Source organism: Acuticoccus sp. I52.16.1 (assembly GCF_022865125.1).
Taxonomy (GTDB): Bacteria; Pseudomonadota; Alphaproteobacteria; order Rhizobiales; family Amorphaceae; genus Acuticoccus.
In genome coordinates this window covers 4,214,044-4,271,714 of sequence record NZ_CP094828.1, presented here as the reverse complement: position 1 = coordinate 4,271,714, position 57,671 = coordinate 4,214,044, and the positions used below count along the sequence as shown (strand labels likewise).

The 57,671-nt window shown below is 69.8% G+C and carries 49 protein-coding genes and 1 tRNA gene (1 of these 50 running past the window's edge); 17 read left to right on the top strand and 33 right to left on the bottom strand.

Annotated features, from left to right (window positions below; translation table 11 throughout):
• Positions 1–618, top strand: partial view of a signal recognition particle-docking protein FtsY gene (gene ftsY, locus MRB58_RS19300; RefSeq protein WP_244778716.1) — the 3' portion only. The gene continues 558 nt to the left of window position 1, outside the view; only the last 618 of its 1,176 coding nucleotides appear in the window; its start codon lies off the left edge, out of view; it ends in the stop codon at positions 616–618.
• Between the two features lie 125 nt (positions 619–743).
• A tRNA-Lys gene (locus MRB58_RS19295) sits at positions 744–819 on the top strand.
• A 299-nt stretch (positions 820–1,118) separates the two neighbouring features.
• On the opposite strand, the gene MRB58_RS19290 is transcribed toward MRB58_RS19295, so the two are convergent.
• Entirely contained in the window at positions 1,119–2,111 is a 993-nt protein-coding gene (locus tag MRB58_RS19290) for a hypothetical protein (protein ID WP_244778715.1), read from the bottom strand.
• 245 nt (positions 2,112–2,356) lie between these two features.
• Here MRB58_RS19290 and MRB58_RS19285 point away from each other — a divergent pair, with 245 nt between their 5' ends.
• Positions 2,357–2,647 carry a hypothetical protein gene (locus MRB58_RS19285; RefSeq protein ID WP_244778714.1) on the top strand — a complete coding sequence of 97 codons (291 nt, stop codon included), beginning with the start codon at positions 2,357–2,359 and terminating at the stop codon, positions 2,645–2,647.
• Positions 2,648–2,692: 45 nt separating this feature from the next.
• Here the strand turns inward: MRB58_RS19285 and MRB58_RS19280 are convergent, their stop codons facing one another.
• From MRB58_RS19280 to MRB58_RS19240, 9 genes are all read right to left on the bottom strand, one after another.
• Positions 2,693–3,361 (bottom strand): cyclase family protein, encoded by a 669-nt coding sequence (locus tag MRB58_RS19280; RefSeq protein ID WP_244778713.1) that lies wholly within the window; start codon positions 3,359–3,361, stop codon positions 2,693–2,695.
• Between the two features lie 6 nt (positions 3,362–3,367).
• Entirely contained in the window at positions 3,368–4,651 is a 1,284-nt protein-coding gene (locus MRB58_RS19275) for a TRAP transporter large permease (RefSeq protein ID WP_244778712.1), read from the bottom strand.
• A complete protein-coding gene (locus MRB58_RS19270) occupies positions 4,648–5,106 on the bottom strand; it encodes a TRAP transporter small permease (RefSeq protein WP_244778711.1) in 459 nt (152 codons plus the stop codon). The genes MRB58_RS19275 and MRB58_RS19270 overlap by 4 nt, the downstream gene beginning before the upstream one ends.
• Before the next feature lie 4 nt (positions 5,107–5,110).
• Positions 5,111–6,094: a TRAP transporter substrate-binding protein gene (locus MRB58_RS19265; RefSeq protein WP_244778710.1), complete on the bottom strand. Its 984-nt coding sequence runs from the start codon at positions 6,092–6,094 to the stop codon at positions 5,111–5,113.
• A gap of 188 nt (positions 6,095–6,282) precedes the next feature.
• Positions 6,283–7,044 (bottom strand): ABC transporter permease, encoded by a 762-nt coding sequence (locus MRB58_RS19260; protein WP_244778709.1) that lies wholly within the window; start codon positions 7,042–7,044, stop codon positions 6,283–6,285.
• Complete coding sequence (locus MRB58_RS19255; protein WP_244778708.1) at positions 7,041–7,895, bottom strand: ABC transporter ATP-binding protein; 855 nt, start codon at positions 7,893–7,895, stop codon at positions 7,041–7,043. The genes MRB58_RS19260 and MRB58_RS19255 overlap by 4 nt, the downstream gene beginning before the upstream one ends.
• Positions 7,896–7,926: 31 nt before the next feature.
• Positions 7,927–8,718 (bottom strand): SDR family NAD(P)-dependent oxidoreductase, encoded by a 792-nt coding sequence (locus tag MRB58_RS19250; RefSeq protein WP_244778707.1) that lies wholly within the window; start codon positions 8,716–8,718, stop codon positions 7,927–7,929.
• A gap of 3 nt (positions 8,719–8,721) precedes the next feature.
• Positions 8,722–9,768, bottom strand: coding sequence for an ABC transporter substrate-binding protein (locus tag MRB58_RS19245; RefSeq protein WP_244778706.1), 1,047 nt, complete (start codon positions 9,766–9,768; stop codon positions 8,722–8,724).
• Between the two features lie 15 nt (positions 9,769–9,783).
• Positions 9,784–10,569: a cysteine hydrolase family protein gene (locus MRB58_RS19240; RefSeq protein WP_244778705.1), complete on the bottom strand. Its 786-nt coding sequence runs from the start codon at positions 10,567–10,569 to the stop codon at positions 9,784–9,786.
• A gap of 75 nt (positions 10,570–10,644) precedes the next feature.
• Here MRB58_RS19240 and MRB58_RS19235 point away from each other — a divergent pair, with 75 nt between their 5' ends.
• Entirely contained in the window at positions 10,645–11,553 is a 909-nt protein-coding gene (locus tag MRB58_RS19235; protein ID WP_244778704.1) for a LysR family transcriptional regulator, read from the top strand.
• Positions 11,554–11,565: 12 nt separating this feature from the next.
• On the opposite strand, the gene MRB58_RS19230 is transcribed toward MRB58_RS19235, so the two are convergent.
• The 3 genes from MRB58_RS19230 to MRB58_RS19220 all read right to left on the bottom strand — a co-directional run bounded on the left by MRB58_RS19230 (position 11,566) and on the right by MRB58_RS19220 (position 15,650).
• The gene (locus tag MRB58_RS19230) at positions 11,566–12,381 is read right to left on the bottom strand and encodes an aspartate dehydrogenase (protein ID WP_256461685.1); all 816 of its coding nucleotides are present in this window, start codon (positions 12,379–12,381) and stop codon (positions 11,566–11,568) included.
• Between the two features lie 15 nt (positions 12,382–12,396).
• A complete protein-coding gene (typA, locus tag MRB58_RS19225) occupies positions 12,397–14,247 on the bottom strand; it encodes a translational GTPase TypA (RefSeq protein ID WP_244778703.1) in 1,851 nt (616 codons plus the stop codon).
• A 272-nt stretch (positions 14,248–14,519) separates the two neighbouring features.
• Complete coding sequence (locus MRB58_RS19220) at positions 14,520–15,650, bottom strand: carboxylesterase (RefSeq protein ID WP_244778702.1); 1,131 nt, start codon at positions 15,648–15,650, stop codon at positions 14,520–14,522.
• A gap of 206 nt (positions 15,651–15,856) precedes the next feature.
• Between MRB58_RS19220 and MRB58_RS19215 the strand changes: the two genes are divergently transcribed.
• From MRB58_RS19215 to MRB58_RS19190, 6 genes are all read left to right on the top strand, one after another.
• Positions 15,857–17,527, top strand: a complete 1,671-nt coding sequence (locus MRB58_RS19215; protein ID WP_244778701.1) for an alpha/beta-hydrolase family protein — start codon at positions 15,857–15,859, stop codon at positions 17,525–17,527.
• Entirely contained in the window at positions 17,520–18,464 is a 945-nt protein-coding gene (locus MRB58_RS19210) for a dienelactone hydrolase family protein (RefSeq protein WP_244778700.1), read from the top strand. The genes MRB58_RS19215 and MRB58_RS19210 overlap by 8 nt, the downstream gene beginning before the upstream one ends.
• 91 nt (positions 18,465–18,555) lie before the next feature.
• Complete coding sequence (locus tag MRB58_RS19205; protein WP_244778699.1) at positions 18,556–20,052, top strand: amidohydrolase family protein; 1,497 nt, start codon at positions 18,556–18,558, stop codon at positions 20,050–20,052.
• A 73-nt stretch (positions 20,053–20,125) separates the two neighbouring features.
• A complete protein-coding gene (locus MRB58_RS19200) occupies positions 20,126–21,562 on the top strand; it encodes a dihydroorotase family protein (protein WP_244778698.1) in 1,437 nt (478 codons plus the stop codon).
• Between the two features lie 90 nt (positions 21,563–21,652).
• Complete coding sequence (locus MRB58_RS19195; RefSeq protein ID WP_244778697.1) at positions 21,653–24,034, top strand: xanthine dehydrogenase family protein molybdopterin-binding subunit; 2,382 nt, start codon at positions 21,653–21,655, stop codon at positions 24,032–24,034.
• Positions 24,031–25,131 carry a ring-opening amidohydrolase gene (locus MRB58_RS19190; protein WP_244778696.1) on the top strand — a complete coding sequence of 367 codons (1,101 nt, stop codon included), beginning with the start codon at positions 24,031–24,033 and terminating at the stop codon, positions 25,129–25,131. The genes MRB58_RS19195 and MRB58_RS19190 overlap by 4 nt, the downstream gene beginning before the upstream one ends.
• A 48-nt stretch (positions 25,132–25,179) precedes the next feature.
• Here the strand turns inward: MRB58_RS19190 and MRB58_RS19185 are convergent, their stop codons facing one another.
• From MRB58_RS19185 to MRB58_RS19170, 4 genes are all read right to left on the bottom strand, one after another.
• Complete coding sequence (locus tag MRB58_RS19185; RefSeq protein WP_244778695.1) at positions 25,180–25,605, bottom strand: DUF4864 domain-containing protein; 426 nt, start codon at positions 25,603–25,605, stop codon at positions 25,180–25,182.
• Positions 25,606–25,703: 98 nt separating this feature from the next.
• Complete coding sequence (gene galU / locus MRB58_RS19180) at positions 25,704–26,570, bottom strand: UTP--glucose-1-phosphate uridylyltransferase GalU (RefSeq protein WP_244782049.1); 867 nt, start codon at positions 26,568–26,570, stop codon at positions 25,704–25,706.
• 55 nt (positions 26,571–26,625) lie between these two features.
• Positions 26,626–27,420, bottom strand: coding sequence for an ABC transporter permease (locus MRB58_RS19175; RefSeq protein ID WP_244778694.1), 795 nt, complete (start codon positions 27,418–27,420; stop codon positions 26,626–26,628).
• A gap of 20 nt (positions 27,421–27,440) precedes the next feature.
• Positions 27,441–29,243 (bottom strand): glycosyltransferase family 2 protein, encoded by a 1,803-nt coding sequence (locus tag MRB58_RS19170; RefSeq protein WP_244778693.1) that lies wholly within the window; start codon positions 29,241–29,243, stop codon positions 27,441–27,443.
• 546 nt (positions 29,244–29,789) lie between these two features.
• Between MRB58_RS19170 and MRB58_RS19165 the strand changes: the two genes are divergently transcribed.
• Positions 29,790–31,226 carry a glycosyltransferase family 1 protein gene (locus MRB58_RS19165; protein ID WP_244778692.1) on the top strand — a complete coding sequence of 479 codons (1,437 nt, stop codon included), beginning with the start codon at positions 29,790–29,792 and terminating at the stop codon, positions 31,224–31,226.
• A 117-nt stretch (positions 31,227–31,343) separates the two neighbouring features.
• Complete coding sequence (gene eno / locus MRB58_RS19160; RefSeq protein ID WP_244778691.1) at positions 31,344–32,624, top strand: phosphopyruvate hydratase; 1,281 nt, start codon at positions 31,344–31,346, stop codon at positions 32,622–32,624.
• Positions 32,625–32,989: 365 nt separating this feature from the next.
• Here eno and MRB58_RS19155 read toward each other — a convergent pair whose 3' ends face one another.
• The 5 genes from MRB58_RS19155 to coaD all read right to left on the bottom strand — a co-directional run bounded on the left by MRB58_RS19155 (position 32,990) and on the right by coaD (position 37,180).
• Positions 32,990–33,796: an SDR family NAD(P)-dependent oxidoreductase gene (locus MRB58_RS19155; protein WP_244778690.1), complete on the bottom strand. Its 807-nt coding sequence runs from the start codon at positions 33,794–33,796 to the stop codon at positions 32,990–32,992.
• A 38-nt stretch (positions 33,797–33,834) separates the two neighbouring features.
• Positions 33,835–35,001, bottom strand: coding sequence for a tRNA guanosine(34) transglycosylase Tgt (gene tgt, locus MRB58_RS19150; RefSeq protein WP_244778689.1), 1,167 nt, complete (start codon positions 34,999–35,001; stop codon positions 33,835–33,837).
• Entirely contained in the window at positions 34,998–36,050 is a 1,053-nt protein-coding gene (gene queA, locus MRB58_RS19145) for a tRNA preQ1(34) S-adenosylmethionine ribosyltransferase-isomerase QueA (RefSeq protein ID WP_244778688.1), read from the bottom strand. The genes tgt and queA overlap by 4 nt, the downstream gene beginning before the upstream one ends.
• A 4-nt stretch (positions 36,051–36,054) precedes the next feature.
• A complete protein-coding gene (locus MRB58_RS19140) occupies positions 36,055–36,594 on the bottom strand; it encodes a peptidylprolyl isomerase (protein WP_244778687.1) in 540 nt (179 codons plus the stop codon).
• 76 nt (positions 36,595–36,670) lie between these two features.
• Complete coding sequence (coaD, locus tag MRB58_RS19135; RefSeq protein WP_244778686.1) at positions 36,671–37,180, bottom strand: pantetheine-phosphate adenylyltransferase; 510 nt, start codon at positions 37,178–37,180, stop codon at positions 36,671–36,673.
• A gap of 338 nt (positions 37,181–37,518) precedes the next feature.
• Between coaD and MRB58_RS19130 the strand changes: the two genes are divergently transcribed.
• Both MRB58_RS19130 and MRB58_RS19125 read left to right on the top strand, forming a co-directional pair.
• Positions 37,519–37,830, top strand: a complete 312-nt coding sequence (locus MRB58_RS19130) for a hypothetical protein (protein WP_244778685.1) — start codon at positions 37,519–37,521, stop codon at positions 37,828–37,830.
• A gap of 112 nt (positions 37,831–37,942) precedes the next feature.
• Entirely contained in the window at positions 37,943–38,215 is a 273-nt protein-coding gene (locus MRB58_RS19125) for a hypothetical protein (RefSeq protein WP_244778684.1), read from the top strand.
• Between the two features lie 243 nt (positions 38,216–38,458).
• Here the strand turns inward: MRB58_RS19125 and gyrA are convergent, their stop codons facing one another.
• The 4 genes from gyrA to MRB58_RS19105 all read right to left on the bottom strand — a co-directional run bounded on the left by gyrA (position 38,459) and on the right by MRB58_RS19105 (position 44,080).
• Entirely contained in the window at positions 38,459–41,302 is a 2,844-nt protein-coding gene (gyrA, locus tag MRB58_RS19120) for a DNA gyrase subunit A (protein WP_371747203.1), read from the bottom strand.
• Positions 41,303–41,487: 185 nt separating this feature from the next.
• Positions 41,488–42,303 carry a hypothetical protein gene (locus tag MRB58_RS19115; protein WP_244778683.1) on the bottom strand — a complete coding sequence of 272 codons (816 nt, stop codon included), beginning with the start codon at positions 42,301–42,303 and terminating at the stop codon, positions 41,488–41,490.
• Positions 42,300–42,848: a single-stranded DNA-binding protein gene (locus tag MRB58_RS19110; RefSeq protein ID WP_244778682.1), complete on the bottom strand. Its 549-nt coding sequence runs from the start codon at positions 42,846–42,848 to the stop codon at positions 42,300–42,302. Before MRB58_RS19110 ends, MRB58_RS19115 begins: the two co-directional genes overlap by 4 nt.
• A gap of 158 nt (positions 42,849–43,006) precedes the next feature.
• Positions 43,007–44,080: a hypothetical protein gene (locus tag MRB58_RS19105; RefSeq protein ID WP_244778681.1), complete on the bottom strand. Its 1,074-nt coding sequence runs from the start codon at positions 44,078–44,080 to the stop codon at positions 43,007–43,009.
• Positions 44,081–44,272: 192 nt separating this feature from the next.
• Here MRB58_RS19105 and uvrA point away from each other — a divergent pair, with 192 nt between their 5' ends.
• Positions 44,273–47,173, top strand: coding sequence for an excinuclease ABC subunit UvrA (gene uvrA / locus MRB58_RS19100; RefSeq protein WP_244778680.1), 2,901 nt, complete (start codon positions 44,273–44,275; stop codon positions 47,171–47,173).
• A gap of 375 nt (positions 47,174–47,548) precedes the next feature.
• On the opposite strand, the gene MRB58_RS19095 is transcribed toward uvrA, so the two are convergent.
• Both MRB58_RS19095 and MRB58_RS19090 read right to left on the bottom strand, forming a co-directional pair.
• A complete protein-coding gene (locus tag MRB58_RS19095; protein ID WP_244778679.1) occupies positions 47,549–48,895 on the bottom strand; it encodes a cell wall metabolism sensor histidine kinase WalK in 1,347 nt (448 codons plus the stop codon).
• The gene (locus MRB58_RS19090) at positions 48,892–49,608 is read right to left on the bottom strand and encodes a response regulator (protein WP_244778678.1); all 717 of its coding nucleotides are present in this window, start codon (positions 49,606–49,608) and stop codon (positions 48,892–48,894) included. Before MRB58_RS19090 ends, MRB58_RS19095 begins: the two co-directional genes overlap by 4 nt.
• Positions 49,609–49,796: 188 nt before the next feature.
• Here MRB58_RS19090 and MRB58_RS19085 point away from each other — a divergent pair, with 188 nt between their 5' ends.
• Together MRB58_RS19085 and MRB58_RS19080 are read left to right on the top strand one after the other, a co-directional pair.
• The gene (locus MRB58_RS19085) at positions 49,797–50,102 is read left to right on the top strand and encodes a hypothetical protein (RefSeq protein WP_244778677.1); all 306 of its coding nucleotides are present in this window, start codon (positions 49,797–49,799) and stop codon (positions 50,100–50,102) included.
• A gap of 102 nt (positions 50,103–50,204) precedes the next feature.
• Positions 50,205–50,477 (top strand): cysteine rich repeat-containing protein, encoded by a 273-nt coding sequence (locus MRB58_RS19080; RefSeq protein ID WP_244778676.1) that lies wholly within the window; start codon positions 50,205–50,207, stop codon positions 50,475–50,477.
• Positions 50,478–50,643: 166 nt separating this feature from the next.
• Here the strand turns inward: MRB58_RS19080 and MRB58_RS19075 are convergent, their stop codons facing one another.
• The 5 genes from MRB58_RS19075 to MRB58_RS19055 all read right to left on the bottom strand — a co-directional run bounded on the left by MRB58_RS19075 (position 50,644) and on the right by MRB58_RS19055 (position 57,581).
• Positions 50,644–51,750, bottom strand: a complete 1,107-nt coding sequence (locus MRB58_RS19075) for a calcium-binding protein (protein WP_244778675.1) — start codon at positions 51,748–51,750, stop codon at positions 50,644–50,646.
• Complete coding sequence (locus MRB58_RS19070) at positions 51,747–53,861, bottom strand: TonB-dependent receptor domain-containing protein (protein WP_244778674.1); 2,115 nt, start codon at positions 53,859–53,861, stop codon at positions 51,747–51,749. The genes MRB58_RS19075 and MRB58_RS19070 overlap by 4 nt, the downstream gene beginning before the upstream one ends.
• A 15-nt stretch (positions 53,862–53,876) precedes the next feature.
• Positions 53,877–55,175, bottom strand: a complete 1,299-nt coding sequence (locus MRB58_RS19065; RefSeq protein WP_244778673.1) for a calcium-binding protein — start codon at positions 55,173–55,175, stop codon at positions 53,877–53,879.
• A 254-nt stretch (positions 55,176–55,429) separates the two neighbouring features.
• Positions 55,430–55,762 carry an antibiotic biosynthesis monooxygenase gene (locus tag MRB58_RS19060; protein WP_244778672.1) on the bottom strand — a complete coding sequence of 111 codons (333 nt, stop codon included), beginning with the start codon at positions 55,760–55,762 and terminating at the stop codon, positions 55,430–55,432.
• A 34-nt stretch (positions 55,763–55,796) separates the two neighbouring features.
• A complete protein-coding gene (locus MRB58_RS19055; protein ID WP_244778671.1) occupies positions 55,797–57,581 on the bottom strand; it encodes an extracellular solute-binding protein in 1,785 nt (594 codons plus the stop codon).
• Positions 57,582–57,671 lie beyond the last annotated feature (90 nt).

The following is a 57,671-nucleotide window of genomic DNA, read 5'->3' as shown; positions in this document are numbered from 1 at the left end:
ACCGGAGCGGCGCCGTTCGTGGTCCTCGTCGTCGGCGTCAACGGGACCGGCAAGACCACCACCATCGGCAAGATCGCAGCCCAGCAGGCCGCGGCCGGCAAGCGCGTGGTGATGGCCGCGGGTGACACCTTCCGTGCCGCCGCCGTGGAGCAGCTCGAGATCTGGGGCGAGCGGTCCGGCGCCAAGGTCATCACCGGCGCTCCCAAGGCGGACGCCGCCGGCCTCGTCTACGAGGCGCTCGACGCCGCGAGCGATGCCGACGTCCTTTTGATCGACACCGCCGGCCGCCTGCAGAACCGCGCCGAGCTGATGGCCGAGCTGGAAAAGATCGTTCGCGTGATCAAGCGGCGCAATCCGGACGCGCCGCATGCCGTCCTGCTGACGCTCGACGCCACCACCGGGCAGAACGCGATGAACCAGGTAGAGATCTTCGGCAAGACGGTCGGCGTCACCGGCCTCGTCATGACCAAGCTCGACGGGACGGCGCGCGGCGGCATCCTGGTGGCGATCGGCGCCAAGCACCAATTGCCGATCCACTTCATCGGCATCGGCGAGGGGATCGACGATCTCGCCCCCTTCAAGGCGGAGGATTTCGCCCGAGCGATCTCGGGGCTGTAGGCGCGGGGCACTGCATGGCCGCTATGCCGGTGGATGAGCAAGCCACCCACCGGATTTGCGGGACGAACGTGCTTTGCCCCGGTTGACCTCCCCTCAAAGACGGCCTATGTCAGCGGCCTTGGTTGGGGCGCATAGCTCAGTTGGTAGAGCAGCTGACTCTTAATCAGCGGGTCCACGGTTCGAGTCCGTGTGCGCCTACCAGACCTCTCCACATCGTTTGAGGTTTCCCAACCACCCGCCCCGACGGACATCGTCGATCACGCCGCCGCCCGGCGCCCCCCCGCGCAGGCAGCGTCGTCCGCAGATCCCCTCCCACCAACGCAGACGCCCCTCGGCGCCGGCTCGGGCTCGCGATGCGCTCCCCACCCCGGCCGGCGGTCGTCTCCGCACAGTCGCCCCCCCCCCCCAGTCGCCCGGGCCGATCGCGCCGCGGGGCGATCGCGCCGCGTCGCCGGCGGACACGCGTCGCGCCCGCCCGCCGCGGCCGAGAGGCGCGGCTCTCAGGTTCGCGCCGCGAGGGCCGCTTCCAGGGCCTCCACGCGCTCGTGGAGCGAGAAGCACACCAGCGACAGGATCGCCACGAGGTCGTCGTTGGAGGGGTTGTCGCGCGCCAGAACGTTGCGCGGCGCGGTCTCGTCGAGGTCGACGCCGTAGCGTTCGCGCAGCACCTCGCGCTGCGCCGCGAAGGTGGCGTGCAGGGCGTTCAGCTCCGCCTCGTCCAGCGCGACGAGATCGACGGAGGCCTCCGCGATCCCCGCGTCGGCGAGCTTGGCGTTGCGCAGCATCCTCTCGAAGCTGCCGATCGTCGCCGGCGCGCGGCGCACGCTCTGCAACCCCTTCAGCAGCGCCAGGGTCGAGGTCTGCAAGGGCGGGTTGGCGCGTCTGCCGTCGTTGCGCCCAGTGAGGCCGACCACGCGGGCGAAGTCGTCCACCACGTCGTCCAGCGCGTCGTAGGAGCGCGGCATGACCGTGGCCCCCGTCGCCTCCCAGTTGGCCAGCACAGAGAGATAGTCGAGGTCCGCGCTGCGGTGCTCGGCAAACTCCTCGAAGCTCATGATGAAGGGGGCTTCCTTGCGCCGCGACGTCGGATGCTTGATCCCCCACTGCGCGTAGGCCGACAGCAGCCACGAGGCATGGTTGCGCAAATAGACCACCACGCGCACGTCGTGTCCCGCCTCCTTCAGCCGGCGGATGATCGGGGTCATCAGCCCGTAACGCCGTTGCAGCGTCTCGACCGACCAGATCACCGGCGACTTCTCGGTCGCGGCGGCGGCCAGCGCGTCGTGGATGGTGTCGGGCGTATCCGGCGCGTCGCGCATCGCACGGACCATTTCGGGGACCGAGCGGTACGGTGCATTCGGACAGTGCTGCAAGAAGGTCCCGCACACGAAGGCGCCCTCGCCGCGCAACTCGCCGGCGTTCTGCTCCAGCCACCGCTGGATCGCCGTCGAGCCGCACTTTCCGTAGCCTACGTGGATGAATATTGCCGCCATCGATACGCCTCAACTTCGGCCACCGGCCCGCGCCCGTTCTTCGGCGCGAGCCGATGGAACGTCGGTTCACGCCCTCGACCTAGCTCGCCGTCGCGCGGAACGGTAGCCCCCGCGGCATGTGCCGCACGGGCCGGGGCCGCCGAGTACGGTTGACGTTTCATGGTGTGATCAACAAGCTCACACCGCAGGGAGGCGCACGCGCGTGCGCGCCGGCACCCGGGACGACACAACAAGGGGGGACACACATGCAGTCGCGAGACGACTATATCGAAGCGGCCAAGAGCAAGCTCGACGAATGGAACGAGCAGATCAGCAAGACCGAGGCGAAGATGAAGGCCGCGTCGCAGTCCGCCCGTGAGGAATACGAGCGGCAGCTGATCGAGATGCGGGCGCACGCCGACCAGGCGCAGAAGCAGATGCGCGAGCTGACCGACAGCTCCTACGCCGAATGGGAGAAGCACCGCACCAACTTCGAGGCTGCCTGGGGCGACATCGCCGCCGGCTTCGGCCGCGCCTGGTCCCGCTTTCACCCCTGAGGCGACGCGGGTCCGGCCGAGGGTCGACCCGGCCGGGCCACCTCGTCAGCCCATGTCGATGGCGACGACGCGGGCCGGCGCGCCGTCGGACCCCGCGTAGCGGATCGGCAGCGCGCTGAGGAAGGTGGTCGGCGTCGTCACCTGGCGCGTGTTCACCAGATACTCGATCAGCGTCACCTTGTTGCGCAGGAGCACGTCGTGGGTGACGTGCTCGGGGATCGGGCGCATCTCTCCGTCCAGCATCAGGCGGATCGTGTAGTCCTGCGGGAAGTCGAAGGCGACCGCGGTCGGCCCCCGCTCCAGCAGCCACTGCGACGCCTCGCGCGACATGTACGGCGCGTCGCGCCAGAACGAGGCGTCGTTCCAGTCGCGCTGCTCGTCCCAGCAGGAGCGGAACATCGCGATCTGCCCGCGCTCCAGGTGTCCCGCGCGCTCGGCGAGGCGGGCGGCCGTCACCTCTTCGTTGGGCTGAATGTCGGTAAGGTCGATCACCGCGGCGGGGCCGCACACGCGCGACAGATCCAGCGCGTCCAGCGTGTCGCCGCCCGGCACCATGTGGCGCGGCGCGTCGACATGGGTGAAGCCGTGGCAGGTGGTCCTGATTCCGCTCACCTCGAAAAGGTCGCCGGCGGCGAAGTCGCCCTTCTTCAGGCGCTCCACCGGCCAGCGCAGGTGGCCTTCGTCGATCGGCATGGAGAGATCGTAGATCTTCATGAGCGTTCAGCCCTTATAGAGACCCGGCAGGGTCAACACGACGGCCGGGAAGACGAGACAGATGAGCAGTGCCACGATGAGCGCGGCGAGGAACGGCAGGCTCTCGCGGATCACCACCTCCGGCCGCTCCTTGGCGATGTAGGCCGACAGGTAGATGAGGTACCCGACCGGCGGCGTCGTCAGCCCGATCATCAGGTTGAGCACGATGAGCACGCCGAAGTGGATCGGATCGATCCCGAGGCTCACCATGGTCGGCAGGAACACCGGCACGACGATGACGAGCGCGGCGAGCGGATCCAGGAAGAGCCCGATCACCAGGACGAAGAGCATCACCAGGACGAGCACCCAGAACGGGTCGGTCGTGACGGTGAAGATCGCCTCGGCCGCCATGCGCGAGACCTTGAGGTCGGCGACGATCCAGGCGAACAAGGCCGACGCGCCGACGATGACGAGGACGGTCGCCGTCCCCTTCGCCGCCTCAACGAGGGCCATGAAGCAGTCGCCGAAGGTCAGCTCGCGGAACCAGAACTTGCCGATGACGAACGCGTAGACGACCGCCACCGCGCCAGCCTCCGTCGCCGTCATGACGCCGCCCAGGATGCCGCCGACGATGATCACCGGCGTCAGCAGCGCGACCAGCGCGCCGACCCCGGCCCGGAAGATGGCGCGGAAGCCGGCCCATGGGTCGGACGGGTAGTTGCGGATGACGGAGATGACGTAGACCACCACCATCAGACAGAGCGCGACGACGAGCCCCGGCACGATGCCGGCGAGGAACATCTTGCCGACCGAGACCTGCGCCAGCACCGCGTAGACGATCATCGGGATTGAGGGCGGGATGATCGGCCCGATGACGCTCGACGTCTGCGTGATGGCGGCGGCGAACCCGCGCGAAAAGCCGGACTTTTCCATCGCCGGGATCATCACCGAGCCGACGGCCGCGGTGTCGGCGACGGCGGAGCCGGAAATCCCGGAGAAGAACACCGAGGAAAGCACGTTGACGTGCCCCAGCCCGCCACGGACATGCCCGACGCAGGTCTGCGCGAACGCCACGATCCGCCGGGTGACGCCGCCGCGGTTCATCAGCTCGCCCGCCAGGAAGAAGAAGGCGACCGCCAGCAGCAGGAAATTGTCGAGCCCCGAGAGGAACTGCTGCGCCACCACCGCGAACGGGATGTTGGGCCGGTAGACCAGCAGCGTCACCACCGAGGCGATCAGGATGGCGAAGACGAGGCGCACGCCCAGCAGCGCCAGGACGACCATCGTCCCGACCAGAATGAGTGCAATCATTGCGGTGCGCCGCCTCCGGGGTGGACGACCTCACGCCAGACCATGGCGATGGCCCAGACCGAACCGCCCACCGTGAGCGCGGCGAAGTACCACCACTTGGAAAGGTCGAGGGTGACGTAGCGGTCGAACGCGAACATCGACTGGAGCTTGAACGCGCCCCAGGCCAGCAGCGCGATGGCGCCCAGCGCGCCCACCGCGGCGACGATGCCGAGCGGGCGTTTCAGCGCCGGCCGGTCGGCCAGGAGGCCGATGCGCATGTGGTCGGCGCCGGCCGCCCCCAGGACGATCAGCCACACGAAGAGGAGCCGGTTCAGCTCCTCCCCCCAGACGATGGAATTGTTGAGGCCGTAGCGCGCCACCACCTGCGCGATCGTGATCGCGGTGATGGCGAGCATCAGGCCCGCGACGGCGACGCGCCAGAGCCACGTCGCCGCCCACTCGATGCGGGGGATCACCGGGTTACTGCGCGGAGGGCGCCAGCGCGTCGATCTTCACGAGCAGATCGTCGCCGAACTTCTCGGCGTACATCGCGCGCGTCTTCTCGGCGACGAGTTCGCGGAAGGCGGCGACGTCCGGCTCCATGACGATTTCGACCCCGGCGGCCTTCATCGCCTCCAGGCTCGAGGTCTCGAGCACGCGGTTCAGCTCACGCTCGTAGGCGGCGGCGATCTTGCCGGCGACCTTCAGCGCCTCCTGCTGGTCCTCGGGCAGCCCGTCGAACTTCGCCTGGTTCATCACCAGCGGCGCCGCGGTGTAGGCGTGTTCTGTGATCGAGAGGTACTTCTGCACCTCGTGGAAATTGGAGTGGTAGATGTGCGTGGTCGGGTTCTCCTGCCCGTCCACGGTGCCGGTCTGGAGCGCGCTGTAGAGTTCGGCGAAGGGCATCGGCGCAGGGTTGGCGCCGAGGATCGTGAACGCCTCGATGTGCGCCGGGTTCGGCGTGGTGCGCAGCTTCAGCCCCTCGAGGTCCGCGGGGGTGTTGATCGGGCGCTCGTTGTTGGTGAGGTTGCGGAAGCCGATCTCCCAGAAGGCGAGCCCCTGGAGGCCGACTTCGTTGATGGAGGTCATCAGCTCCTCGCCCACCTCCCCGTCGAGGACGCGGTAGGCGTGCTCGGGCGATTCAAACAGAAACGGCAGGTCGAGGACGTTCACCTGCGGGGCGAAGGAGGTGAAATAGGGGTTGCCGGTCACCGTGATGTCGATGGTGCCGAGGCGAGCGCCCTGCAGCGAGTTGGCGGAGTTGCCCAGCTCGCCCGCCGGGTAGATTTCGACGGTGAGATCGCCGCCGGTCATGTTGTCGACGATCCAGGCGAACATCTCGGCCGCCTTGTGCGGCGTGTCGCTGGTGTTGGCGTAGTGACCGAAGCGCAGCGTTTCGGCGCTGGCGCCGGTGGCGAGCGCGGCGGCCAGCGTGGCGCCGAGCGCCATCGTTCTCATCTTCATGGTCGTTCTTCCCTGTCGTTCTTTTTTTGTCGGCCCTGCATAATGTATTCTGCATACCGTCGGACAATATTGCCCGAAGGATGCCCCCGTCAGCAAGCCTTCGAATGCAATTTCATATGCGTAAGCCGCCCGGACGGGGGTCCGCGCGGCTTACGGCCGGCCGGCGATGGGGTGCGACGCGGGGGGCGTCAGGCGGACTTTCGCAACGCCCAGCCGGTCACGCGCCGCTCGATCAGCGAGAAGACGACGTAGAGCGCGACGCCCAGGAACGACAGGATCGCCAGCCCCGCGAACACCAGCGGCACGTTGAACGACGACGAGGCGATCATCATCATGTTGCCGATGCCGCGGTTGGAGGCGACCGTCTCGGCGATCACCGAGCCGACGAAGGCGAGCGTGATCGCGACTTTGAGCGAGGCGAAGAAATACGGCATCGCCCGCGGCAGGCCGACGTTCCACAAAATGTCGAGCTTGGACGCCTTCATCGACTTCATGACGTCCTCGAGCTCCGGTTCGACGGTGGCGATCCCGGTCGCGACGTTCACCACGATGGGGAAGATGCAGATGATCATCGCCGTGAGGATCGCCGGCACCGTCCCCGCCCCGAACCACAGGACGAAGATCGGCACCACCGCCACCTTGGGGATCGACGAGATGCCGACGAGGAGCGGATAGGCGGTGTCGAACGCGAGCTTCGAGGAGCCGATCAGCACTCCCAGCGTCAGCCCGATGGCAACGCCGAACGCAAAGCCGACGAGCGTGGTGTAGAGCGTCTGGTAGGCGTGCGGGGCGATCGCGGGCGCATACTGCACGAAGGTGGTGTAGATCTCCGAGGGTTTGGGCAACACCAGCGACGAGATGCCGAACGCCCGGCAGAACACCTCCCAGAAGACGAAGACGCCGACGATCAGAATCACCGAGTAGATCTTGCGGCGCACGACCGGGCTCATGTCGCGCCGCCCGCGCGGCCCGTCGGCGTGCGCACGATGAGCGCCCGCAGTGCCTGCACGATCTCGGTGAACTCGGGCTGGAACGTCACGTCGAGGTGACGCGGGCGGGCGAAGGGGATGGTCCGGTCCTCCAGGATGCGCCCCGGCCGCGGCGACATGACGACCACGCGGTTGGCGAGGAAGGCCGCCTCGCGCAGGTCGTGCGTCACCAGGAGCACGGTCGACCGGCGCTCGGCCCACAGGTCCTGCAGCGTCAGCCACAGCTCCTCGCGGGTGAACTGATCGAGCGCGCCGAACGGCTCGTCGAGGAGCAGGAGGTCCGGCTCGTGGACCAGCGCGCGGCACAGGTTGGCCCGCTGCTGCATGCCGCCGGACAGCTCGAACGGGTGCTTGCCCGCGAAGTCGATCAGGCCGACATGCTCCAGCAGCGCGTCCACCCGCTCGCGGAATTCGCCGCGGCGCTTGGCGCGGTATTCGGCGCGGAACGGCTGCACGATCTTCAGCGGCAGCATGACGTTGTCGCGGATCGTCTTCCACGGCAGCAGGGTCGACGACTGGAACGCCATGCCGACGCGCACAGGGTTCGCCCCCAGCTCGCGCCCGGCGAAGAGGATGCGTCCGCCGGACGGCGCCAGCAGCTCCGCGACGAGCTTCAGGATGGTGGACTTGCCGCAGCCGGACGGGCCGACGAGGGCGACGAAGTCCCCCTCGTCGACCTCGAGGTCCGTGGGTGCCAGCGCCGGCGTCGCCGACTTGCCCCGGCCGTAGGTGACCGAGACGCCGTCGAGTTCCACCAGCGGGCGGCCGGGCATCGCCACCGTGCGCGGCGTGGCGGGGAGCGGCGCCTGCATGCTCAACCGCCGCCCCACGGCGCGGAAGCGCTCACAGCGCCGCCCATCCGCCGTCGACCGGGATGTCCACCCCGGTGATCTGCCGGGCGAGATCGGACGCCAGGAAGAGCGTCGCGCTCGCGATGTCCTCGTCGGTCGAGACGCGCTTCAGCGCGTAGTCGTCGGCGTGGCGCTGCGCGGCCTCGTCCTCGCTGATCCCCAGGCGCCGCGCCATCTCCGGCACCACCTTGGTGCGGAAGCGCGGCCCGTCGACCATGCCGGGCGCGACGCAGTTGACGTTGATGTTGTCGCCCCCCAGCTCCAGCGCGAAGCTCTTGGTGAGGCCGCGCAGGCCCCACTTGGAGCTGGAATAGGCGAGCCGTCCTGCCTTGCCGCGCATGCCGAAGGTCCCCCCGACGTTGACGATCTTGCCGTAGCGCTGGCGCTGCATGACGGGTGCCACGGCGCGGATCATGTGGAACGACCCGCCCATGTTGAGCGAGACGATCTCGTCGAACTCCTCCGGGCTCGTCTCGGCGCCGGTCTTGCCGATCGGCCCGGTGCCGCCGGCGACGTTCACAAGGATGTCGATCCGCCCGAACGTCGCCGCGACGATCCCGACCTCGCGCTCCACCGCCGCCGCGTCGGTGACGTCGCAGCGCACGACTTCGACGCGGCGGCCCATGGCGCGGGCCTCCTCGGCGACGGGGGCGATGGCGTCGGTGTCCCGCCCGAAGAGGGCGAGGTCGACGCCTTCGGCGGCGAAGGCGCGGGTGATCGCCGCGCCCATGCCCTTGGCCGGTCCCGTGATGACGGCGACCCGGCCTTGCATTTTCAGATCCATGTCTCAGACCAGCTTGTAGATCCGCTCGTCTTCCGGCGGCAGGAAGTCGGGGGTGAAGATTTCCGAAATATCCGGCGTCCGCGGCAGACCCCGCGCCTCGACGACGATGTCGATCGCCTTCTGGAAGCGCTCGGGGTCGATGTTGCCGAGGCCGAACTCGGCGACTTCCGGGTGGTTCATCTCGTCGGCGAGCGTGGCGACGAGGCGCTCCTTCTCGATCGCCGCGTTGATCAGCGGCTCGCGATCGACCACCGCGGCGATCCCGGCGTCGAGGTCGGCGAGCGTGTCGGCGATGCCCTTGTTGATGGCGCGCACCAGGCCGCGCACGGCCTCCGGGTTCTCCTCGGTCAGCTTCTTCGGCACGATGATGCCGTTGGAGTAGAGGTCCATCCCGTAGTCGCCGAAGGAGATGAAGCGGATTTCCTCGTCCGGGTTCATGCCGGAGAGCTTGGCCGAGAAGCGGATCGTGTTGACGTAGCCGAAGACGCCGTCCACCTGGCCGGACTTGAGCATCTGCTCGCGCAGGTTGGGCGCGAAGTTGGTGATCTCGACGCCCGAGGTGTCGAGCCCGGCGACCTGGGTGAAGGCGGGCCACAGCTTCAGCGCGCCGTCGTTCGCCGCCCCGCCGAGGTGCTTGCCCTCGAGGTCCTTGGCGCTCTCGATCTCGCTGGAGGCGAGCACCGCCACCGTGAAGGGGGGCGTGTTGTACATCTGGTAGACGCAGATCGGCGCCTCCTCCGGCTTCTCCGCGGCGAGCTGGATGAGCGCGTTCACGTCGCCGAAGCCGGTGTCGTACGAGCCGGACGCCACGGCGCCGACGGCCGCGCCCGAGCCGTTGCCCTGATCCATCTGGATCTCGAGGCCGTATTCTTCGAAGTAGCCCTTGTCCTGGGCGAGGAAGAACCACGCCTGCGGGCCCTGGTAGCGCCAGTTGAGGATCATGGAGAGCTTGGTTTGCTCCTGGGCGGAGAGGCCGGCGGGGAAGCCGGCGGCGCCCACGAGCCCTGCGGCCGCGGACGTCTTGAGGAGGTTGCGACGGGTGATGCGCATGGGGCCTTCGTCCTTCTATGAGGCGGCGGTAAGTGCGGAGAGGATCGCATCGCTCCGGGCGGTGAAGCCGTAGAGCTGTTCGACGAGGGTGAGGACGGCGCCCTCCACCGCGGGGTCCGCGACGGTGGCCGCGGCGTCGGTGACGAGGATCGGGTCGAAGCCTTCGAAGGCGCCGTCCATGAGGGTGGCGAAAACGCACCGGTCGGTGTTGACACCGGCGTAGAGCACGGTCGTCACGTCGAGCCGGCGCAGGATCGCGGCGAGTTCGTTGTCACGAAAACCGGAGAGGCGGTGCTTGGCGACGTGGATGTCCTGCGGCGCGGCGGCGATCGCGTCGACGGTGGCGGCGCCCCACGTTCCGGCGACGAGCACCGGTCCGTTGCGCCCGGCGTCGCCATAGGCCGGCCCGGCGCCGCAACCGCTCGCCTTGTCGAGCGCGGTCGGCGGCAAGTTGGCGACGTCCGCCCGCACGCCCCAATTGAGGTGGATCACCGGCACGTCCGCCGCGCGAAGGCCCGCCGCCAGCGCATTGACGGCGCCGATCGGCGCGGCGAGGCCCGACACGTCCACCCCGCGCGCGGCCGCGAACCAACCCTCGGGGTGGAGGAAGTCGTTTTGCATGTCGACGATGAGGAGCGCGGTGCGAGTCAGGTCGATCTCGACCGGGCCGGGGCGTGCCGCGAACCGCACCGGGCGCGGCGCCGGCCGCTCACGCGTCAGCCGCGTGACGGCGCCCTCGGCGGTCCAGCGGTCGCGGCTCCAGTGCGGGCGGGGGCGGGGTGCGTCCATGGTGCGGACCATGGACTGCGCCAGCGTTGCTGTCGTGTGCTATGATTTCGCCAGTCCGTTGAGAAAAACGCAACGCTATGGGACCCGATGCGCCACCTCACCACCTACCGCGTCGTCGACGCGGTCGCGCGGACCGGCTCCATCCGCCGCGCGGCGGAGACCTTGGCGCTGACCCCGTCCGCGGTGCAGCGCCGCGTCGCCGCATTCGAGGACGAGCTGGGCCAGCCGATCTTCGAGCGGCTGGCGACCGGTGTGCGGCTGAACGCGGCGGGCGAATTGGTGCTGCACCACATCCGCGAGGAGTTCGCCGGGACGGAGCGGCTGCGCTCGCGCCTCGCCGATCTCGCCGGCGTGCGGCGCGGCCATGTGGCGATCGCCTGCAGTCAGGCGCTGGCGCCCTACTTCCTGCCGGCCGAGATCGCCGCCTACCGAACGCTCTACCCGCAGGTGACGTTCGACGTGCGCGTGCTGGACCACATCGCGGCGACCAGCGCGGTGGAGGACTTCTCGGTCGACCTCGCCATCGTCTACGGGGTCGACGACCTGCCGACGATCGACACCATCGCCGCCGTCCGGCAGGACATCGCCGCCATCGTCGCACGGGGCCACCCGCTGGCGGGACGGGCCGAGGTGCGGCTGCGCGAGGTGCTGGACTACCCGCTCGCCCTCCCCCACCGCAGCTTCGAGGGGCGGCGCTTGTTCGACCGCTCGATGGCGCGCAAGGGGCTCGCCGTGCCGGCCTACCTGGAGAGCAATTCGTTCGAGTATCTGAAGGCGCACGTCGCCTGCACGGACGCGGTGGCGATCCAGATCCCCATCGGCGCGCCGCCGCCCGAAGCGGACGGGCCGATCGTCGCCGTCCCCATCGCCGAGCGGGACCTGACGCCGGGCATGCTGACGCTGCGCCAGCTCAAGGGGCGGACGCTGTCGGTCGCGGCGGCGCGATTCGTCGACCGCATCCGCCAATCGCTGTCGCAGCGGTTCGCGCCGGTCTGACGGCGGGCGGTATCAGGTGCCGATACGCAGCGGCGCGGTCATCTTGCGCAGTGCCGCCAGCACCGAGAGCGCGGTGATGCGCCCGGTCTTCGGATTGTCCGAGGGGATGTTCTCGATCGCCATCGAGAAGCTCGCCGAGTCGGCGTCCACTTCGATGCGATGGGTGTTGCGCGTCAGCGCCGGGTCGGCCCAGATCTCGATCGTCGTGCGGTCCGGCCCGATGCCGGCCAGCGCCAGCGCGGCGCCGACGTTGAGGTTGGCGGGGAAGCCCCGCGCCGCCTCGCGCGCGCTGCCGGCGAAGACGCGCACCGGCCGGGTCGCGCCGGCGATGTCGATCCCGTGTTCGGCGAGGTAGGGCGCGCCGAGGAGGCCGCTCACCGGCTTGCGCGTCACCATGGTGATGGAGCGGATCTCGCCCTCGGCGGCGGCGGTCACCGCGTCGAGCGCCAGGAGTGCGCCGGACGGGGCGATGATCTGCCCCCCGGTGCGCGCGGCGGTGGCGACGAGATCGTCATGAGTGAGGAGCGCGCCGACGGACAGGACCACCGCGCGCTTGCCGCCGGCGACGAAGGGGCCGACGATCTCGCCGAACAGGGCGGCCGGCGCACACTCGACGACAATGTCGGCCAGGGGCTCCAGCGCCGCGATCGGCACCACCGGCACATCCGACGCGACGGGAGCGAGGCGCGCCCGCGCCGCCTCGAGGTCGCGCGCGGAGACGGCCGCGATCTCGAACCCCGGCAGGCGGCCGGATTGGACCGCCTCGACCACCGCCATGCCGATGGCGCCGAGGCTGGCGACGGCGAGCCGGATCGGTGCTGCGCTCACGGCCGATCCGGTCCGTTACGCCGTCTCTGCGGCCCGCTCGGCCTTCTTGCGGTCGTTCGGGTCGAGGTGGACCTTGCGCAGGCGGATGTTCTTCGGCGTCACTTCGACCAGCTCGAAGTCGTTGATGTAGCTGAGCGCACGCTCCAGGCTCATGCGGATCGGCGGGGTCAGCTTCACCGCGTCGTCCTTGCCGGACGCCCGCACGTTGGTCAGCTGCTTGCCCTTGATCACGTTCACCTCGAGGTCGTTGCCCCGCGTGTGCTCGCCGATGATCATGCCGCGGTAGACCTTGATGCCCGGATCGATGAACATCGGGCCGCGGTCTTCCAGGTTGAACATCGCGTAGGCCGCCGCGTCGCCGTCACCGTTGGAGATGAGGACGCCGGTGTGGCGGGTCGGGATCGCGCCCTTGTGCGGTACGTACTCGTGGAACACGCGGTTGAGGATGCCGGTACCGCGCGTGTCCGACAGCAGCTCGCCCTGGTAGCCGATGAGGCCGCGCGTGGGGGCGTGCATGATGATGCGCGTGCGCCCGGCGCCCGACGGGTTCATCTCGACGAGGTCGGCCTTCCGCTCGGAGAGCTTCTGGATGACGGTGCCGGAGTGCTCGTCGTCGACGTCGATCGTCACCTCTTCGATGGGCTCCAGCGTGGTGCCGTCGGCCGCCTTCTGCATCACCACCTGCGGACGCGAGACGCCGATCTCGAAGCCCTCGCGGCGCATCGTCTCGATCAGGATGCCGAGCTGCAGCTCGCCGCGGCCGGCGACCACGAAGGCCTCGCCGCCCTCGGTGTCGGTCACGCGCAGCGCCACGTTGCCCTCCGCCTCCGACGTCAGCCGGTTGCGGATGACGCGCGACTGCACCTTGTCGCCCTCGGTGCCGGCGAGCGGGCTGTCGTTGACGCGGAAAGTCATCGCGAGCGTCGGCGGATCGATCGGCTCGGCCGGGATCGACCGGGTCACCGAGGGGTCGACCAGCGTGTCGGCGACGGTGCCCTTCAGGAGGCCGGAGATGGCGACGATGTCACCGGCGCGGCCCTCTTCGATGGGCTGACGCTCGATGCCGCGGAAGGCCAGCACCTTGGACACGCGCCCGGTCTCGACGATGCTGCCGTCGCGACCCAGGACCTTGACGGTCTGGTTCGGCTTGATGGTGCCGGAGGTGATGCGCCCGGTGAGGATGCGGCCGAGGAAGTTGTCCGCCTCGATGGTGGTGGCCAGCATGCGGAAGGGCCCCGGCTCGACGCGCGGCTCGGGCACGTGCTTGACGATGAGGTCGAGCAGCGGCCCCATGCTCGGCTCGCCGGCCTGCTTCGGGTCCAGGCTCATCCAACCGTTCTTGGCCGAGCCGTAGACGATCGGGAAGTCGAGCTGCTGGTCGTCCGCCCCCAGCGCGTCGAACAGGTCGAACACCATGTCGACCACTTCCTCGTGCCGCTCTTCCGGCTTGTCGATCTTGTTGATCGCCACGATGGGGCGCAGGCCCATGCGCAACGCCTTGCCGAGCACGAACTTGGTCTGCGGCATCGGCCCCTCGGCGGCGTCGACGAGGATGACCGCGCCGTCCACCATGTTGAGGATGCGCTCCACCTCGCCGCCGAAGTCGGCGTGGCCGGGGGTGTCGACGATGTTGATGCGGGTCGGCGGGGTCGCCGCGCTCTCCCACTCGATCGACGTCACCTTCGCCAGGATGGTGATGCCGCGCTCCATCTCCAGCGCGTTGGAGTCCATGACGCGCTCGGCCACCTTCTGGTTCTCGCGGAAGGCGCCGGATTGACGGAGCAGCACGTCAATGAGTGTCGTCTTGCCGTGGTCGACGTGCGCGATAATCGCGACGTTGCGCAGCGCGCGGGGAGCTGTGGTCATGAAGCGGCCGATGTTGGGGGCGTGAGGGCGCTGACTGCCACGGTCCGGCGCCGAAAACCAGCCCCTAAACGCGCATGCCAGCGCTGTCGTCGCCTATAAGTGGTGCGTGATGGCCGGAACGCCAGCGCAAGCAGGGGTGTTTGCTCCCCGAACCGGAGAACACTGCCATGCGCCTGCCGCACATTTCCCTCATCACCGCCGCCGCGCTGATCATCGTCCTGATCATCGTACTGACCTGATCGGGACCGCGGCGGCGGTGGGCCCGGCGTGCGTCAGTCGGCGGCGCGTCCCACCGTCGACGGGTCGAAGCCCGCCGGATCGTCGATCAGCTGCAGGATGACGGGGTAGGTCAGCGCGGGGTCGGCGCCGGGCTCCTCCGGGTCGACCAGCTCGTGACCGAGGCCGTAGCGCGCGGGGAAGGTGTAGGTCGTGACGTTCGCGCCGTCCGCCACCCACGCGGCGACCACGCTGTCGGTCACCGCGTTGGAGACGGCGGTGTCGGCCGCGTTGGTGATGACGACGATGTCGCCCGCCGCCGGTGCCGTCTCGGCGGCCTGACGCTTCACCGCGGCACCCAGGCGCATGATCTGTCCCGTCCCGCGGGTCGACTGGCGCACGTAGGCGTGGGCCATGCCGCCGGTGAAGTTCTCGCGCTGGGCGGGGTCCTTCCAGATGGTGAAGTCGGGCGCGACCAGCATCGCCCGCATCGCCGCCTCGTTGGTCCACCGGTTGGTGCCGCCGAGGCCGAAGAAGGGCGCCATCAACACGGCGCGGTCGACGTCGGCGCGGTTCTGCGCGACCCAGCCGGTGATGGTCCCGCCGGCGGAGATGCCGGCGACGATCACCTCGTCCCCCAGCCCGACGGCGGCGTCGACGATGGTGTCGCCGAACTCGGCCAGCTCTTCGGCGGTGATGCGACCGAGCGCGTCGCTCGCGCGGTCGGCATAGCCGTTCTGAGGCATGCGCACGACGATCACGTTGGCCCCGGCATCGAACAGCTCGGGCGCGAAGTCGACGTAGGCGCGCGGGCAGCTCGACACGCCGTGGACCAGCACCACCACCCGTGCGACCTTCGCGCCGTGCGTCAGGACGTAGGGCTCGCACAACGGGTTGAGCGGCTCGGGCGAGGCGAGGAGCTTCTTCTGGAAGATCTCCATCCCGGCCGCATAGTCCGCCGCAGGCGCCGGGTGGGAGGTCAGCTCGTCGGTCCCCACGGGGATCACGAACAGACCCGCGACCGCGATGCCGACCGCCGCGACGCAGACCGCCAGCGCCTTGCGCCAGCCGATCAGCAAGCTGACCAGCAGCACCGCGACCGCAAAGACGGCGACCACCGCGGCGATGCCCATCACAATGCGCTGTTCGACCGTCAACGGGCCAATCCATTCCATCAGTTCGGTCATGGGCGGGGATCAAATCTCTTTCAGGCGGCTCTGGGCGGGCCGGCCGGGTTGCGGCTTTTTGGGGGTGGGCGGCGTGCGGCAGGCGGGATCGCGTGACGCGCCGGACGATCGGCAGTATGCGTCATCGCCGCGGGCCGGCCTACCCCATCGGCGGCTCGGCCCACATCCCCGTCAGCCGGACCGACAACGCAAGACCGGAGCGATCCATGAACGACGCGCCCCTGGACACCGAAACACCACGGGCGCAGGGCCGGGAGCGATGGCCGCCGCCGGTGCTGTCGGGCTCCGGCATCCTCCTCGGCTCGCTGCTGGCGGCCGCCTCGCTGACCCCCTCGCTGGTCCCGCGCGACGCGCTGATGCAGGGGCTCGTCGGCGGCGCGGTGTTCGCCATCGGCTACGCCGTCGCGGTGGCGATTCTCATGCTGTGGCGCTGGCTGGAGCTTTTCGAGCCTTCGCGCCGGCACTCCACACCCTGGGCCATCGCCGCGGCGCTCCTGGGGATCGCCGTCGTCGGCTTCACCCTCTACAAGACCACCGACTGGCAGAACGCGATCCGCGAGCTGATGCAGATGCCCCCCGTGGAGGGCACGCACCCGCAGATGGTGCTGGGCGTCGCCGTCGGCACGGCGGCGGCGATCTTCCTCGTCGCCTACCTGCTGCGCCGCCTGATCCACTTCGTCGCCCACCGCTCGCGCCGGGTGATGCCGCCGCGGCTGGCGCTGGTGATCGGCCTGACGGCGGGGTTCGCCTTCGCGGTGGCGCTGGTCGACGGGGTGCTGCTGCGTGGCGCCTTCGCTTTCCTCGATTCCACCTACGCCGCGCTCGACCGCCTGATGGAGCCCGACCAGGTGAAGCCGACCGAGCCGTGGCAGACCGGCAGCACGCAATCGCTCGTGCCGTGGACGACGCTCGGCCGCGACGGGCGCCGCTTCGTCGACGGGATCACCCGGCAGAGCGACATCGAGGCTTTCTGGGGCGGCCCGGCGACGCAGCCCCGCCGCGTCTACGTCGGCCTCGGCTCGGGCGACGACGCGGAGGAGCGCGCGACGCTGGCGCTGGAGGAGCTGAAGCGCGTCGGCGGGTTCGAACGGGACGTGCTCCTGCTGGCGCTGCCCACCGGCACCGGCTTCATGGACCCCGGCGCGATCGCGACGCTCGAATACCTGCACAAGGGCGACGTCGCGACGGTGGCGGCGCAATATTCCTACATGCAGAGCCCCTTCGCGCTGATCTTCGAGCCGGACGCGGGGGCCGAGGCCGGCACCGCGCTGATGCGCATCGTCTACGACTACTGGACCGACCTGCCGCACGACGCGCGCCCGAAGCTCTATCTCTACGGCCTCAGTCTGGGGGCGCTCAGCTCGGAGCGCTCGCTGCGGCTGCGCGACGTGATCGGCGACCCGGTGCAGGGCGCGCTGTGGGTCGGCCCGCCCTTCCCCAGCCCCATCCACACCGACATCACCCGCTACCGCGAACCCGGATCGCCGGAGTGGCTGCCCAGCTTCGAGGGAGGGCGCCTGGTCCGCACCATGAACCAGGACTCGCTGACCGATCCGGACGCCCCCTGGGGCCCGCTGCGCATCCTCTATTTCCAGCACGCCAGCGACCCGATCGTCTTCTTCGATTACTCGCTCCTGTGGCAGCGACCGGACTGGATGCGCGAGCCGCGCGCCCCCGACGTCGTCGGCACCATGAACTGGTACCCGATCGTCACCGCATTGCAGGTCGCGGCGGACATGGCCGTCTCCACCAACGTGCCGCGCGGCTTCGGCCACGAGTACGCCGCCGAGCGGCACGTCGACGCCTGGGTGACGCTGACCGACCCGGACGTCACCGCCGAGGAGATCGCCCGGCTGAAGGCCCGCTTCGGTGAGTGAGGCGCGTGCGACGGGGCTGGCGGCCCGCTGGCGGCGGGCGCGCCGCTGGCAGCGCGTCCTCGTCGCCATGACGCTCGTGACCCTGCTGCTGGTGTCGGCGCTCGCGGTCCACACGCTCGGGCGCCTGCAGGGGTGGTTCACGGAGCGCGTCAGCCCGGCGGCGCTGAGCGCACTGCTGAAGCCGTCCTACGTCGTCACCAAGCCGGAGGGGCCGGGCCCCTTCCCCACCGCCTTGCTCTACCATGGCTGCGACGGCGCCAAGGACAACATGCACCGCTGGGCCAAGGCGCTGGTCGAGGACGGCTGGGCCGCCGTCGTCGTCGACAGCAACGGCCCGCGTCACTACACCGACTTCGCCACCTGGCGCCTGGTGTGCGCCGGGCAGCTTCTCCCCGGCTCGGAGCGTGCGGGCGACATTCTAGTGTCGATCGCCGACGCGGTGGCGCTGCCCTTCGTCGACCCCGAGCGGCTGGCCCTCATCGGCATGTCGCACGGCGGCTGGTCCATCATGGAGCTGATGACGCTCGACCTCACGCGCGAGCGGCCCACCAACCTGCGCCGCCTGCCGGAGCCGGGGCCGGCGCTGCTGGAGGGGGTGCGCGCCTCGGTGCTGGTCTACCCGTGGTGCGGCCTCGCCAATACGGCGCGCTTCTGGGATTGGCTGAACGATTCGCCCGTCCTCTTCGTGCTCGCCACCGCCGACATCGTCGCCCCGATGTACGAATGCGAGATGGTCGCACGCAACCTGGAGGAGGAAGGCCACGCGGTGGAGAGCATCGTCTTCCAAGGTGCGACGCACGGCTTCGACCAGGAGGAGCGGTCCGAGTTCAGCCCTCTCGCCTACAACCCGGAGGCGACGCGCGAGGCGATCGCCACCGCGCTCGGCTTCCTGGACCGCGCGATCGCCCCCCGCGCCACCGACGCGGCGGCCGAATGACCCGCGGCGGCGGAACCGGAATTGCATACGACCCCGCCGGCGCGCACGACGCGCTGGCATGCCATCCACCCGATCGGCTAAGAGCAAGGCCATGAGCGAGCACATGATCCGCATTGCCGGGGCGACCATCGTCACCGTCGACCCCGCCGGCACCATCATCGACGACGGCGACATCTGGATCGCCGGCGACCGGATCGCCTACGCCGGTCCCGCCGGCGGCTACACCGCGCCGGAGGGCGCCGCCGTCACCGAGGTCGACGGGCGGGACCGCGTGGCGATGCCCGGTCTCGTCAATTGCCACACCCATTCCTACGCGGCGCTCCTGAAAGGAACGGTCGACACCGATCCGCTCGACGTCTTCATGGTGCAGGCGATCCTCGCGGCGGGGGCGCGCTCGGACCGCGACGTCTACCTCTCGGCGCAGATCTCGGCGCTGGAGATGCTGAAGACCGGCACCACCGCCTGTCTCGACCACTTCTCCCACCGCCCGCGCCACACGCCGGAGGCGCTCGACGCGGCGCTGCGCGCGTTCGCCGACGCGGGCGTGCGCGCCACCGTCGCGCCGATGTTCTCCGACCGCCCCTTCCTGGAGACGATCCCGCTGGAGGGCGAACTCGACGACGCGCTGCGCGCCGAGCTTCCCGCAGCGCCGCAGCCCGCCGACCCCTACTTCGAGATGATGGCCGACGCGCTGCCGCGCTGGAAGGACGACCCGCGGGTGTCGCTGATGCTGGGCATCGACAGCCCGCAGCGTTGCAGCGAGGCGCTGTTGCGCCGCGCCGGCGCCTTCTGCGCCGAGTGGGACATCGGCAACCACACCCACCTCTTGGAGGCCAAGACGCAGCACACGATGTCGCTCTCGCGGCCCGAGGGTTACGTCGCCTACCTCGCCGACTGCGGGCTCGCGGGGCCGAAGTCATCGTTCGCGCACTTCGTCTGGTTCACCGACCTGGACCTCGAGGCGACGGCGCGCGCCGGGGTGAACGTGGTGCACAACCCGGCCAGCAACCTCATCCTCGGCTCGGGCCTGCAGCCGCTGATGCGTCTGGTGTCGGCGGGGGTGCCGGTGGCTTTCGGCTCCGACGGGCCGAACACGGGGCATATGTCGATGTTCGAGAAGATGCGCCTCGCCGCGCTGCTGCCGCGCATCAGCGAAGCCGACCCCGCCGACTGGCTCACCGCCCCCGAGGCGCTGCGCATGATCAGCGTCAACGGCGCGCGGGCGCTGGGACGGGAGGGCGCGGGCGAACTCGCCGCCGGCCAGCTCGCCGACATCACGCTGCTGGACGGACGCTCCATCGCGCTCAGCCCGCGCGGCCGCCTCGCCCCGCAGATCGTCTTCTACGAGACGGGCGCCAGCGTGACGGACGTCTTCGTCGGCGGCGAGCAGGTGCTGGCGGACGGTCAGACGACGCGCTTCGACGGCCCGGCGATCCTCGCCGAGGCGCACGAGGCCGCCGCCCGCATCGCCCGCGACAGCGCCGCCGCCCTCGAGAAGGCCGAGCGCTTCCGCCCCGGCCTCACCAAGATGATCCACCGCGTCCTGACCGACGGGTGCGGTCCCTGCCGCCTCGCCGCCCTCTCCTGAGACCGCGCCGACGCCATGACGGCGGCCGCCGGCTGACCGCCCGGCCGCACCGAGAAGGAAAGCGAAAGACCCCATGCCCCACGCGGCCGATCTCGTCATCGCCAACGGCACCGTCGTCACCGAGACGGCGACGTTCACCGCCTCCATCGCCGTGCGGGACGGGCTGATCGCCGCGATCGGCGCCGATGCCGACATGCCGCCCGCCGCCGAGCGGATCGACGCGGCGGGACTTCACGTCCTGCCCGGCGTGATCGACGTGCACGTCCACTTCCGCGAGCCGGGGATGACGCACAAGGAAGATTGGGAGACCGGCTCGCGCGCCGCGGCGATGGGCGGCGTGACGACGGTGTTCGAGATGCCCAACACCAACCCGCCGGTCCACGACGTCGAGACCTTCACCCTCAAGCACGATCTGGCGGCGGCGAAGTCGTGCGTCGACTTCGGCATCTACGGCGTGCTCGCCGAGACCAACCTCGCGGACCTCGCGCCGCTCGCCGAGGCGGGGGTGATCGGCTTCAAGCTCTTCCTGGGCAATACCACGGGGAACCTGCCCTGCCCCTCCGACGGCGCGGTGCTGGAAGGGTTCGAGATCCTGTCGCGGCTGGGCCTGCGCTGCTCGATCCATGCCGAGAACTCGCCGATCCTCTTCTGGCGCGAGGACCGGCTGAAGGCGGCCGGGCGCAACACCGCAGCCGACCACCTCCTCGCGCGGACCGACGTCGTCGCGCTGGAGGCGCTGTCGAAGAGCTGCCTGTTCGCCGAGTGGACCGGGGCGCGGATCCACATCGTCCACGAATCGTGCGCGCGCAGCCTTCCGTACATCTCGTTCTACAAGGAGCGCGGCGTCGACGTGACGGTGGAGACGCTGCCGCAATATCTCCTGCTGGCGCTGGAGGACATGGACGGCCCAGCCGGCAACGTCATGCGCATGAACCCGCCGATCCGCGAGCGCTGGCAGCAAGGGCCGCTGACGGAGGCGTTCGCCTCCGGCCTGATCGACATGATCGCCACCGACCACGCACCGCACACGCCCGAAGAGAAGCAGGGCGCCTCCATCTGGGACATCGCCTGCGGGTTCCCGGGCGTGGAGACGCAGCTGCCGCTGATGCTGACGCTCGCCTCCGAGGGCGCCTTCTCGCTCGAGCGCTACGTGCAGGCATCGTCGGCCGCGCCGGCGCGCGCGTGGGGGCTCCACGGGACCAAGGGCTGCATCACGCCGGGCGCGGACGCCGACCTGGTGCTGGTCGACCTGGCACGCACCGAGACGCTGTCGGCGGCACGGTTGCAGTCGCGCGGCAAGGTCTCCCCGTTCGAGGGGATGAAGGTGAAGGGCTGGCCGGTGGCGACGCTGGTGCGGGGAAAACCGGTGATGCGCGACGGCGAGATCCTCGGCGAAAAAGGCTGGGGCCGCGCCGTGCGCCCCGCCATGCCCGCCCCGGCCCCGCGCAACGTCGACACCCAGCTCGCCACCCTGTGCGGGGCTTCCCCGGCCCAGGCCCCGGCCCGCTGACACGCCGTCGACCGCCACCGCGCCGACCGGCCGCACGATCGCGTCCCCACCGGCCCGCGACACGGCATACAATTTGGAGGTCTCCGGCCCATGGAAACCGTCGCCAAGGACACCGCCCCGCGCGCCCCCCGCGTGGATGACGACGCCGCGGGGGGCGCGATCGGCCGCTCGCTCCCCAACGCGCGGTGGGACCGGCTGGTGCGCGGGCGTGGGCGGTTCGTCGCCAACACGCGCCACCCGGACCTGCTGCACGCCGCCTTCGCCCGCGCGGCCGAGGCTCACGGCCTGATCGAGGCGGTGGACATCGACGCGGCCCGTGCCGCGCCTGGGGTCGTCGCCGTCTTCACCGCGGCGGACCTTGCCGAAGTGTGCGCCCCGTGGCAGCCGCTCCACGGCCTGTTCCCCGAGGCGCGGGTGCCCCACGAGCGCCCGCTCGCCGAGGGCGCGGTGCGGTATGTCGGCGAGCCGGTCGCCATCGTCGTCGCCGAGACGGCGGCCGCCGCGCGCGATGCGGCCGAGCTGGTCGAGATCACGCTGCGCAGCCTCGACCCCGTCGTGACCGCGGCCGACGCTCTCGCCCCCGAGGCACCGGCGCTTCACCCCGATCTCGCCGGCGGTGGCGGCAATCTCCACGCCCGCATCGCCCGCGAGGCGAAGGCCGCCCCCGCGGCGGAGACACACACCGTCACCCTGACGCTCGCCCGCGTGGCGCCGCAGCCGATGGAAACGCGCGCGCTGCTGGCCGAGTACGACCCCGCCGAGGGAACGCTCGTGGTGCGCCAGTCGCACCAGCACCCGCACCAGCAGCAGGACGTCTTCGCCCGCCTGCTGGGGATCCCCGAACACAAGGTGCAGGTGATCTGCGAGGACGTCGGCGGCGCCTTCGGCCTCAAGCAGCAGCTCCACAAGGACGAGATGGCCGCCGTCTGCGCAGCGGTGCGGCTCGGGCGTGCGGTGCGCTTCGTCGCGACCCGGTCCGAAAGCCTGCTGTCGGACGGGCAGGCCCGCGACCACGCCCTCACCGGCCGCATCGAGCTGGATGCCGACGGGCGCATCACCGCGCTCTGCGTGGCGGACGTGTGCGGGGTCGGCGCGTTCACGCTCTACCCGCGCTCCAGCTTCGGCGAATCGGGGCAGATGACGCGGCTGGTCGGCGCGCCCTACGCGGTGCCGGCGGTGGCGTTCGAGGCGACCCTCGCCTTTCAGAACCGCCCGCCCCTGGGGCACTATCGCGGCGTCGGCCACCCGGTCGCCTGCCTCATCACCGAGGCACTGATGGACGCCGGCGCCAGGGCCCGCGGCGAGGACCCCATCGCCTTCCGCCGCCGCCATCTGCACGACCTCTCCGCCGGTTCGGTGACCACCCCCGGCGGCATCGTCGTCGCCCATTACCGTATGGCCGAGTGCCTGGACGCGATCGCGGACCGCCTCGCCGATCGGACCGCGCCGGCGGACGGGCGGCTGCGCGGCGTCGGCGTCGCCTGCTTGCTGGAGCTGACCGCCAACGGCCCGCGCTACTACGGCGACGGTGACATCCACATCGCCTGCACCGAGACGGTGATCCTGCGGATGGAGCCGTCCGGCGTGGTGCGCCTGGCGACCGGGCACACCGACCAGGGCCAGGGTGGCGACCAGATGCTGGCCCAAGTGGTCGCGGCGCATCTTGGGATCGCGGCGACGGACGTGGCGGTGACGTCGGGCGACAGCGCCAACGCGCCGTATGGCGGAGGCGCGTTCGGCTCGCGCGGCACGGCCGTCAGCGGCCAGGCGGCGCGCGATGCCGCCACGCAGCTCGCCGCCCGCCTCCTGGCGACCGCCGCCCTCCTCAATCAGCGCGAGGCGGGGGACCTGCGGCTCGAAGCCGGCCACGTGACGGCGGGGGGCGAGCGGCTGATGGCTCTCGCCGAGCTGGCGAGCCTGTGCCACTTCAAATCGCACCTCCTCCCGGCGGGGCACGAGGCGGGACTCACCGTCGTCGGCCGTCACGTTCCCGCGCCGGACACGATGAACGCCTCCGCCGCCTTCGCCGCGGCCGTCGCCATCGACCCGGACACCGGCACCGTCGAGGTGGAGCGGCTGATCGCGGCGCATGAGGCGGGGACGGTGGTCAACCCGATGAGCGTCGACGCGCAGCTCGCCGGCGGCGCGGCGCAAGGCCTCGGCCAGGCGCTCACCGAGGCGATCCGGATGGATGCCGCCGGCCAGCCCCTCACCGGCTCGTTCATGGACTACGCCATGCCACGGGCCGACATGGTCCCGCCGGTCGAGGTGGTGCACATCCCGCCCCGCGCCGAGGAGGGCTTCCTGCCCCGCGGCGTCGGCGAGGCGGGTGCCTCGGGCGCGCCGGCGGCGATCCTCGGCGCCATCAACAACGCGCTCGCCCCCATGGGCGCGCTGATCACCGAGCTTCCCGCGACCCCGCTCGCGGTATGGAACGCGCTGCAAGCGGCACGCGAAGGGCGGGCATCATGAGCAACGTGCGCGAGGCCCGCGTGACCCGCCTCTCCATGGCGGCGCCCGACGACGTCGCCCCGATCGAGGCGGCGATCGCGGCCGGCACGATCGACCCGGCCGCCATCGGCGCGATCTTCGGCAAGACCGAGGGGAACGGCTGCGTCAACGACTTCACGCGCGCCTTCGCGGTCCGTGCGCTGCGGGACATGCTTCGGACCCACCTCGGCGCCACGGCGGCCGAGGACGTCGCGCTGGTCATGTCCGGCGGCACCGAGGGTGCGCTCAGCCCCCATTGGCTGGTGTTCGAGGCCGTCCCCTCGGCGGCCGCCCCGCGCGCGGACGCGCTGGCCCTCGGCGTCCACCTGACCCCGGCGCTGGCCCCCGAGCAGATCGGCAGGACCGCGCAGGCGAAGGCCGTCGCCGCCGGCGTGGTCGAGGCGATGCGCCGAGCCGGCATCGCCTCGCCCGACGACGTCCACTATGTGCAGGTGAAGTGTCCGCTCATCACCGTCGAACGCGCCACGGAGGCGGCCGCGCGTGGCGCGCCGCCGCGCACCACCGATACGCTCAAGTCCATGGGCCTCTCTCGCGGGGCGGCCTCGCTCGGCGTCGCCCTGGCGCTGGGCGAAGTCGCGGCGGAGGCGGTCACGGACGCGGCGATCGGCGCCGATTTCACGGTGTTCTCGCGCCGGGCGAGTGCGTCCTCCGGCGTCGAGCTGATGGCCAACGAGATCGTCGTCCTCGGCCGCTCGGCGCAGTGGACCGGGCCCCTCACCATCGACAGCACGGTGATGGCCGACGCGGTCGACCTCTCCGGCGTCCTCGCCCTGTTCCAGCGTCAGGGGCTGGCCGTCGGCGGGCGCGGCGGGGCCGCAGCGGCGGAACTGGTGGCGCTCCTGTCCAAGGCGGAGGCGTCCTCCACGGGGCGGGTGCGCGGCTTCCGCCACACCATGCTCGACGATTCCGACATCGCCGCCACCCGCCACGCGCGCGGCTTTGTCGCCGGGGTGCTGGCGGGGGTCGTCGGCCATGCGGAGATCTTCGTCTCCGGCGGCGCCGAGCACCAGGGGCCGGACGGCGGCGGCCCGGTCGCCGCGATCGTCCGGCGCGGCTGACGCGGCCAACCGCCGCCTCGGCCCTCCCGGCGGGACGGCCCGCGTGGCTCAGGCGTCGGTGCCTTCGACCTTCTTGAGGTAGCAGCCGGTGATGCGCCAGTCGCCGCCGGGCTGACGCGCCAGGGTGTAGAGCGCGACCCAGGGCCGGCCCTCGTCGTCACGGAAGGCGACCTCCTGGGCGAAGGTCCCGTCGTCCGCCGCCCGGCTGCGCAGGAAGCGCGGCGCGACGGCGTGGCTCACCGGCTCGTACCCCTTGCGCACCATCGACATGAAGCGCTCGGGGGTCGGAAACATGCGCTTGATGTCCGGCGCGGCGAAGGCGTAGGCGGCGTCGGCATCGCCGGTGCGGAGCGCCTCCATCTGGGCGGCGATGATCGCCTGGATGGCGCCGGCGTCGGCACGCGCGGTGGTGAGTGTGGCGGTGCCGGCGACCACGACGAACGCCAGCACGAGAAGAGACAAGATCCGCTTCATAGGGCTTCCCCGCTCGACACGACCTCAATGGGCAAATTGCGGGCCAAGCGGCCCGCAATGTCAAATCGGTCGTCGCCCTTCGTCCACCGTTCAGATGGTCAGGCGAGGAGTGCCTTGGCGACCTCGCGCAGGTCCGGCCCGAGATCCGGCCGGTCGAGCCCGTAGGCGAGCTGGGCGGAGAGGAAGCCGATCTTGGAGCCGCAGTCGTAGGTGGTGCCCTGGAAGCGCAGGCCCTTGAAGCCGTCCTCGCGCATCAGCGTCAGCATCGAGTCGGTGATCTGGATCTCGCCGCCGGCCCCCTTCTCCTGCGTCTTCAGGAGGTCGAAGATGCGCGGCTTGAGGATGTAACGGCCCGTGATGATCAAGTTGGAGGGCGCGGTGCCGGCCTTCGGCTTCTCGACCATGCCCGTCACGTCGAACACGTCGCCGGAGCCGGAGATCTCGACGACGCCGTACTGGTCGGTCCGCTCGGGCGCGACCTCCTCCACGGCGATGACGTTGGTGCCGTGCTCGTTGTAGACGTCCATCATCTGCGCCATCACGCCGCGCTGGTTCTTGATGATGACGTCCGGCAGCAGCAGCGCGAACGGCTCGTCGCCCACCAGTTCGCGCGCGCACCAGACCGCATGGCCCAGCCCCAGCGGCGCCTGCTGGCGCGTGAAGGAGACGTTGCCGGCGGCCGGCAGCTCGGCACGGAGCTGCTCCAGCGGCCCGGTCTTGCCGCGTTCGGCGAGGGTGGCCTCCAGCTCGAACGCGGTGTCGAAGTGGTCCTCGATCACGCCCTTGCCGCGACCGGTGACGAAGATGAACTGCTCGATCCCCGCCTCGCGCGCTTCGTCGACCACATACTGCAGGACCGGTTTGTCGACGACGGTCAACATCTCCTTGGGCATGACTTTGGTGGCGGGCAGGAAGCGGGTTCCAAGGCCTGCCACGGGCAGGACGGCTTTGCGGACGGGTTGCATCACGTTGCCTTTGTCTCGTTAGACGTCTTCGGCTCCTGGAGAGGAGCCGCGCCGTTTATCGCACGGTCGCCTGCAATAAACGATACCGATATGCGCGTTCCATCAGCAATCCGAACACGATCGCGCCCATAACCCAGCCCCCATAATAATATGGGTCGAAAAATTGGCTGGTGTACTCCGGGAAATAGAATGTTCGCATCAGCTCGGTCGAATGCATGAACGGATTGTAGTACAAATACTTCAAAAGTTGGGGCGGCATCGTGTCGGCCGTGTAGAACATGCCCGACACGATGTTTAGCGGGCCGGTGATGATCCCGAATAGGACGCCCCAGAATTTGAAGTGCAGCTTGATCGCCATGTTCATGGTACAGAACCCGAAAGCGATCGCGCAGTTCCCGATCACCGGCACCAACGACAGCCAGAAATACTCCGGCGACGAGGTGTTGTAGATGAAATGGAACAGGAAGGTGATGACCGTGAACAACGCCGTCACCACCAGGAAGTTGATCAGAATGCCGCCGAGCACGAGGTCGATCGGCTGGATTCCCGGCAGCACCAGCATCCGGCGCATGCGCATATAGGCCCGGTCGCCGCCCTGGACCGAGCTGCGGAAGGCCGACAGGGGCACGATGCCGGTCATCAGGAAGAGCATGATGTAGTCGCCCATGCCCGCCGTGCGCATGCGCACATACGAGAAGATGAGCGTCATCATGGCGAGCATGGCCAGCGGCTCGAGCACCATGGTGAAGAGGCCGAGCGGGGACTCGACGTTGCGCGACTGGGCCTCTCTGGCGGCCACGCTGTAGATCACCCCGGCGGACCTGAAGACCGCGTCAGCAACAGCCGTCATGCGATTTCCCTGTGGCGAATTCAGACACGACGGCGAAATCGCGCGTCGAGCGGATCGAACTGTGGTGGATAGCAAGGGTCGGCATCGAGCGTGTCCGCCCAGGCGCGGCGGAAGCGATGGCCCTCCACCGCGCGCTCGTATTGCCAGATCTCGCCCCCCCTTTCAAACAGCCCCGTCGTGCGCCGCTGGCCGATGGTGGCCGACTCGTGGTGCCGTGCGACCGCCGCCGGCACCAGCACGTTGGACAGCCCCCGCGCCCGCGCCTTCAGGCACAGGTCGACGTCGTTGAAGAGGACGCCGTAGCGGGTGGCGTCGAACCCGCCGAGGTCGGCGAACAGCGTGCGGCGGATCGCCATCAGCGCCCCGGTGACGCCCACGACCTCCGTCTCGCGGCGCTGGCGGCCCTCGTAGCCGCGGGCACGACCGGGGAGGTAGCGCTCGGCATGGCGCACCCGCGCCTCGCCGGCGAGCACCAGGCCGGCATGCTGCACGCGCCCGTCCGGGTAGAGGAGCCGCGCCCCGGCGACCCCGACGGCGGGATCGGACGCCGCGTCCACCAGCGCGTCCAGCCAGGCGGGGTCGGTGAACTCGATGTCGTTGTTGGCGAAGACGAGGATCTCGCCGCGCGCCTCGCGAGCGGCGAGGTTGTTGAGGGCGGCGAAGTTGAACGGACGCGCGTCGCGCAGGACGCGGGCCCCGCCCGCCTGCGCCGCCTCCAGCCAGCGTAGCGCCTCCGCGTCGCGGGTGGCGTTGTCGACCAGGAGGATCTCGCACGGTTGGTAGCGCGTCCGATGGATCGTCGCGAGGTAGCGCGCCAGGTGCTGCGGCGCGTCCCGAGTGGCGGTGACGATGCTGACGAGCGGCCGTGCCGATGGGGGCCCGGCCCGGCCCGGCTGGCGGCGAGGCCGCGGCGCGAGCGGCCCCGAACGCGCGCCCACCGGCGCCGGCCGGTGCACCGCCGCGACCCAGCTCCGCACCGCCTGCGCCAGCCGCGCCGCCCGGCGAGGCAGCGTCAGCGGGCGGACCGAAAGGGCCGGAATCACCACATGGCCGACGTATTCGCGCGGGCGCAGCAGGAGCGTCTCGGCCGAAGCGTCCAGCGTCAGGACGGCGGCGTAATGGGCCCCGTGCGTGCGGCGCATCGCGGCGAGGCGGCTGCGGGGCGAGGCGGCGCCGGAGGCCAGGATCTGCGGCTCGACCCGGGCCGGCGCGCCGTCTTCGGTGCGGAAGACCCCCTCCACCAGCACCGCCCCCGGCCCCGCCGGTGTCGGAAGCGCCAGGCGCAGGACACCGTTCTCACCCACCTCGAAACGCTCGCCGACGACCTCCACCGCCTCCGCCTCGGCGATCCGCACGCTCCAGCCCCGCGGCGTCGGCGGCGTCGTGCGGGGGGCGTGTGCCGCGCGCGGCGGCTGGCGCACCGGGCCGAGCCGCCAGGACGGCGTCAGCGTATCCCAAGGCGGCGCGGGCTCGGCGACGACCGTCGCGCGCGCCGCTGCTTCCTCTTCATCTTCGTCTTCGTCTTCATCGTGCGGCCAGACGTCGAGCGGCCAGACGTCGAAGCCGTCGACCGGTGCGTCGAGCGCCAGGGTGACGATGCCGGCCTCGGCGCGCAGGCGGACGGCGCCGGCGCCGGTGCGCGCGGCAAGCTCTACGGGTGCGTCCGCGGTCACGGTCAGCCGCCACGTCCCCGGCCCCAGCGCCAGCGCCAGCGGCACCACCGCGCGGGGCGCAAGGGCCACCGAGGCGCACAAAGGCGCGGCCCCCTCCGGCCGGCCCGGCGCCTCGTGCTGTGATGGCTCGCCCTCCGACGGCTCGCTCAAGGGGCTGCCTCCATCGCTCGTCAGCGCCGCGCCGCCCGTGTAGCGCCTCGCATCACGCCCGGCCAGCCTGTCATGCGCCGCGCCCCGTGCCGCCCGGCCCCGCGCGCCCCCGCAGTCTCATGAACGCGCGACCGGTTTCGGAACAAAAATGCAGCGCCGGAGGGCCGGCCCGAGACGGTTCCGGTGCGCCCCGCCGCGGCGGGGATTGCCGCCGGCACGTGGTATCCGTGCCACGACGGGCAAGAAACGCCCGCCACAGTCATTGGTGCGCATAACAGATTCTCGCCCATCGGCCGCCGCTAACACACTTGAAACGCTTTGATTGTCCTTTACGAATCCCGGCGGTCAGGTGACGCTGGGTCGCAGCTTGTCTATACTTGCGGTCGACGGCCGCGCCGATCTGGCCTAATCGCTGTCCGATTCGACGATCCGCGATGGCCTGTCCGGGGATAATGTGATGGATGCACAACACATCCGGAGTTGGGTTCATTTATGGATGGGTGTAGGACGGTCACGCAGACGCGGTGACGGTAGGGCAGTGTAAACTTGACTCGACCCCTGATCCTTTTTGACCTGACGAGGCTGGTCTCGGCCTCGGGCCGCTCGGCCCCGACCGGGATCGAGCGTGTCGAGCTGGCGTACGCCAAGTGGCTGCACGGACTCGACTGCGCGGACGTGCGTTTCGTCGTCACCATGCAGAGCGTACGGATGATCGCGGACGCTGCGGTGCCCCACTTCCTCGACCGGCAGGAAGCGGTGTGGGACAGCGGTGCCCAGGGCTTCTCGGCCGAAAGCGCGATCCTCAACGTCAACGAGTTCCTAGCCGGCGACGGCGCGCCGACGGCACCGCGCCTCGGCTACCTCTCCAAGGAAGAGCGCGAGCTGCGCCGCTCGCGCCGCGGCATCACCGGCGAGCAGCCGAGCCGCTCGCCCATCGCGAGCTGGGCGCAGCACATGTCGGCCTCCTGGGCGCGTGAGCCGCTGGCGCCGGTCCTGCGCCAGACCCACCGCGAACGCCCGGTCATCTACCTGCGCGCCTCGCTGGACCGGCTGGAGCGCCCGGCCCCGATCGAGCGCATCAAGGCCTTTCCGGGCGTGCGCATGGTCAACGTCTGCCACGACCTGATCCCGCTGGACTTCCCGGAGTTCGTCCGCCCCGGCACCGCGACCACCTGCGCCGCGCGGGTCGAGACGCTCGCCAAACACGCCGACGGCATCATCGCCAGCTCGCACTACAGCGCGGCCCGGCTGCGGCAATATCTCGGCCCCAAGCCGCCGAAGATCTCCGTGTCGCACATCGGCTCGGAGCCGACCCGGCAGGACGCGGTGCTGCCGCCGCTGGTGGACGAGCCCTACTTCCTCGTCGTCTCGACCATCGAGGCGCGCAAGAACCACATGCTGCTCCTCAACGTGTGGCGCCGCCTGGTCGAGGACATGGGCTACGCCGCGCCCAAGCTCATCATCGCCGGCAAGCGCGGCTGGGAGGCGCAGACCCCCATCGCCGTGCTCGACCGTGTGCGCCAGCTCTCCAGCCACGTCTACGAAGCCGGCGCCGTGCCCGATGCCGCGCTCGACCTCCTGCGCCGCAAGGCGACGGCCGTCCTCATGCCTTCGTTCGTGGAAGGCTTCGGCATGCCCGTCACCGAAGCGCTGGCGGTCGACACCCCGGTCATCGCGTCCGACATCCCGGTCTTCCGCGAGATCGTCGGCGATGCGGCGGAGCTGATCGACCCGCTCGACGGCCCGTCCTGGCGCCAGGCGGTGATCGACTACGCGCAGAAGGATTCGCCGCGCCGCGCCGCCGCACTGGAGAAGGCGCGCCGCTACGAGCCGCCGCAGTGGTCCGACCACTTCCGCGACGTGCGCAACTTCATCGAGGAAGTCGGCCAGGTGCAGCCGAAGGTGTTCGTCCCCGCGCGCCGCCGCCGCCCGGCCTTCCCGATCGGCCTGCTGGGCGCCTCCCCCTCGCGCACTCTCCTGTAGCGCCCCCGCCCTGTCGCGCCCTCGCAAACGGCGGACCGGCGCAATCGGACCTTTGACCGCAGCACCCGTTCCGCTATCACACGCGGGAAACGTGCATGTGAGGCAAGGGGAACCCGCTTGACCGCAATCATTGACATCCTCGGCCGCGAAATTCTCGACAGCCGAGGCAACCCCACGGTCGAGGTGGACGTCACGCTCGAAGACGGCGCGATGGGCCGTGCGGCCGTCCCCTCGGGAGCGTCGACGGGCGCCTACGAGGCGGTGGAGCGCCGCGACGGTGACGAGCGCTACGGCGGCAAGGGCGTGGCGCTCGCCGTCGAGGCCGTGAACGGCGAGATCTTCGACGCGCTGTCGGGCATCGACGCGGAACGCCAGCGTGACATCGACGAGACGATGATCGCGCTCGACGGCACCGAGAACAAGAGCCGGCTGGGCGCCAACGCGATCCTGGGCGTGTCGCTGGCGGTGATGCGCGCCGCGGCCGCCTCGGCGCAGCTCCCGATCTACCGCTATGTCGGCGGCGTCAACGCGACCGTGCTGCCCACCCCGATGATGAACATCCTCAACGGCGGGGCCCACGCGGACAACCCGATCGACTTCCAGGAGTTCATGGTGATGCCGGTCGGCTATTCCTCGTTCAGCGAGGGGCTGCGGGCGGGCGTCGAGATCTTCCACGCGCTGAAGTCGAAGCTGAAGCAGGCCGGCCACAACACCAACGTGGGCGACGAGGGCGGCTTCGCGCCCAACCTCCCCTCCGCGAAGGCCGCGCTCGACATCATCATGGAGGCGGGCGCGGCCGCCGGTGCGCGGATGGGCGAGGACGTCTTCATCGCGCTCGACTGCGCGTCGACCGAGTTCGTGACCGACGGGCAGTACCGCCTGGAGGGCGAGCAGCGCACGTTGCAGCCGGCCAAGATGGTCGACTACCTGGTCGAACTGGCCGACGCCTACCCGATCATCTCGATCGAGGACGGCATGGGCGAGGACGACTGGGAGGGCTGGGCGATGCTGACGCAGCGCCTGGGCAACCGCTGCCAGCTCGTCGGGGACGACCTGTTCGTCACCAACGAGACGCGCCTGGCGCAGGGCATCGGCCAGAAGGTCGCCAACTCGATCCTGGTGAAGGTCAACCAGATCGGCACGTTGACCGAGACGCTGGACACGGTCGAGCTGGCACATCGCTCCGGCTACACGGCGGTGATGAGCCACCGCTCGGGCGAGACCGAGGACTCGACCATCGCCGACCTCGCGGTGGCGACGAACTGCGGGCAGATCAAGACCGGCTCGCTGGCCCGCTCGGACCGCACGGCGAAGTACAACCAGCTCCTGCGCATCGAGGAACAGCTCGGCTCCGCCGCGCGCTACGGCGCCCGCGGCCTGCCGCTACGCGCCGGCTGACCGGCCGCCGTCACCTCACCCGCAGAAAGCCGCCGACGCCCCGCGCCGGCGGCTTTTTCTTTGCCGCGCCCGCTCGCCCCTCGCCCCGCTCTCGCCCCATCACCCCCCCCCATGGCCACACTCAGCCGTGCCCCGGTCTGTCGGGGTTCGGACGGGTCAAGGGCGCGAAGCGGCGGAGCGAACCCTTGACGCGTCCGAACCCCGACGCAGCCTCGAAGCAGTCGTTCAGCTCAGTCAGCCGCTCTTGGCGGCTGGATGACCTGAACGGCTGCCTGCCGGCGAGGCGGAGGGAGCGCGAGGGGGGAACCCCCTCGCTCAGAGGCGCAACACACACCCCCGCCGAGGACAAGGCTGGTGCCTGGCCTCTACTGCGTCGTCCAGCCACCATCGACGGGGATGGCCGTGCCGGTGAGGTTGTGGGCGATCGGATTGCAGAGCCAGAGCGCCAAGGCGCCGATCTCACTCGGATCGGACAGGCGCCCGGTGGGCTCCTTCTCGGAGAGCAGGCTGGCGATCCCGGCATCGCGGTCGCCGCCATGGGCCGCGGCGCGGGCGGCGATCTGCGGCCCCAGGATATCGGTCTCGGTCCAGCCGGGGCAGATGCAGTTGACGGTGACGCCGCCGGACGCCTTCGATCCTGCGGCGGCGTATTCCAGGGCGGCGACGCGGCTGAGGCCGACCAGCCCGAACTTGGACGCCACGTATGGCGCCTTCTCGACCGAGGCGACGAGCCCGTGGACGGAGGCGATGTTGACGACGCGGCCGTAGCCGCGCTCCCCCATCCCCGGCATCGCGCGGCGCATGGTGTGGAAGGCGGCGGAGAGGTTGACGGCGAGGATCATCTCCCAGGTCTCGCGCGTGGCCGCCTCGAGCGAGACGGTCTTCTGGATACCGGCGTTGTTGACCAGGATGTCGGGCCCGCCCCAGATCGCGACCTCGTCCATCAGGGCGTCGATGGCGTCCGGGTCGCGCAGATCCGTGCCGTAGAAGCGGGTGGCGGGGGCGCCGGCTTCGGTGATGGCGGCCTCGGCGGCGGCGCCGTCGTCGCGGCTGGCGAGGCCGTGGACCACCACGCGCGCGCCGGCCGAGCCGAGCGCCTTGGCGACGGCGAGGCCGATCCCCTGCACGGATCCGGTCACCAGCGCGGTCTTGCCTTCCAGAAACCGTGTCATCGCATCCCCCAATCTTTACATCGAATTTTGAGGCGAGCTTAATTGCTCTCGCCGCGAAATGGGGCCGGTCCGCGAACTTTTTCCGCGTCTCGGTCCGCCTCGCCGCCGCCCCAGATGGCGGCGAGGCGGGCGCGCTCGTCGGCGAAGCGGCCGTCGGCGATGGCGGCGCGAAGGTCCGCCATCAGGCGCTGGTAGTAGGCGATGTTGTTCCAGGAGAGGAGCGTCGCGGCGAGCGGCTCGCCGACCCTCACGAGGTGATGGAGGTAGCCGCGCGAATAATCCTGCGAGGCGTGACAGGCGAGCGACGCGTCGAGGGGCGTGTCGTCGAGCGCGAACCGCGCGTTCTTGAGGTTGAGCTTGCCCTCGGCCGTATACGCGACACCGTGGCGGCCGGCTCTCGTGGGCATGACGCAGTCGAACATGTCGATCCCGCGGGCGACGGCGCCGACGAGGTCGCCGGGCGTGCCGACGCCCATGAGGTAGCGCGCATGATCGGCCGGCAGGTGGGGCGCCGTGACCTCGATGGTGGCGAACATGTCGGCCTGTGGCTCGCCGACGGCGAGGCCGCCGATGGCGTACCCGTCGAAGCCGACGGCGACGAGGCCTTCGGCCGAGCGGGCGCGCTCGGCCGCGTCCGTCCCGCCCTGGACGATGCCGAACTGCAAGCGCCCGGTGGCGGCGTCCAGGAAGGTGCGGCGGGCGCGAGCGGCCCAGTCGAGGCTGATCGTGACCGAGCGGGCGATGGCGGCGGCGTCGGCCGGCAGGCGCACGCACTCGTCGAGCTGCATCTGGATATCGGAGCCCAGCTTCAGCTGGATCTCGACCGCCGATTCGGGCGTCAAACGATGCATCGACCCGTCGACATGGCTCTTGAAGGTGACCCCGTCGTCGTCGATCTTGCGCAAGGCGGACAGGGACATGACCTGGAAGCCGCCCGAGTCCGTGAGGATCGTGTGCGGCCAGTTCATGAAGGCGTGCAGGCCGCCGAAGTGGGCGACGCGGTCGGCACCGGGGCGCAGCATCAGGTGATAGGTGTTGCCGAGCACCACCTGCGCGCCCGTCGCCTCCACGTCGCGCATCATCATGGTCTTGACGGTGGCCTGGGTGCCGACGGGCATGAAGGTCGGCGTCTCGACGATGCCGTGCGGCGTCACGAGGCGGCCGCGGCGGGCGCCTCCGTCGGTGGCCAGTAGCTGGAAACTCATGACTTGTCCGGGAAGAGGAGCGAAGCGTCGCCGTAGGAGTAGAAGCGGTAGCCGTGCGCCAGGGCGTGGGCGTAGACGGCATGCATGCGCGGCAGGCCGACGAGGGCTGCGACCAGCATCATCAGCGTCGAGCGCGGCAAGTGGAAGTTGGTCATCAGCGCGTCGACGGCGTGGAAGCGGAAGCCGGGGCGGATGAAGATCCGCGTCTCGCCCTCGAACGGTGCGAGGGCGCCGGAGACGGCCGCGCTTTCGAGGATCCGCAGCGCCGTGGTGCCGACGGCGACCACCCTCCCCCCGGCCGCCTTGGTGGCGGCGATCTCGGCGACGGTGTCGGCGGTGACGGTGCCGGTCTCGGCGTGCATCTCGTGCGCGTCGAGCCGCTCGACCTTCACCGGCAGGAAGGTGCCGGCGCCGACGTGGAGCGTCACGCGCGACAGCCCGATCCCGGCCGCCGCCAGCCTCGCCAACAGGTCGTCGGTGAAATGGAGCCCGGCCGTGGGTGCGGCGACGGAGCCGGCGGGATCGGCATAGACGGTCTGATAGTCGGCCATGTCCTGCGCGTCGGGGGCGCGCTTGGCGGCGATATATGGCGGCAGCGGCATCGAGCCGACGGCGAGCGGGTCGTCGGCGAAGCGCACCGTCACCTCGGGGCCGGAACGGGTGATAATCTCCGCCTCGACGGTGCGGGCGCCTTCGGTGAACCGGAGCCGGTCGCCGGGGGCGACGCGCTTGGCGGGCTTGGCGAAGGCACGCCAGGTGCCGGGCGGATCCTGCGCCAGCAGGGTCAGCTCGACGCGTGAAACGTTCTCGCCGCGAACACGCTCGCCGACGAGGCGGGCCGGCACGACGCGGCTGTCGTTGACGACGAGGCGGTCGCCGGGACGCAGGAGGGACGGCAGGTCGCGCACGATGCGGTCGGCCGGCGCCTCGCCGGGGCGCGACACGAGGAGCCGCGCCGCGTCGCGGGGGACGGCCGGGCGGAGCGCGATGGCCCCGTCCGGCAGCTCGTAGTCGTAGTCGGCGAGGGTCTCGCCCTCGGCGGTCGTCATCGCCTTACTTGTCGGCGGCGATGTGCGCGCGGACGATCTTGTCGGGGTTCGCCACGGCGCCGTTGTTGGCCTGGGTGCCCGCGTTCAGCGCGTCGACGTGATCCATCCCGTCGATCACGCGGCCGAAGACGGTGTACTGGCCGTCGAGGAAGGTCGCGTTGTCGAAGACGATGAAGAACTGCGAGTTGGCACTGTTGGGGTTCTGCGCACGGGCCATGGAGACGGCGCCGCGGGTATGCGGGGTCTTGTTGAACTCGGCCTTCAGGTCCGGATAGTCGGACGAGCCCATGCCGGTGCCGGTGGGATCGCCGGTCTGCGCCATGAAGCCGGGGATCACGCGGTGGAAGACGACGCCGTCGTAGAAGCCTTCGCGCGTGAGCTTCTTGATGCGCTCGACGTGGCCGGGGGCGAGGTCAGGCAGCAGCTCGATGGTGACGGGGCCGTCCTCCAGCTCGAGGATCAGCGTGTTCTCGGGGTCCGCGGCGGACGCGTGCGCCGAGGTGACGAGCGTCATCGCGACGGCGGCGAGCAGGCGGGAAATCATGGAGTGTCCTTTCGGGTCGGCGGGGCGAGGCCCCTGTCGTGAACCCTCGGCCCAAGCGGGGGTTCGGTTCGTTGCTTCAGTCGGCCGCAGTCTGTGTCGTTGCGGCGCGCTGTGAGAGCGCGGCGGCCACGTGCGCCGGCACGAAGGCGGAGACGTCGCCGCCCAGCTTGGCGATCTGGCGCACCAGGGTCGCCGTGATATGGCGCGTCTGCGGCGAGGCCGCCACGAAGATCGTCGACAAATCCGGCTCCATGGTGCCGTTCATCCCGGCCATCTGCATCTCGTAGTCGAGATCGGTGCCGTCGCGCAAACCGCGGACCAGGAGGCTGGCGCCATGCTCGATCGCGGCACGCGTGACGAGGTTGCGGAAGGAGACGACCGAAAAGCGCGCCGGGTCGATGCCGTGGTCAGCCACGGCTTGGCGCAGCATGTCTTCGCGCTCCTCGAACGAGAAGAGCGGCGCTTTGCCGGGATGGACGCCGATGCCGACGACGACTTTGTCGGCCACGGCGAAGGCGCGCATGAGTACATCCAAATGACCGTTGGTCACGGGATCGAACGACCCCGGATAGAAGGCGATCCGCATGGGGGATTGTTCCGCGTTTGTCGGGCCGGCGGAAGCATTGCCGGACGCATTTATTAACAAGGTCGATCGACCTTCAGCAATCCCAGCAAGGATTATGGTAAATGACTGTTATCACTTTAATTCTCATTGCTCCCGGAACTCATGCAGGGATGATGCGTTTTCCTAGCATCGACCGGCTGCAAGCGCCCCACGGCGCAAGGGCCGGCCCCGCACCGGCCAGTTCCGGTGGTCCAGGCCTGTCGCAGCGAACCGCGCGACTTGTGATGCACGACACACTGTGACGCTCACCCGAGCGTTAACTGAATGGGCGTCGCCTGGACGAGAGTTTGGAGATTGAAATGAACGCTAATCGTCGCCTGCTGACCCCGATCGCCGGTACCGCCATCGCCGGTGTCATGATTGCCGCAGCCACCCTGGGTGGCAGCATGTCGCACGGTGCCGCGGCGCCGAAGTCCGACCGGTTCGCCGTTGTTGGGGACAGCCTGTGCGCCGGACAGGCGTGGCCGAACCTGACGTCCGAATGTCTGGCCTGGTCCGAGGGCGAGTCGAACGCCTCGCCGGTCCGCTTCGTGACCATGGCCTCGCACGACAAGTCCAGTCAGATCACCACGTTGCACCGTGTGGCTCCCGAGGATGCTGCGCTGCAATAATGGATAACATCCAGTCAACGCCCTTGATTGGATTTTGCACATTTTTGTGAGCTACTGTTGCAGATCTGCCTCGGACGCTTACACTAGGTCCATGTTCGCATGAGGTCCTTATATGTACGGCGCCATTCTCAAGAGCTCGATCCTCGCCTCCGTTCTCGGAGCGATCGTGTTCGTCGCAGCTCTGACTGCGTCCAGCGTGGCCCCCGTGTCGACCAAGCTGGGACAGAAGAGCGATCTTCTCGTGGCCGCGGCCTACCATACCTGCCCGGTGGCCGACTGCGAGGAATTCCACGACGGCTTCGGCGGTTACCAGACCTCCGTCGACCGGAACGAGACGGACGGCGTGTTCACGCTGACACGCACCCGCACCGCGCTGATCGACTGACGGTCCCGCCCGCCGATCATCGCCGCTCCGCCAGGAGCTGACCCGCCGGACCAGGCCCGGCACCCCATCCAGACGACGCAGACCGTTCATGCGTCCTGGATGCGTCCCCCGACGTGGGATGCATCCAGGGCGCATTTTCGTGCGGCCCGGTGCGCGGCCCTCCCCCAACCGCGAGCGGGGACGCCCCGTCACCGGAGCGCCCCCGCGAGAGTCCATCCCAGCGCCGGTGCGGGCGGGCGCGGCCTATTCGTCGGCCGGGCCGTCGTCGCCGTCGTCGCCGCCGTCGAATGGGGCGCCGCCATCGTCCGGACCCTCGTCCGGCGCTTCGGGCAACTCGCCGGCGGCGGCCCCCTCCTCGGTCTCCTCGCCGTCGTCGGTGACGCGGTCGACGGAGACGACGCGTTCATCCTTGGCGGTGTTGAAGATGATCACGCCCTGCGTGTTGCGGCCGGCGACGCGCACCCCGTCGACCGGCACACGGATGAGCTGGCCGGCGTCGGTGACGAGCATGATCTGGTCGCTCTCGTCGATCGGGAAGCCGGCGACCAGCGGACCGTTGCGCTCGTTCACCACCATCGCGGCGATGCCCTTGCCGCCGCGGGAGGTCACGCGGAACTCGAACGAGGACGACCGCTTGCCATACCCGTTTTCCGAGATGGTGATGATCTGCTCCTCGGAGGCACTCATCTCGGCGTAGCGCTCCAGATCGAGCGTGCCGTCGGTGGCCGCCTCCTCGTCGTCGCCCGGAATCTCCGCCTCGCCGGCGACGGCACGGCGCATCTTCAGGAACGCGGCGCGCTCCTCCGGATTTGTCGCGAAGTGGCGCAGGATCGACATCGAGATCACCCGGTCGCCCTTGGCCAGCGAGATGCCGCGCACGCCCGACGAGTTGCGGCCCAGGAAGACGCGCAGCGACGAAACCGGGAAGCGGATCGCCTGGCCGAGCGCGGTGGTGAGCATCACGTCGTGGTCGGGCGTCGCGATCTGCACGCCGACGATGCCGTCCCCGTCGTCCAGCTTCATGGCGATCTTGCCGGCGCGGTTCACGTTGGTGAAATCGCTCAGCTTGTTGCGCCGCACGTTGCCCTGCTGCGTGGCGAACATGACGTCGTAATCGCCCCAGGTCGCCTCGTCCTCCGTCAGCGGCAGGATGGAGGTGATGCGCTCCCCCTCCTGCAGCGGCAGGATGTTGGACAGGAACTTGCCGCGCGACTGCGGGGCGGCCTGCGGCAGACGCCAGATCTTCTCCTTGTAGACGATGCCGCGCGAGGAGAAGAACAAGACCGGCGTGTGCGTGTTGGCGACGAACAGGCGCGCCACGAAGTCGTTGTCCTTGAAGGACATGCCCGAGCGGCCTTTGCCGCCGCGCCGCTGCGCCCGGTAGGTGTCGAGCGGGACGCGCTTGATGTAGCCGGCGTGGGACACGGTGACGACCATGTCCTCGCGGTTGATGAAGTCCTCGTCCTCGAGATCCGGGCCGCCTTCCATGATCTCGGTGCGGCGGGGCGTGGCGAACTCGTCGCGCACGGCCATCATCTCGGCCTTGATGATCCCCTGCACGCGGGCGCGCGAGGAGAGGATGTCGAGATAGTCGGCGATCTCGTCGGCGAGCTTCTTCAGCTCGTCGCCGATCTCGTCGCGGCCGAGCGCCGTGAGGCGCTGCAGCCGCAGGTCGAGGATCGCGCGGGCCTGATCCTCGGAGAGGCGGATGGTGCCGTCCTCCTGAAGTCGGTGGCGCGGGTCGGCGATGAGGGCGATGAGCGGGGCCATGTCCTGCGCCGGCCAGTGGCGCGTCATCAACTGCTCGCGCGCCGTCGCCGGGTCCGGCGCGGTGCGGATGAGGCGGATCACCTCGTCGATATTGGCGACGGCGACGGCGAGGCCGACGAGGACGTGCGCCCGGTCGCGGGCCTTGGCCAGCAGGAACTTGGTGCGCCGCGCGACGACCTGCTCGCGGAAGCCGATGAACGCGGACAGGATGTCCTTGAGGTTCAGCTGCTCGGGCCGGCCGCCGTTGAGGGCGACCATGTTGGCGCCGAACGATGTCTGCAAAGGCGAGAAGCGGTAGAGCTGGTTGAGGACGACATCGGCGTTGGCATCGCGCTTCAACTCGATGACGACGCGCATGCCGTCGCGGTCGCTCTCGTCGCGCAGATCCGAGATGCCCTCGACGCGCTTCTCGCGCACCAGATCGGCGATCTTCTCCACCATGGTGGCCTTGTTCACCTGGTAGGGGATCTCGTCGACGATGAGCGCCTCGCGACCGGAGCCGATCGGCTCGATCCGCACCTTGCCGCGCATCAGCACCGAGCCGCGGCCCATCTCGTAGGACGAGCGGATGCCGGAGCGGCCGAGGATTTGCCCGCCGGTCGGAAAGTCGGGACCGGGGATAAATTCCATCAGGTCGGCGATGGAGAGCGCCGGATCGTCGATTAGCGCGATCGTCCCGTCGATCACTTCGCCGAGGTTGTGCGGCGGGATGTTGGTCGCCATGCCGACCGCGATGCCGCCGGCGCCGTTGACGAGCAGGTTCGGGAAACGCGCCGGCAGGGCGATCGGCTCGCTCTCGGAGCCGTCGTAGTTGTCCTGGAAGTCGACGGTGTCCTTGTCGATATCCTGGATGAGGGCGGTGGTGGAGACCTTCTGGAGGCGCACCTCGGTGTAACGCATGGCCGCGGGACTGTCGCCGTCGACCGAGCCGAAGTTGCCCTGCCCGTCCACCAGCGGCACGCGCATGGAGAAGGGCTGCGCCATGCGCACCAGGGCGTCGTAGATCGCGCTGTCGCCGTGCGGGTGGAATTTACCCATGACGTCACCGACGATGCGGGACGACTTCTTGTAGGGGCGGTTCCACTCGTAATTGCCCTCGTGCATCCCGTAAAGGATGCGCCGGTGCACGGGCTTGAGGCCGTCGCGAACATCCGGCAGGGCGCGGCTGACGATGACGGACATGGCGTAGCCGAGGAACGACTTCTCCATCTCCGCCGTGATCGACACGCCCGAGATGCCGTCACCATCGCCCGACGACGCCGGCGCAACCGGGTCCGTGGGGCCGTTCGCGCCACCGTCTATCGTGTCGTCACTCACTCACGCTCTCCTGCGGGGAATTCCCTACTGAAATAGGCGATTCAGCCACCGATTGCCACCATCGGGCAGCTGTTCCACACTGAACTCGTATGCGAGCGTCGAGGGGCCCGTCGCCGCGCCGGGTCCCCGCCCCGCTCTGCCCCCGCCGCCGGGCCGGATCGACCGGTTCGCGGCCAGCTTGTGCCTCAGCCGAAGTGCACCAGCATCGCGGTGGCATCGTCGGAGCGTTTGAAGCGGGGAAAGCGGGTGAGGTCCGGATCGTCGTTCTCTACGGCGCGGACCTCGGCGAGCACCGCCTCGAGGTCACCCGCGGCGGCCATGAGCGCGGCGCCGTCGTAGAGCGCGTAATCGTCGATGGCGGCTTCGAAGCCGTCCGACACCAGGAGCGCCCGGCCCTCGCGCGCGCCGACGACGTGCTGCCGCGCCCACCGCATGCACCCCTCGTCGGGAGCGAAGACTGGGTATCCGTCCTGGGTGTTGGCGGTGTTGCGCACGGTCCTGAGGTAGGCCGTCACCTCCGGCGTGCGGCCCTTGCCGCCGCTCATCAGGCGGCGCGCGCTGTCGCTCTCCCAGGTGCTCATCCGGTCGAGGCCGCCGAACCGGGTCAGCATCCCGTCCGCCTCGATCCAGATGCCGCAGTCGCCCAGCTCCACCACCTCGACGATCTCGCCGAAGCGGGCGAGGACGACGGCGGCGGTGGGCACCTCGTAGCGCTCCCTGGGCGCGCGGCGGCGCTCGGCGGTGAACCGGGCGGCCGCGGTGTGGGCGGCCGCCCGCAGCAGCTCGCCCGGCGTGTCGATCGTCTCGGCGCCGTCGAGCAGCGCCTCATGCAGCGTGGCGGTGAGCCAGGCGGCATCGCTCGGCGCATCGAGCAGCGGCTCGTCGCCGAGGCCGGTCGCCCCGTCGATGACCCAGGCATAGGCGCCGGCGGTGCCGCAGCCGTCCTCGTTGGGACGTCGCGGCGAACCGGCCGCGCAGACCGAGGCGAGAACCTCGATCAAAAGGGGATGTCGTCGTCGAACGGTTCGGGCGAGGCCGGGCGCCCGCCGCCGCCGCCACCACCGCCGCTGCCGCCGCGATCGGAGTAGCGGTCGCCGCCGCTGCCACCGCCGCCGTAGCCACCGCCACCACCACCGCCGCCGCCGCCGAAGTCGCCGCCGCTGCCGCCATAGTCGCCGCCGCCGCCGCCGCCGGTGCGACCGTCGAGCATTTGCAGCACGGAGTTGAAGCCCTGCAGCACGACCTCGGTGGAGTAGCGCTTCTGGCCCTGCTGGTCTTCCCACTCACGGGTCTGGAGCTGACCCTCGATGTAGACCTTCGAGCCCTTCTTCACATACTGCTCGATGACGCGGCAGAGGCCTTCCTGGAAGCACACGACGCGGTGCCACTCGGTCCGCTCGCGGCGCTCGCCGGAATTGCGATCGCGCCAGGTCTCGCTGGTGGCGATCCGCATGTTGGCGATCGGCCGGCCGTCCTGGGTCCGGCGGATCTCCGGATCGGCCCCCAGATTGCCGATCAGGATCACCTTGTTGACGCTCCCAGCCATGCCCGTTCCTCCACTCTTCGGGCGCGCACCCTAACGCACCGGGACGCCGCGCAAAGCGCCGCGTCGCGCTGTCCACAGGGCACGGCGCTGCGGTCCCCGTAAATTCGTTGCGCGCGGGTGGGACCCCTCCCCGCGAACGTGCCGCACGACGGCCGAGATCAGTCGCTGTCGCCTTCGTCGTCGGGCCCTTCGACCTCGCGTGCGAGCTCGTCGAGAAGGCCCAGCTTCTCCAGCTTGGCGCGCAACGGGTGCGGCGCCTCGGTATAGCGGTTCGAGTAGGGCATCGTCGTGCCCAGAACGCGGCCGAGCGCCGAGCGATCCATCCGGTAGGCGAAGGCGTTGATCTCGTGGAACACCTCGGCGAGGGAGGCGATCTCCGCCTCGGACAGGGCGAGCGGCGCGCTCGGCATTTCCTCCGACGGCGGCAGTTCGATCCCGTACTCCTCCCGCAGGAAGGCGACGTGCGGGGCGGCGCGCTTGCGCACCTTGTCGAGCGCGGCCGCGGGCAGCACGTAGCGGGGGCCGCGCACGAAGTTGAAGGCGCGCTGCTGGTCGTAGGGCATCTTGCCGCCGGGCATGCGGGCGATGGCGCGCTCCAGCATGTGGATCCCGAGGACCGACAGCCCCTCGTTGACCGACCGCCGCTCCAGCTCCGGCGCCGCCGTGCCGCAACCCAGCACCTCGAGCACATCGTCGATGACGTCACCGCCGGCCATCTGTGCGCGGTCGAACGGCCGCACGATCATGTTCTCCGGCCCGACCGCATCGCGCCACCGGGTGATGATCTGGGTGAGGTTGAGAACGCGCGGGGTCGCCTCGATGTCGGCCAGCGCGCGGCCGGAGCGTACGCCCTGGTGCGCGGCGCTGATCGCCAGCGCCACCGGCTCGCGCACGTAGACGAGCACCCGCACTCGCGGCGCGATGGTGCGCATGGTCTGGACGCAGCCGGCGATCTCCTCCGGCCCGAGGCGCTGGAGGGTTTCGGAGCTGATGAGCCCGGCCGGCAGCCCGCCCGCCGCCGCCGCCTCCTGCCGAAACTCCTTCAAGAACTTCGACTCGCCGCGCGCCTTGGTGCGTCCGGAGAACGGCCGGACCAGCGCATGGTTGGTGCGCGTCCTCGCGTAATAATAAAGGCCATGCCGCGCCAGCACTGCGGCATTGTCGCGGAAGGTCGCCTGAAGGGACGTCGTACCGGTCTTCATGTGGCCGATGTGCAGGGTCAGGACGTCCACGGGGTGCCTCGGGTCGGATCGCGTCGCGCCGGTTTGCGCCAGGCTCGTGTGCGCCAGGGTCCGGGGCGCGGTCAACTGTCCCCATGTGGCTGTGGATTTGCAGAACAATGCTGCCGACGCTATGTGCGGCATTGACCACAACTCGTCGATGTTCCACTTTTGGGCTCAGACGATTTCCCCGGAGTCGAAGGCATGGCCAACCGCGCGCGCGTCGCTGCCGAACGCAAGCTCGTCGTCAAGGGCGCGCGGGAGCACAACCTCAAGGGCGTCGACGTCTCCCTGCCGCGCGACACGCTGGTGGTGTTCACCGGCCTCTCGGGCTCGGGCAAGTCCTCCCTGGCGTTCGACACGATCTACGCCGAGGGCCAGCGACGCTACGTGGAGAGCCTGTCGGCCTACGCGCGGCAGTTCCTGGAGATGATGCAGAAGCCGGACGTCGACCAGATCGACGGCCTCTCGCCCGCCATCTCCATCGAACAGAAGACGACGTCGAAGAACCCCCGCTCGACGGTCGGCACCGTCACCGAGATCAACGACTACATGCGCCTCCTGTGGGCGCGCATCGGCATCCCCTACTCGCCGGCGACGGGCCTGCCGATCGAAGCGCAGACGATCAGCCAGATGGTCGACCGCATCCTGGCGCTGCCGGAGAAGACACGGCTCTACCTGCTGGCGCCCATCGTGCGCGGCCGCAAGGGCGAGTACCGCAAGGAACTGGCGGAGTTGCAGAAGAAGGGCTTCCAGCGCGTCAAGGTCGACGGCACCTTCTACGAGATCGAGGACGCGCCGACGCTCGACAAGAAGTTCAAGCACGACATCGACGTCGTGGTCGACCGCGTCTCCACGCGGCCCGACCTCGCGACCCGCCTCGCCGACAGCCTGGAGACCGCGCTCGGCCTCGCCGAAGGCATCGCGGTCGCCGAATTCGCCGACGAGATGGACGGCGCCGCACCGCGCCGCATGGTGTTCTCGGAAAAGTTCGCCTGCCCGGTCTCGGGGTTCACCATCGCCGAGATCGAGCCGCGCCTCTTCTCGTTCAATGCGCCGACGGGCGCGTGCCCCACCTGCGACGGCCTCGGCACGACGCTCTCGTTCGAGGCGGACCTGGTGGTGCCGGACCCGGCGATGACGCTGGCGGGCGGGGCGATCCTGCCTTGGGCGCGCACCGGCAACACCAGCCCCTACTACACGCAGACCCTGCAGGCGCTCACCGCCCACTACGACGCCGACATGACCACCCCCTGGCAGGACCTGCCGGAGAAGGTGCGCGACGTGATCCTCTACGGATCGAAGCGCGAGAAGATCAAGTTCACCTACGACGACGGCCTGCGCAGCTACACGACTTCGAAAACGTTCGAAGGCGTCATCACCAACATCGAGCGGCGCTGGAACGAGACGGACTCGGCCTGGGTGCGCGAGGAGCTGGCGCGCTACCAGTCCGACGCCCCCTGCCCGGCCTGCAACGGCTACCGGCTGAAGCCCGAGGCGCTGGCGGTGAAGGTGGCGGGCGAGCACATCGGCGAGGTCTCGGCGCTGGCGATCCGCGACGCGGCCCCCTGGTTCGACGCCCTGCCCGAGAAGCTGACCGCGCAGCAGAACGAGATCGCGCGTGCCATCCTGAAGGAGATCCAGGAGCGGCTGCGCTTCCTGGTGGACGTCGGCCTCGACTACCTGCAGCTCTCGCGCGGCAGCCGCACCCTGTCGGGCGGCGAGAGCCAGCGCATCCGCCTCGCCAGCCAGATCGGCTCCGGGCTGACGGGCGTGCTCTATGTGCTGGACGAGCCGTCCATCGGCCTCCACCAGCGCGACAACGCCCGCCTGATCGACACGCTCAAGCGGCTCAGGGACCTCGGCAACACCGTCATCGTGGTCGAGCACGACGAGGACGCGATCCTGGCGGCGGACTACGTGCTCGACATCGGCCCCGGCGCGGGCGTGCACGGCGGCGAGATCACGGCGGAGGGCACGCCCGAGGAAATCATCGCCAACCCCAATTCGCTGACGGGCAAATACCTGTCGGGCGCGCTGGAGATCCCGCTGCCCGACAAACGCCGCGCGCGCAAGAAGGGCAAGGCGATCAAGGTCGTGAACGCGTCCGGCAACAACCTCCGAGGCGTCACTGCCGAGTTCCCGCTCGGCCTCTTCACGGCGGTCACGGGTGTCTCGGGCTCGGGCAAGTCGACGCTGGTGATCGAGACGCTGTACCGCGCCGTGAGCCGCAAGCTCAACAAGAGCCGCGAGGTGCCGGCGCCGCACGAAACGATCACCGGGCTGGAACAGCTCGACAAGATCATCGACATCGACCAGTCGCCGATCGGCCGCACGCCGCGATCCAACCCGGCGACCTATACGGGCGCCTTCACCCCGATCCGCGACTGGTTCGCGGGATTGCCGGAGGCGAAGGCGCGCGGCTACGGGCCGGGCCGCTTCTCGTTCAACGTCAAGGGCGGGCGTTGCGAGGCGTGCCAGGGCGACGGCGTCATCAAGATCGAGATGCACTTCCTGCCCGACGTCTACGTCGAGTGCGACGTGTGCAAGGGCAAGCGCTACAACCGCGAGACCCTGGAGATCGAGTTCAAGGGCAAGTCGATCTCCGGCGTCCTCGACATGACGGTGGAGGAAGGCTGCGACTTCTTCTCGGCGGTGCCGGCGGTGCGCGACAAGCTGGTGACGCTCAACCAGGTGGGCCTCGGCTACATCCGCATCGGTCAGCAGGCGACGACCTTGTCGGGCGGCGAGGCGCAGCGCATCAAGCTGGCCAAGGAGCTGTCGAAGCGGGCGACGGGCCGCACGCTCTACATCCTCGACGAGCCGACGACGGGGCTGCATTTCCACGACGTCGCCAAGCTGCTCGACGTGCTGCGCCAGCTGGTCGACCAGGGGAACACGGTGGTCGTCATCGAGCACAACCTCGAGGTCATCAAGACGGCGGACTGGATCATCGACATCGGCCCGGAGGGGGGCGACGGCGGCGGCCAGATCGTGGCGGAGGGCAAGCCGGAGCAGGTGATGAAGGTCGCGCGCAGCCACACGGGCCAGTTCCTCACCGAGCTTCTCGAGCGCCGCCCACCACGCCGAGAGGCCGCGGAGTAACCCGCGGCCTCGCTTCCCACGCCACCTCGCCCCCACGCCCCTTCCCGCGCCCACGCCCGCACCGCGGTGCCCTACCGCGCCCCCGCACGGCCGCGCCTTCCGTCTCCACGGCACGGCGGTGCCTTCCCGCTCCACGGCACGGCGGTGCCTTTCCAGTCCACGGCACGGCGGTGCCTTGCGCCTGTTCCTCGGAGCCGTCCGTCGCTGAAGCCCGATCAGCGCCAGGGCGGCGGAGGGTGCAAGGCCGGAGAGCGAAGCGTGCCTTGCGGCCTCTGCCGTCCTGGTGCCGGGCTTCTTCAGCGACGGGCGGCTCCGGGGAACAGGCGCTCCCCCTGTTCCTTGGTGAGTCCCGAGCCTCTTGGCCTCGCCCCCCACTCAGAGCACGAAGATCGGCAAAGTCAGGGTAAAGCGGGCACCGCCGACTGGCGCGTCGCCGATGGCGATGGTTCCGCCGTGCGCCTCGGCGAGGCTCTTGACGATGGCGAGGCCGAGGCCGGCGCCTCCGGTGGCGCGATTGCGGGAGGTTTCGAGGCGGACGAACGGCTCCAACAGCAGCGCGCGGTCGGCTTCGGCGATGCCCGGCCCCTCGTCATCGACGGTGAGGACCAGCGCGCCTGGGCGGGCGGCCAGGGCGACGTGGGCGGCGCGGCCATATTTCAGCGCGTTGTCGACGAGGTTGGCGATCATGCGCTTCAAGGCGAGGCGATCGCCCAGGACGCTGGCGTCGTGGGCGGCGGGCGCCACCTGAAGGGTCACGGCCGCGCCGGTCTCGGCGCGGCCTGCGGTCTCCTCGCGCACGAGGTCGGCGAAGGTCAGCAGCTCCTCGGACAGTTCACCGACGCCCGCGCGCGTGGCGACGATGGCGTCGTCCAGCATGTGGACGATGTCGATCACGTCGCGCACCGCGCGGTCGCGCATATCGCTTTCGGGCAGCATTTCCAGACGCAGGCGCAGGCGCGTGGCGAAGGTGCGCACGTCGTGGGAAATCCCGGCGACCATCACCATGCGTGAGGCGACGAGGGTCGCGAGGCGTGCCTGCAGGCGGTTGAACGAGGCGACGAGGGAGCGGATCTCCGGCGCGGAGGAGCGCGACTGCGGCAAAGGCGGCGACGTGCCGGTGAGGTCGATCGCGTCGGCGGCGGCAGCGAGGCGGCGCAGCGGCGCCATCTCGCGGTGCATGACGACGAGCGAGATCACCGCCACCAGCGATCCGATCAGTCCGACGAAGGTCCCCACCGGCAGGCCCATGTGGTTGATGGAGCCGGGGTTGCGGGCGGCGATCTCCAGCGTCTCGCCCGAGCGCAGGCCGATCCGGAAGCGGTAGCCCTCGCGAATGCGGGTCAGCCGCGGGAGCATCCGGCTGTCGGACGCGAGGGGCGAGACCTGCACCCGGCGCCCGTCCGGCAATGCCATCTCGTCCGCCACCGGTGCGGGCGGCGCGCCGGATCCTGGGCCGGATCCGGGCGCGGATACGGTGGCGGGGCCGGGGTGGAGGCGGACGGTGAGAAGGTCGGTGTCGAGCGCGGCGGCGAGGCTCGCCGGCGGGGCGCCGCTCTCGAAGAGGGCGACGATGGCGGCGAGGCGTTCCGGCGGCAGCAGGGCCGGCTCGCGGCCCGGCCGCTGGGCGAGGTAGTAGACCGCCACGATCGCCAGCCACAGCACCATCATCGCGGCGCAGGTGATGAGGGCGACGCGGCTGCGCAGGCTCAGCGTCGGGCTCACGTGAGCGGCCGCACCGTGGCGGTGAAGAGGTAGCCCCCGTTACGCACGGTGCCGACGAGGGCGGTGCCGGGGCTCGCCTGCTCCAGCTTGCGGCGCAGGCGCGAGACCAGCATGTCGACGGTCCGGTCGAACGGGTCGGCATCGCGGCCGCGGATCTTGTCGAGGATGTAGTCGCGCGTGAGCACCCGCCGCGGCGCGCCGACGAAGCAGGCCAGGAGGTCGAACTCGCCCGTGGTGAGGGCGACGTCCTCGCCGTCCTCGGTGGCGAGCTGGCGGGCGTCGAGGTCGATCACGAAGCGGTCGAACGCGAGGCGGCGGTTGGGGCGGGTGGCGGCCGGCTCGGCGGCCCGGCGCAGGCGCGCACGCACGCGGGCGACCAGCTCGCGCGGGCCGAAGGGCTTCACGACGTAATCGTCGGCGCCCATCTCGAGGCCGAGGACGCGGTCGATCTCGTCGCTCTTGGCGGTCAGCATCAGGATCGGCACCTGGTCGTGGGCGCGGATGCGGCGGCAGATGGCGAGGCCGTCCTCGCCCGGCAGCATGACGTCGAGGATGATGAGGTCGGGTCGGACGCGGGCGAGGACGGCGTCGAGCGCGGGCCCGTCGCCGGCGCACTCGACGGCGTAGCCCTCCCCGCGCAGCAGGCTGGCGACGAGATCGCGAATGTCGGTGTCGTCCTCGACGACGGCGACGGTGGTGAGAGCAGTGGTCATGCCATTACTATCCCACCCTTAATGGTTATCGTAAATCTCCCACCGATAGCCGTATACACTCTGTTACGCATATCGACATTCTGAGACAAACTGAGCCGGCCCGGCAACTTGTGCGCAACAATGACCACTTATCTTCTCTGTGTCCCGGGCGGAATGGTCCAGCCGGGATCCAGTCACGTGAGGATACGATGATCAAGGCACTCATGGGTTCGGCCCTCGCGCTCGTCGTCGTGGTCGGTGCGGCCTCGGATGCGGACGCGTTTTCCCGCAAGCGGACCACGGTCGGTCCCTACGGCGGGCAATCCAACTTCAGCGCCAACGTGGAGTGCTACGGCAACTCCTGCACGCGCAATGCCACGCGGCGCGGCGCCTACGGCAACACCGTCAACCGTTCGGCGACGATGACCTGCGAAGGCGGGGCGTGCGTCAAGAACAGCTCCACCGAGGGCCCGTGGCATCGCGGCATCTCCTCCTCGACGGTGTATACGCGGTAGGCTCGTTCCCATGCGGCACGGGCCCTCCCCGCCGCAGCGCACCAGAAACCGCCCGTGGCCGCGCTCCGGCGCCGTCACCGGCCCTCGCCGAGGAACTCGACCATGCCCTCTCTGACCCGCGTGATGCGGACGGCCGTGACCGGTGCCGTGCTGCTGGCGGCCGGCGGCGCGGCGCTCGCGCAGACGCCGCCGAAGATGAAGCAGATGTCCCGCGAGGACATGATGACCCTCTTCCAAGCCTGCAAGGACGACTACCGGCGGTACTGCAAGGACGTCGAGCCCGGCGACGGGCGGATCGCGCGCTGCATGGGCGAGCACCGCGAGAATCTGTCCGAGCAATGTCGCGTCACCGTGCGCGACATCATGTTGAAATAGCCCCCACACGCGATCGACGACACCGGACGACGGCCCGCCCTCCCCGGCAGTGACGCGCGTTCGCGGCACCGAGCGCGCCGCCGGGCGCGCCACCGCGACAGGCCGGCCACGAAAAAAGGCGCCGCGCGGGGGCGCGGCGCCTCGTCGGCCTTCGTGGGGCCTCGGTTCAGAGCAGGAAGACGCCGTCCGGCACGTCCGTCTGGTTCCAGATGGTGAACGTGAAGTCGGCCTCGCCGTTGCCGGTCAGATCGCCGGCGACGACGGTGTTGCCGCTGGCCTCGGTGACCTGCAACTCGCCCGCGGCGCCGGAGAAGGCGTCGACGATGACGAAGCTGTCCTTCGCGGCGGTGTTCACGTTGGCGTCGATCGGGCGCAGCGAGATGATGTCGTTCTCGTCGTCGAGCGCGTAGATGATGTCGCCGTCCGGCTCGTCGGCCGTGCGGTAGAGGAAGACGTCGCGGCCGGCGCCGGAATCGAGCGAGTCCGCCCCCACGCCACCGATCAGCACGTCGTTGCCGCTGCCGCCGCGCACGCTGTCGTCGTCGGCATTGCCGAAGATCTGGTCGTCGCCTTCGCCGCCGATCAGCACGTCGTCGCCCCAGCGGCCGCGCAGCTTGTCGTTGTCGCCGGCGCCGTCGAGCGTATCGTCGCCCAGGCTGCCGACGAGCACGTCGACGCCGTCGCCGCCGTAGAGATAGTCGTCGCCGTTGCCGCCGACGGCCACGTCACGACCCTCGGTGCCGAAGAACTCGTCGTCGAACCGGGTGCCGAAGTAGGTGTCGTTGCCGGTCGTGTCCATCACGACCTGGGCCTGGCCGTTGAGCGTCGAGTCGAGCATTTCGGTGCCACGGTTCTCGCCGCTGTTGAGATACAGGATCTCCGCGACCAGCTCGTTGACGTCGCCCTTCACGCCGACGGCGTTGGTCAGATCCAGCCCGTCGTAGCGCACGATCGTGTCGTAACCGACGATCTCGTCGTCGGCGTCGACGTCGAACGAGCCGTCGGCGTTGTAGCTGTCACCGAGCGTGCCGATGATGATCTCGTCGATCGAGCCGCTGACCGTGTGGGTGGCGAGGTCGTACTCGAAGTCGTCACCGTTGATGATGAAGATCTGCGTGTCGGCCCCGTCCAGTTCCCCGAGCGCGACGATCTGGGTCGAGACTTCCATGTAGGGGTACCCGGCCGCCACGAAGTCGCTCAGGAACGCGTTGTAGACGGACGGGTAGCTGAGGCCGGACGTCTGGTCCGCGCCAAAAGTCACTTCGACGGTCAAAGGGTCTCTCCTTGGGGGATGGAGCGCTGCCCGCCGCCGAAGCGGTGGCTCACCGTCAGGAACGCTGAGAAGCCGGGGCTAGGCTCGAGGTCGAGATACTGCGTGTACTGCTTGTTCAAGATATTCTTCAACGTCAGCGAGGCCACGGTATCTTCGGTGATGTTGAAGTTCAGGTACGCATCGAGCAGCGTGTAGCTGTCGCCCGTCAGACCGAGGAAGTCCGCTTCGTCCTTCTCCGCGACGTAGGTCAGCGTGGCGCCGGCGTCGAGGCGGCCGCCGAGGGCGCGCCCGCCCAGCGTACCCGACACACGCCAGGGCTGGACGTTGGACAGCGGGTCGCCGCTGTCGAGGTCCTTGCTCTCGACGTACGTGCCCGTGACACGGCCGTAGACGCGGCCGGTATCGTAGATCGCGTCGAGCTCGAAGCCGTAGAGGACCGCCTCGGCGACGTTGACGTAGGTGCACCCACCTGGAAGCGGAAAGGTCGAGCACTCGAGGTCGATATAGTCGTCAACCGTGTTGTGGTAGGCGGAGGCCTTCAAGCGCAGCCGGTCGCCGCGGATGGCGAGGTCGTCGAACGCCAGGTTCACGCCGGCCTCGACGTTGTGCGCGATCTCGGGATCGAGGTTGGGGTTCGGGAAGAACGGGAACTGCACGGGCGGCGGGTGCACGCCCTGGACCAGCGTCTCGGTGACGGAGGGCGCGCGGTACCCTTCCGAATAGGAGGCGTAGACCGTCACCGGGTCGACCGGCGTCACCGCGACCGTGATCTTGGGCGAGAGGTGGCCGCCGTCCTTGTGGACCTTGTCGCCGGTGTCCTGGTCGACGCCGTCCAGCACGTAGCCGTCGTAGCGCAGGGCACCGATCACCTCGAACCAACCGCGCTTGGCGGTGTGCTGGATGTAAGCGCCGTAGACCCCGCGCTGGCCGGACGGGGTGGACCCGTTCGACAGGTTCAGTTCGTCCTTGGAGGTGACGTCGTCGTAGAAGCCGTCGCCGCCGATGATGGTCGTGTTCTCGAACCCGGCGACGATGAAGTTGGCGGTATTGTACGCCTCGCCGCCGTAGGTGCCGATGTTGAAGCTGCGCTGCGCCCCGACAAACGAGCCCGACAGGTTCTCCTGCTCCAGGTTCGTGCCGGTATAGTAGGCCTTGGCGTTGAGATCGATGAACGGGTTGGCGCTGTCCCAATGGTGGCCCAGCGTGATCGTGTCGTCGGTCTGGTCGGTGTTGCGGACGGTGGACGTTCCGCTGTCGAAGCTGTTGGCGACGCGCATGGCCGAGAACACCGTCTCGTGCTCCTCGGCCAGGCGCAGGCGCGCCTTGAGGAGGCCGGAGAGGAGCTGCTCCTCGCTGCGGATCATGTCGCCGTCGCCGTCATAATAGTCGCTGGCGTTGCGGAAGGTACCGGCGGCCAGAACGTCGAACGCCTGTCCGATGCGGGTCGCCGCCTCGCCGTGGAGGACGCCGCCCGGCCCGTTGGTCTCTACCGTGGTCTCGACGCGTCCGCCGTAGGTCTCGTCGTCGCGCAGCACGTCGTCGGCGTCGATGGTCTGGAAGGCGACGGTGCCGCCGATGGCGCTGCCGCCGACCACGTTGATCGGCCCGCGCGTGACCTCGACGGACTTCACCATCCGTTGGTCGAGGTAGACCGAATCGTTGGCCGAGTGGCCCGAGCGGCCGAAGTTTTGGCGCGCGCCGTCGATGGACACGGCGACGCGGCCGAAGTCCTGCAGGCCGCGGATGTTGATGGACATCCCCGGATCGTCGGCCGACTCGGTCACGATGACGCCGGGGACGGTCTGCAGGGCATCGGCGATCGAGCGGCCCTGCTCGCGCTGCAAGGTGCCGCGCGTCAGGACCGTCGTCGCGGTGGGGGAGCGCAAGGCGGCCTCGGCGGCGGGCGACAGGCGCGGGTCCAGCGCCGCCGCCTCCGATGCCCCGTCGGCCGATGACGTTCCCGCGGCCTCGCTGCTCGCCGTCGCCTCGCCGGTCCGGTCCCCTTCGACCTCACCGGCGACGACGATCTCCTCCAGCACGATATCCTGCGCACTGGCGGCGGTGATGGCGGTGCCTGCCAAGAGGACCGCGAGGAAACGGGAACGCCACATCACATCGCCCGTCGGTTAAGCGAGGATGAGGTCGGACTCGGTCAGACCCGTGGTGTGCACGACGATGTACATGTCCGCCACGCCGTCACCGTCGAGGTCGGCCTGGACGTTGCTGCGATCGTCACGCTCGTTGATGGTGACCTCGCCGGCCTCGCCGGTGAACGCGTCGACGAAGGTCAGGTCGAAGATCGACAGGTCGATCGCGTCCGAGCCGATATCGAAGTCGCGCAGGTTGTCGGCCGCGTCGGTGGTCGAGTCGGTCGCCTCGAGGTAGATGAAGGTGTCCCCGCCCGAGCCGCCGAACAGGCCGTCGCGCCCGGCACCGCCGGTGATGTCGTCGTTGCCTTCGTCGCCGTAGATGCGGTCGTTGCCGTCGTTGCCGAGCAGCAGGTCGGCACCGCGGCGGCCGAAGATGAGGTCGTTGCCGGCGCCACCGCTGACGGTGTCGTTGCCGCCGCCGCCGTAGATGGAGTCGTTGCCGGCGTTGCCCCACAGCTCGTCATGGCCGGCGAAGCCGCCGATCAGGTCGTGCCCGTTGCCGCCCTCGACATAGTCGTTGCCGCCCTGGCCGTAGAGCGAATCGGCGCCGTTCTCGCCGTAGAGCGAGTCGTTGCCGGCGTCGCCGGAGAGCAGGTCGTTGGCATTGCCGCCGTAGAGCATGTCGTCGGCGCGGTCGCCGTAGATGCGGTCTTCGCCGGCGGCGCCGTAGAGGACGTCGGCGCCGTTGAAGCCCTGCACCAGGTCACCGTAGCCGGTGCCGGTGTAGACGTCGTCGTAGTTGGTGCCGAGGAAATGCTGCGCCTGGCCGGCGAGGATGTCGTAGAGGTCGCCGATCGGGTCTTCGCCTTCGGCGCCGTTGTCGCCGGTGCGAGCGGCGTCGTAGATCGAGTAGACGGGGTTGTCGGCCGAGTTGCCGCTGCCCGGCGCCGCGACGAGGTCGAGGCCGGTGACGTAGAGGCCGCTCTCGAGGCCGACGATGACGCCGTTCTCGGTTCCGTCGGCGGTGGTGGTGTCGGGACCGGCGTAACCGAAGACGATCTCGTCGACCTCACCGGAGATGCCGTGGCCGAATTCGGGACCGTAGTGGATGAAGTCGTAGGCGATCTCCTCGCCCTCGAGCAGCACCAGCTGGTCGAAGCCTTCGAACTCGAAGGAGACTTCCGGGCCGCTGACATAGTAGAAGCCGCCGAATGCGAAGTCGGGCTCGCCACCGCGGTAGGTCGAGGCGCCGACCGGCATCCCCTCGTAATATTCTTCTAGAAACGTGTCGTAGTTGATGCCGGATTCGAGACTCGTTGCGTCGACCGTAATCATCCGCTCTTCCCCATTCTCTTGATAGATGCGCAGATATGACGCCAAGCGCCTAATATCGCGCCATACTCCTCGCAGAATTGCGCCATATTCAAAATATTGTCAACGCACGGATCGCGGCATTTCAGCCGCGTTGCTGGAATGTGACAGCAAACTCGCATCCATCAGCAGAATAGATCTAGAAGAATTCAATATCGTCTACTGGCAAAATCGGCAGTGAGAGGCCCCTCATGCGAATGAAAGGCCCCTCCCCGACCTCACGCGATCTCGGATTCTTCGCGCGTCACCGTCTGGACGACCCGGAACCCCTCGAACTGCGGGCCGCCGATGTAGAGCGGGGCGCGCGAGGGCGCGTTGCGGTGCGCCTCCTTGAAGGCCTCGCCCTTCGTCCAGGCGATGAAGTGATCCTCCGATTCCCAGATCGTGTGCGACGAGAACAGCGTGTGGTCCTCGTGCTCGGGGCCGCGCAGAAGATGGAACTCCACGAAGCCGGGCTCGGTGCGCATCTTCACGTCGCGCTGTAGCCAGACCTCTTGGAACTCGTCTTCCGAGCCCTTGCGAACCTTGAACCTGTTCATCGCGATAAACACACGCGTCTCCGTCGTCGGGGGTGAATGAAGGGGGTCAACCGGCCGCCCACCAGCGGTCGATGGGAGACGGCGGGAAACCCGTGCGCTCCGCCTGCGGGCGGCCGAACCGGTCCCACCAGGCGGTGCGGACGGTCGCCGAGCGCCACAGCGGCACCATCGGCATGATGTGGCGGAAGACGCGGTCGAAGGCGCGGCCTGCGCGCTCCAGCTCGGCCGGCGACGCGGCGCGCTCCAAAGCCTCGATGCACGCGTCGAGGATCGGCGAATCGACCCCCGACAGCGCATAGGAGTGCGGCGCGTCGGCCAGCGCGCTGTGCCACAGCAACCGCTCGGCCGTGCCCGGCAACCGTGCCGGGGACCACGTCAGCGTGGCGAGGTCGAAGTCCTTGTCGAGCGTCATCTGCGCGGCGGTGGCGGGGTCGGCCCGCACCTCGTCGAGCGTGATGCCGAGGTTGCCGAGCGAATTCGTCAGCCACGGCAGCGGCTTGGTGAGCGCGGGGCTCATCGACAGGACCCGCAGGCGCACCGGCTGGCCCGTCGCCGGGTCGACCCGCGCGCCCCCCTGCATCGTCAGCCCCGCCTCGTCCAGCAGTCGCGCCGCTTCGGCGAGGCCGGCGCGCGTGCCCGGCTGCGGCAGGCCGGCCAGCGGATCGGGGTCATCGAGCGCCGCTTCGGGAAGCTCCGCGACGAGGTCGCGCTCCGCCCCGGCCGGCCCGGAGGCCGCCAGCGGCGTGCCGGCGAAGACGCTTTGCAGCGGTTGCAGCGACCCGTGAAAGAGGAGCGCGTTGACCGCCTCGAAGTCGTAGGCCAGCGCCAGCGCCAGCCGCACGCGGCGGTCGGCCAGCAGCGGCCGGCGCATGTTGGCGACGAGCCCGGCCAGCTCGCCCACACCCTCGACCTCGGTCTCTTCGCGCACCACCGACGCGGACGCCAGCGCCGGCCCCTCGTAGCCCCGCGCCCAGCGCGTCGGGTCGTCCTCGGAGCGCACGTCCGCCTCGCCGGCCTTGAACGCCTCCAGCGCCACCGTCGGGTCGCGGTAGAAGGTGAACGCCAGCGTGTCGAAGTTCCAGCGCCCCCGGTTCACCGCGAGGTCGCGGCCCCAGTAATCCGGCTCGCGGGCGAGGACGAGCCGCTGCGGCGCCTCGAACGTCTCCAGGCGATAGGGACCGGAGCCGACCGGCGCCTCCGGCCGACCCGCCGACCACACGTGGGCGGGGTGGATGGGGATGGTGGAGATGCGCCGCACGACGTCACGGTCGCCGGGCCGCGCGTTGGCGAAGATCGCCCGGTCGCCCTCGGCGGTGACGCTCAGCGGGCGGAAGGCCTGGCGATAGTAAGGCGCGCCCTCGCTCTTCAGTCGCTCGAAGGTGAAGGCGACGTCCGCCGCGGTCACCGGCTCGCCGTCGTGCCAGCGCGCCTCGGGGCGGATGGTGAAGATCACGGCGCTGTAGTCCGGCGCCACCTCGATCTCCTCGGCGAGGAGGCCATAATAGCTCGCCACCTCGTCGTCGCTCTCGACGATCAGGTGGTCGTAGATGAGGCGCAGGTCCGCCGGCGGGCGGCCGGGATAGGTCAGGGTGTCGATCGTGTCGAAGGCGCCGACGCGGGTCAGGTGCAGCGCGCCGCCACGCGGAGCGTCGGTGTCGACGTAGGCGAACGCCTCCCCCGGTGCATATTTCAGCGCTCCGAGCGGCGAGAAGCCGTGCCGTTGCGGGGCCCCGGTCGCCCACACCGGCGACACGCGCGCGGTCGCCGCGCCCAAGGTGCCGGCGGCGGCCATCGCCAGCACGTGCCGGCGCGAAGGCGTCAGGCGCGCCATTGCACCGCCGCTGCTGCTGCGAATGAGCCGAAGCCCTGTACCGATACCATCGTCGTCCCGTCGCTCGAAATAATCGCCGCGTTTCCGGGC

Coding starts and splice junctions, on each gene's coding strand:
- MRB58_RS19290 (WP_244778715.1), bottom strand. CDS start 2,111: ATGGCGGCAATATTCATCCACGTAGGCTACGGAAAGTGCGGCTCGACG.
- MRB58_RS19285 (WP_244778714.1), top strand. CDS start 2,357: ATGCAGTCGCGAGACGACTATATCGAAGCGGCCAAGAGCAAGCTCGAC.
- MRB58_RS19280 (WP_244778713.1), bottom strand. CDS start 3,361: ATGAAGATCTACGATCTCTCCATGCCGATCGACGAAGGCCACCTGCGC.
- MRB58_RS19275 (WP_244778712.1), bottom strand. CDS start 4,651: ATGATTGCACTCATTCTGGTCGGGACGATGGTCGTCCTGGCGCTGCTG.
- MRB58_RS19265 (WP_244778710.1), bottom strand. CDS start 6,094: ATGAAGATGAGAACGATGGCGCTCGGCGCCACGCTGGCCGCCGCGCTC.
- MRB58_RS19260 (WP_244778709.1), bottom strand. CDS start 7,044: ATGAGCCCGGTCGTGCGCCGCAAGATCTACTCGGTGATTCTGATCGTC.
- MRB58_RS19255 (WP_244778708.1), bottom strand. CDS start 7,895: ATGCAGGCGCCGCTCCCCGCCACGCCGCGCACGGTGGCGATGCCCGGC.
- MRB58_RS19250 (WP_244778707.1), bottom strand. CDS start 8,718: ATGGATCTGAAAATGCAAGGCCGGGTCGCCGTCATCACGGGACCGGCC.
- MRB58_RS19245 (WP_244778706.1), bottom strand. CDS start 9,768: ATGCGCATCACCCGTCGCAACCTCCTCAAGACGTCCGCGGCCGCAGGG.
- MRB58_RS19240 (WP_244778705.1), bottom strand. CDS start 10,569: ATGGTCCGCACCATGGACGCACCCCGCCCCCGCCCGCACTGGAGCCGC.
- MRB58_RS19235 (WP_244778704.1), top strand. CDS start 10,645: ATGCGCCACCTCACCACCTACCGCGTCGTCGACGCGGTCGCGCGGACC.
- typA (WP_244778703.1), bottom strand. CDS start 14,247: ATGACCACAGCTCCCCGCGCGCTGCGCAACGTCGCGATTATCGCGCAC.
- MRB58_RS19220 (WP_244778702.1), bottom strand. CDS start 15,650: ATGACCGAACTGATGGAATGGATTGGCCCGTTGACGGTCGAACAGCGC.
- MRB58_RS19215 (WP_244778701.1), top strand. CDS start 15,857: ATGAACGACGCGCCCCTGGACACCGAAACACCACGGGCGCAGGGCCGG.
- MRB58_RS19205 (WP_244778699.1), top strand. CDS start 18,556: ATGAGCGAGCACATGATCCGCATTGCCGGGGCGACCATCGTCACCGTC.
- MRB58_RS19200 (WP_244778698.1), top strand. CDS start 20,126: ATGCCCCACGCGGCCGATCTCGTCATCGCCAACGGCACCGTCGTCACC.
- MRB58_RS19195 (WP_244778697.1), top strand. CDS start 21,653: ATGGAAACCGTCGCCAAGGACACCGCCCCGCGCGCCCCCCGCGTGGAT.
- MRB58_RS19190 (WP_244778696.1), top strand. CDS start 24,031: ATGAGCAACGTGCGCGAGGCCCGCGTGACCCGCCTCTCCATGGCGGCG.
- MRB58_RS19185 (WP_244778695.1), bottom strand. CDS start 25,605: ATGAAGCGGATCTTGTCTCTTCTCGTGCTGGCGTTCGTCGTGGTCGCC.
- galU (WP_244782049.1), bottom strand. CDS start 26,570: ATGCAACCCGTCCGCAAAGCCGTCCTGCCCGTGGCAGGCCTTGGAACC.
- MRB58_RS19175 (WP_244778694.1), bottom strand. CDS start 27,420: ATGACGGCTGTTGCTGACGCGGTCTTCAGGTCCGCCGGGGTGATCTAC.
- MRB58_RS19155 (WP_244778690.1), bottom strand. CDS start 33,796: ATGACACGGTTTCTGGAAGGCAAGACCGCGCTGGTGACCGGATCCGTG.
- tgt (WP_244778689.1), bottom strand. CDS start 35,001: ATGAGTTTCCAGCTACTGGCCACCGACGGAGGCGCCCGCCGCGGCCGC.
- queA (WP_244778688.1), bottom strand. CDS start 36,050: ATGACGACCGCCGAGGGCGAGACCCTCGCCGACTACGACTACGAGCTG.
- MRB58_RS19140 (WP_244778687.1), bottom strand. CDS start 36,594: ATGATTTCCCGCCTGCTCGCCGCCGTCGCGATGACGCTCGTCACCTCG.
- coaD (WP_244778686.1), bottom strand. CDS start 37,180: ATGCGGATCGCCTTCTATCCGGGGTCGTTCGATCCCGTGACCAACGGT.
- MRB58_RS19130 (WP_244778685.1), top strand. CDS start 37,519: ATGAACGCTAATCGTCGCCTGCTGACCCCGATCGCCGGTACCGCCATC.
- MRB58_RS19125 (WP_244778684.1), top strand. CDS start 37,943: ATGTACGGCGCCATTCTCAAGAGCTCGATCCTCGCCTCCGTTCTCGGA.
- MRB58_RS19110 (WP_244778682.1), bottom strand. CDS start 42,848: ATGGCTGGGAGCGTCAACAAGGTGATCCTGATCGGCAATCTGGGGGCC.
- uvrA (WP_244778680.1), top strand. CDS start 44,273: ATGGCCAACCGCGCGCGCGTCGCTGCCGAACGCAAGCTCGTCGTCAAG.
- MRB58_RS19090 (WP_244778678.1), bottom strand. CDS start 49,608: ATGACCACTGCTCTCACCACCGTCGCCGTCGTCGAGGACGACACCGAC.
- MRB58_RS19085 (WP_244778677.1), top strand. CDS start 49,797: ATGATCAAGGCACTCATGGGTTCGGCCCTCGCGCTCGTCGTCGTGGTC.
- MRB58_RS19080 (WP_244778676.1), top strand. CDS start 50,205: ATGCCCTCTCTGACCCGCGTGATGCGGACGGCCGTGACCGGTGCCGTG.
- MRB58_RS19070 (WP_244778674.1), bottom strand. CDS start 53,861: ATGTGGCGTTCCCGTTTCCTCGCGGTCCTCTTGGCAGGCACCGCCATC.
- MRB58_RS19065 (WP_244778673.1), bottom strand. CDS start 55,175: ATGATTACGGTCGACGCAACGAGTCTCGAATCCGGCATCAACTACGAC.
- MRB58_RS19055 (WP_244778671.1), bottom strand. CDS start 57,581: ATGGCGCGCCTGACGCCTTCGCGCCGGCACGTGCTGGCGATGGCCGCC.